This is a genomic window from Kordiimonas aquimaris (assembly GCF_025574485.1).
GTDB classification, from domain to species: Bacteria; Pseudomonadota; Alphaproteobacteria; order Sphingomonadales; family Kordiimonadaceae; genus Kordiimonas; species Kordiimonas aquimaris.
The window spans coordinates 112,974-169,141 of sequence record NZ_JAOBPO010000005.1; the positions used below are offsets into that span (position 1 = coordinate 112,974).

56 protein-coding genes and 1 other RNA gene (2 of these 57 cut by a window edge) are annotated in these 56,168 nt (G+C 45.2%); 33 read left to right on the forward strand and 24 right to left on the reverse strand.

What is annotated here, in order from left to right:
• Together OEU88_RS15310 and OEU88_RS15315 are read right to left on the reverse strand one after the other, a co-directional pair.
• On the reverse strand, positions 1-674 hold the 5' portion of the coding sequence (locus tag OEU88_RS15310; RefSeq protein ID WP_262696083.1) for a M20/M25/M40 family metallo-hydrolase. Its footprint begins 616 nt before the window's first position; only the first 674 of its 1,290 coding nucleotides appear in the window; its start codon is at positions 672-674; its stop codon lies beyond the left edge, outside the window.
• Between the two features lie 117 nt (positions 675-791).
• Positions 792-1,352 (reverse strand): DUF1579 family protein, encoded by a 561-nt coding sequence (locus tag OEU88_RS15315; protein WP_262696085.1) that lies wholly within the window; start codon positions 1,350-1,352, stop codon positions 792-794.
• A 267-nt stretch (positions 1,353-1,619) separates the two neighbouring features.
• Here OEU88_RS15315 and OEU88_RS15320 point away from each other — a divergent pair, with 267 nt between their 5' ends.
• The gene (locus tag OEU88_RS15320) at positions 1,620-2,276 is read left to right on the forward strand and encodes an MBL fold metallo-hydrolase (protein ID WP_262696086.1); all 657 of its coding nucleotides are present in this window, start codon (positions 1,620-1,622) and stop codon (positions 2,274-2,276) included.
• 69 nt (positions 2,277-2,345) lie between these two features.
• Positions 2,346-3,983 (forward strand): DUF3667 domain-containing protein, encoded by a 1,638-nt coding sequence (locus OEU88_RS15325; RefSeq protein ID WP_262696087.1) that lies wholly within the window; start codon positions 2,346-2,348, stop codon positions 3,981-3,983.
• Here OEU88_RS15325 and OEU88_RS15330 read toward each other — a convergent pair.
• The 3 genes from OEU88_RS15330 to sppA all read right to left on the reverse strand — a co-directional run bounded on the left by OEU88_RS15330 (position 3,980) and on the right by sppA (position 6,951).
• The gene (locus tag OEU88_RS15330) at positions 3,980-4,591 is read right to left on the reverse strand and encodes an FMN-dependent NADH-azoreductase (RefSeq protein WP_262696088.1); all 612 of its coding nucleotides are present in this window, start codon (positions 4,589-4,591) and stop codon (positions 3,980-3,982) included. The genes OEU88_RS15325 and OEU88_RS15330 overlap by 4 nt on opposite strands.
• Before the next feature lie 100 nt (positions 4,592-4,691).
• Positions 4,692-5,111: a peptide-methionine (R)-S-oxide reductase MsrB gene (msrB, locus tag OEU88_RS15335; protein WP_262696089.1), complete on the reverse strand. Its 420-nt coding sequence runs from the start codon at positions 5,109-5,111 to the stop codon at positions 4,692-4,694.
• 4 nt (positions 5,112-5,115) lie between these two features.
• Positions 5,116-6,951: a signal peptide peptidase SppA gene (sppA, locus tag OEU88_RS15340; protein WP_262696090.1), complete on the reverse strand. Its 1,836-nt coding sequence runs from the start codon at positions 6,949-6,951 to the stop codon at positions 5,116-5,118.
• Positions 6,952-7,095: 144 nt separating this feature from the next.
• Here sppA and OEU88_RS15345 point away from each other — a divergent pair, with 144 nt between their 5' ends.
• The 6 genes from OEU88_RS15345 to OEU88_RS15370 all read left to right on the forward strand — a co-directional run bounded on the left by OEU88_RS15345 (position 7,096) and on the right by OEU88_RS15370 (position 11,873).
• A complete protein-coding gene (locus OEU88_RS15345) occupies positions 7,096-7,944 on the forward strand; it encodes an AIM24 family protein (protein WP_262696091.1) in 849 nt (282 codons plus the stop codon).
• 100 nt (positions 7,945-8,044) lie between these two features.
• Positions 8,045-8,467 (forward strand): PaaI family thioesterase, encoded by a 423-nt coding sequence (locus OEU88_RS15350; RefSeq protein WP_262696092.1) that lies wholly within the window; start codon positions 8,045-8,047, stop codon positions 8,465-8,467.
• 103 nt (positions 8,468-8,570) lie between these two features.
• Positions 8,571-9,293 (forward strand): hypothetical protein, encoded by a 723-nt coding sequence (locus OEU88_RS15355; protein WP_262696093.1) that lies wholly within the window; start codon positions 8,571-8,573, stop codon positions 9,291-9,293.
• 50 nt (positions 9,294-9,343) lie between these two features.
• The gene (locus OEU88_RS15360) at positions 9,344-10,372 is read left to right on the forward strand and encodes a sensor histidine kinase (RefSeq protein WP_262696094.1); all 1,029 of its coding nucleotides are present in this window, start codon (positions 9,344-9,346) and stop codon (positions 10,370-10,372) included.
• Complete coding sequence (locus tag OEU88_RS15365; protein WP_262696095.1) at positions 10,369-11,124, forward strand: LytR/AlgR family response regulator transcription factor; 756 nt, start codon at positions 10,369-10,371, stop codon at positions 11,122-11,124. Before OEU88_RS15360 ends, OEU88_RS15365 begins: the two co-directional genes overlap by 4 nt.
• Positions 11,125-11,222: 98 nt before the next feature.
• Positions 11,223-11,873 (forward strand): hypothetical protein, encoded by a 651-nt coding sequence (locus tag OEU88_RS15370; protein WP_262696096.1) that lies wholly within the window; start codon positions 11,223-11,225, stop codon positions 11,871-11,873.
• Between the two features lie 8 nt (positions 11,874-11,881).
• On the opposite strand, the gene OEU88_RS15375 is transcribed toward OEU88_RS15370, so the two are convergent.
• Positions 11,882-13,201 (reverse strand): FAD-dependent oxidoreductase, encoded by a 1,320-nt coding sequence (locus tag OEU88_RS15375; RefSeq protein ID WP_262696097.1) that lies wholly within the window; start codon positions 13,199-13,201, stop codon positions 11,882-11,884.
• 93 nt (positions 13,202-13,294) lie between these two features.
• On the reverse strand, positions 13,295-14,068 hold the full coding sequence (locus OEU88_RS15380; protein WP_262696098.1) for a methyltransferase family protein: 774 nt from the start codon (positions 14,066-14,068) through the stop codon (positions 13,295-13,297).
• Positions 14,069-14,316: 248 nt separating this feature from the next.
• Between OEU88_RS15380 and OEU88_RS15385 the strand changes: the two genes are divergently transcribed.
• The 10 genes from OEU88_RS15385 to OEU88_RS15430 all read left to right on the forward strand — a co-directional run bounded on the left by OEU88_RS15385 (position 14,317) and on the right by OEU88_RS15430 (position 22,540).
• Positions 14,317-14,886 carry a hypothetical protein gene (locus OEU88_RS15385; RefSeq protein WP_262696099.1) on the forward strand — a complete coding sequence of 190 codons (570 nt, stop codon included), beginning with the start codon at positions 14,317-14,319 and terminating at the stop codon, positions 14,884-14,886.
• A gap of 360 nt (positions 14,887-15,246) precedes the next feature.
• On the forward strand, positions 15,247-15,534 hold the full coding sequence (gene groES / locus OEU88_RS15390; RefSeq protein ID WP_262696100.1) for a co-chaperone GroES: 288 nt from the start codon (positions 15,247-15,249) through the stop codon (positions 15,532-15,534).
• A gap of 59 nt (positions 15,535-15,593) precedes the next feature.
• Positions 15,594-17,258 (forward strand): chaperonin GroEL, encoded by a 1,665-nt coding sequence (gene groL, locus OEU88_RS15395; protein ID WP_262696101.1) that lies wholly within the window; start codon positions 15,594-15,596, stop codon positions 17,256-17,258.
• A gap of 132 nt (positions 17,259-17,390) precedes the next feature.
• Positions 17,391-18,317, forward strand: coding sequence for a M20/M25/M40 family metallo-hydrolase (locus OEU88_RS15400; protein ID WP_262696102.1), 927 nt, complete (start codon positions 17,391-17,393; stop codon positions 18,315-18,317).
• Between the two features lie 49 nt (positions 18,318-18,366).
• Positions 18,367-19,023, forward strand: coding sequence for an L-2-amino-thiazoline-4-carboxylic acid hydrolase (locus tag OEU88_RS15405; protein WP_262696103.1), 657 nt, complete (start codon positions 18,367-18,369; stop codon positions 19,021-19,023).
• A gap of 195 nt (positions 19,024-19,218) precedes the next feature.
• A complete protein-coding gene (locus OEU88_RS15410; protein ID WP_262696104.1) occupies positions 19,219-19,770 on the forward strand; it encodes a GNAT family N-acetyltransferase in 552 nt (183 codons plus the stop codon).
• 73 nt (positions 19,771-19,843) lie between these two features.
• The gene (locus OEU88_RS15415) at positions 19,844-20,434 is read left to right on the forward strand and encodes a DUF1285 domain-containing protein (protein WP_262696105.1); all 591 of its coding nucleotides are present in this window, start codon (positions 19,844-19,846) and stop codon (positions 20,432-20,434) included.
• Positions 20,418-21,038, forward strand: a complete 621-nt coding sequence (locus tag OEU88_RS15420) for a CoA pyrophosphatase (protein ID WP_262696106.1) — start codon at positions 20,418-20,420, stop codon at positions 21,036-21,038. Before OEU88_RS15415 ends, OEU88_RS15420 begins: the two co-directional genes overlap by 17 nt.
• A 1-nt stretch (position 21,039) precedes the next feature.
• A complete protein-coding gene (locus OEU88_RS15425; RefSeq protein WP_262696107.1) occupies positions 21,040-21,333 on the forward strand; it encodes a hypothetical protein in 294 nt (97 codons plus the stop codon).
• A 1-nt stretch (position 21,334) separates the two neighbouring features.
• Complete coding sequence (locus tag OEU88_RS15430; RefSeq protein ID WP_262696108.1) at positions 21,335-22,540, forward strand: CCA tRNA nucleotidyltransferase; 1,206 nt, start codon at positions 21,335-21,337, stop codon at positions 22,538-22,540.
• 9 nt (positions 22,541-22,549) lie between these two features.
• Here the strand turns inward: OEU88_RS15430 and OEU88_RS15435 are convergent, their stop codons facing one another.
• The 4 genes from OEU88_RS15435 to OEU88_RS15450 all read right to left on the reverse strand — a co-directional run bounded on the left by OEU88_RS15435 (position 22,550) and on the right by OEU88_RS15450 (position 25,013).
• On the reverse strand, positions 22,550-23,128 hold the full coding sequence (locus OEU88_RS15435; protein WP_262696109.1) for a lipid-binding SYLF domain-containing protein: 579 nt from the start codon (positions 23,126-23,128) through the stop codon (positions 22,550-22,552).
• 93 nt (positions 23,129-23,221) lie between these two features.
• Entirely contained in the window at positions 23,222-23,653 is a 432-nt protein-coding gene (locus tag OEU88_RS15440; protein WP_262696110.1) for a YqaA family protein, read from the reverse strand.
• Between the two features lie 6 nt (positions 23,654-23,659).
• On the reverse strand, positions 23,660-24,526 hold the full coding sequence (gene hemF, locus OEU88_RS15445) for an oxygen-dependent coproporphyrinogen oxidase (RefSeq protein WP_262696111.1): 867 nt from the start codon (positions 24,524-24,526) through the stop codon (positions 23,660-23,662).
• Between the two features lie 22 nt (positions 24,527-24,548).
• The gene (locus OEU88_RS15450) at positions 24,549-25,013 is read right to left on the reverse strand and encodes a tRNA (cytidine(34)-2'-O)-methyltransferase (protein WP_262696112.1); all 465 of its coding nucleotides are present in this window, start codon (positions 25,011-25,013) and stop codon (positions 24,549-24,551) included.
• 283 nt (positions 25,014-25,296) lie between these two features.
• Between OEU88_RS15450 and petA the strand changes: the two genes are divergently transcribed.
• From petA to OEU88_RS15470, 4 genes are all read left to right on the forward strand, one after another.
• Positions 25,297-25,851 carry a ubiquinol-cytochrome c reductase iron-sulfur subunit gene (petA, locus tag OEU88_RS15455; RefSeq protein ID WP_262696113.1) on the forward strand — a complete coding sequence of 185 codons (555 nt, stop codon included), beginning with the start codon at positions 25,297-25,299 and terminating at the stop codon, positions 25,849-25,851.
• 11 nt (positions 25,852-25,862) lie between these two features.
• Positions 25,863-27,134: a cytochrome b gene (locus tag OEU88_RS15460; protein ID WP_262696114.1), complete on the forward strand. Its 1,272-nt coding sequence runs from the start codon at positions 25,863-25,865 to the stop codon at positions 27,132-27,134.
• 11 nt (positions 27,135-27,145) lie between these two features.
• Positions 27,146-27,937 carry a cytochrome c1 gene (locus tag OEU88_RS15465; RefSeq protein ID WP_262696115.1) on the forward strand — a complete coding sequence of 264 codons (792 nt, stop codon included), beginning with the start codon at positions 27,146-27,148 and terminating at the stop codon, positions 27,935-27,937.
• Between the two features lie 189 nt (positions 27,938-28,126).
• Positions 28,127-28,570, forward strand: coding sequence for a cupin domain-containing protein (locus tag OEU88_RS15470; RefSeq protein ID WP_262696116.1), 444 nt, complete (start codon positions 28,127-28,129; stop codon positions 28,568-28,570).
• Positions 28,571-28,592: 22 nt separating this feature from the next.
• Here the strand turns inward: OEU88_RS15470 and OEU88_RS15475 are convergent, their stop codons facing one another.
• The 3 genes from OEU88_RS15475 to OEU88_RS15485 form a co-directional block, all read right to left on the reverse strand.
• Entirely contained in the window at positions 28,593-28,895 is a 303-nt protein-coding gene (locus OEU88_RS15475) for a dATP/dGTP pyrophosphohydrolase domain-containing protein (protein ID WP_262696117.1), read from the reverse strand.
• 8 nt (positions 28,896-28,903) lie between these two features.
• Positions 28,904-29,350, reverse strand: coding sequence for a hypothetical protein (locus OEU88_RS15480; RefSeq protein ID WP_262696118.1), 447 nt, complete (start codon positions 29,348-29,350; stop codon positions 28,904-28,906).
• A 155-nt stretch (positions 29,351-29,505) separates the two neighbouring features.
• Positions 29,506-29,994 (reverse strand): MarR family winged helix-turn-helix transcriptional regulator, encoded by a 489-nt coding sequence (locus OEU88_RS15485; protein WP_262696179.1) that lies wholly within the window; start codon positions 29,992-29,994, stop codon positions 29,506-29,508.
• Positions 29,995-30,149: 155 nt separating this feature from the next.
• Here OEU88_RS15485 and OEU88_RS15490 point away from each other — a divergent pair, with 155 nt between their 5' ends.
• A complete protein-coding gene (locus tag OEU88_RS15490) occupies positions 30,150-31,028 on the forward strand; it encodes a branched-chain amino acid aminotransferase (RefSeq protein ID WP_262696119.1) in 879 nt (292 codons plus the stop codon).
• 45 nt (positions 31,029-31,073) lie between these two features.
• On the opposite strand, the gene OEU88_RS15495 is transcribed toward OEU88_RS15490, so the two are convergent.
• Positions 31,074-31,490: a helix-turn-helix domain-containing protein gene (locus tag OEU88_RS15495; protein WP_262696120.1), complete on the reverse strand. Its 417-nt coding sequence runs from the start codon at positions 31,488-31,490 to the stop codon at positions 31,074-31,076.
• A 246-nt stretch (positions 31,491-31,736) separates the two neighbouring features.
• Here OEU88_RS15495 and OEU88_RS15500 point away from each other — a divergent pair, with 246 nt between their 5' ends.
• From OEU88_RS15500 to OEU88_RS15520, 5 genes are all read left to right on the forward strand, one after another.
• Entirely contained in the window at positions 31,737-32,513 is a 777-nt protein-coding gene (locus tag OEU88_RS15500; RefSeq protein ID WP_262696121.1) for an outer membrane protein assembly factor BamD, read from the forward strand.
• 23 nt (positions 32,514-32,536) lie between these two features.
• A complete protein-coding gene (gene recN, locus OEU88_RS15505) occupies positions 32,537-34,213 on the forward strand; it encodes a DNA repair protein RecN (protein ID WP_262696122.1) in 1,677 nt (558 codons plus the stop codon).
• Positions 34,214-36,589 carry an NAD-dependent DNA ligase LigA gene (gene ligA, locus OEU88_RS15510; protein ID WP_262696123.1) on the forward strand — a complete coding sequence of 792 codons (2,376 nt, stop codon included), beginning with the start codon at positions 34,214-34,216 and terminating at the stop codon, positions 36,587-36,589. It abuts the gene before it with no gap.
• A 44-nt stretch (positions 36,590-36,633) separates the two neighbouring features.
• The gene (locus tag OEU88_RS15515) at positions 36,634-37,596 is read left to right on the forward strand and encodes a TIGR00341 family protein (RefSeq protein ID WP_262696124.1); all 963 of its coding nucleotides are present in this window, start codon (positions 36,634-36,636) and stop codon (positions 37,594-37,596) included.
• Positions 37,597-37,806: 210 nt separating this feature from the next.
• Positions 37,807-38,055, forward strand: a complete 249-nt coding sequence (locus OEU88_RS15520; RefSeq protein ID WP_262696125.1) for a hypothetical protein — start codon at positions 37,807-37,809, stop codon at positions 38,053-38,055.
• A 142-nt stretch (positions 38,056-38,197) separates the two neighbouring features.
• Here OEU88_RS15520 and OEU88_RS15525 read toward each other — a convergent pair whose 3' ends face one another.
• The 3 genes from OEU88_RS15525 to OEU88_RS15535 are packed head-to-tail and all read right to left on the reverse strand — an operon-like array spanning position 38,198 to position 43,419.
• Complete coding sequence (locus OEU88_RS15525; protein WP_262696126.1) at positions 38,198-39,115, reverse strand: 50S ribosomal protein L11 methyltransferase; 918 nt, start codon at positions 39,113-39,115, stop codon at positions 38,198-38,200.
• A 17-nt stretch (positions 39,116-39,132) separates the two neighbouring features.
• A complete protein-coding gene (locus OEU88_RS15530) occupies positions 39,133-41,553 on the reverse strand; it encodes an ATP-dependent helicase (RefSeq protein WP_262696127.1) in 2,421 nt (806 codons plus the stop codon).
• A gap of 60 nt (positions 41,554-41,613) precedes the next feature.
• On the reverse strand, positions 41,614-43,419 hold the full coding sequence (locus tag OEU88_RS15535; protein WP_262696128.1) for a chloride channel protein: 1,806 nt from the start codon (positions 43,417-43,419) through the stop codon (positions 41,614-41,616).
• 176 nt (positions 43,420-43,595) lie between these two features.
• Between OEU88_RS15535 and OEU88_RS15540 the strand changes: the two genes are divergently transcribed.
• Positions 43,596-46,997: an AsmA family protein gene (locus tag OEU88_RS15540; protein WP_262696129.1), complete on the forward strand. Its 3,402-nt coding sequence runs from the start codon at positions 43,596-43,598 to the stop codon at positions 46,995-46,997.
• On the opposite strand, the gene OEU88_RS15545 is transcribed toward OEU88_RS15540, so the two are convergent.
• On the reverse strand, positions 46,994-47,227 hold the full coding sequence (locus OEU88_RS15545; RefSeq protein ID WP_262696130.1) for a ribbon-helix-helix domain-containing protein: 234 nt from the start codon (positions 47,225-47,227) through the stop codon (positions 46,994-46,996). The genes OEU88_RS15540 and OEU88_RS15545 overlap by 4 nt on opposite strands.
• A gap of 75 nt (positions 47,228-47,302) precedes the next feature.
• On the opposite strand from OEU88_RS15545, the gene OEU88_RS15550 reads away from it, so the two are divergent.
• On the forward strand, positions 47,303-48,427 hold the full coding sequence (locus OEU88_RS15550; RefSeq protein ID WP_262696131.1) for a DNA alkylation repair protein: 1,125 nt from the start codon (positions 47,303-47,305) through the stop codon (positions 48,425-48,427).
• Positions 48,428-48,466: 39 nt separating this feature from the next.
• Here the strand turns inward: OEU88_RS15550 and OEU88_RS15555 are convergent, their stop codons facing one another.
• From OEU88_RS15555 to OEU88_RS15565, 3 genes are all read right to left on the reverse strand, one after another.
• Positions 48,467-48,937 (reverse strand): GNAT family N-acetyltransferase, encoded by a 471-nt coding sequence (locus tag OEU88_RS15555; RefSeq protein WP_262696132.1) that lies wholly within the window; start codon positions 48,935-48,937, stop codon positions 48,467-48,469.
• Positions 48,938-49,029: 92 nt separating this feature from the next.
• A complete protein-coding gene (locus OEU88_RS15560; RefSeq protein WP_262696133.1) occupies positions 49,030-50,640 on the reverse strand; it encodes a fumarate hydratase in 1,611 nt (536 codons plus the stop codon).
• Between the two features lie 56 nt (positions 50,641-50,696).
• Positions 50,697-51,257 carry an SspB family protein gene (locus tag OEU88_RS15565; protein ID WP_262696134.1) on the reverse strand — a complete coding sequence of 187 codons (561 nt, stop codon included), beginning with the start codon at positions 51,255-51,257 and terminating at the stop codon, positions 50,697-50,699.
• 322 nt (positions 51,258-51,579) lie between these two features.
• Here OEU88_RS15565 and OEU88_RS15570 point away from each other — a divergent pair, with 322 nt between their 5' ends.
• Together OEU88_RS15570 and OEU88_RS15575 are read left to right on the forward strand one after the other, a co-directional pair.
• Complete coding sequence (locus OEU88_RS15570) at positions 51,580-53,037, forward strand: MBL fold metallo-hydrolase (RefSeq protein WP_262696135.1); 1,458 nt, start codon at positions 51,580-51,582, stop codon at positions 53,035-53,037.
• A gap of 118 nt (positions 53,038-53,155) precedes the next feature.
• The gene (locus OEU88_RS15575) at positions 53,156-54,616 is read left to right on the forward strand and encodes an MBL fold metallo-hydrolase (protein ID WP_262696136.1); all 1,461 of its coding nucleotides are present in this window, start codon (positions 53,156-53,158) and stop codon (positions 54,614-54,616) included.
• 18 nt (positions 54,617-54,634) lie between these two features.
• Here OEU88_RS15575 and ssrA read toward each other — a convergent pair.
• Positions 54,635-55,008: a transfer-messenger RNA gene (gene ssrA / locus OEU88_RS15580) on the reverse strand.
• A gap of 85 nt (positions 55,009-55,093) precedes the next feature.
• Here ssrA and OEU88_RS15585 point away from each other — a divergent pair.
• Complete coding sequence (locus OEU88_RS15585) at positions 55,094-55,552, forward strand: BLUF domain-containing protein (protein WP_262696137.1); 459 nt, start codon at positions 55,094-55,096, stop codon at positions 55,550-55,552.
• A gap of 18 nt (positions 55,553-55,570) precedes the next feature.
• Here OEU88_RS15585 and OEU88_RS15590 read toward each other — a convergent pair whose 3' ends face one another.
• Positions 55,571-56,168: the 3' portion of a LysR family transcriptional regulator gene (locus tag OEU88_RS15590; RefSeq protein ID WP_262696138.1), read on the reverse strand. Its footprint extends 305 nt past the window's final position; 598 of the gene's 903 nt are visible here — the last part of the coding sequence; its start codon lies off the right edge, out of view — the gene reads right to left on this strand; the stop codon is at positions 55,571-55,573.

The window sequence follows — 56,168 nt, forward strand, 5'->3', positions numbered from 1 at the left end:
TGTTTGCCTGTTACTTCCAATGACCAGTTAGAAGAACCACGTCTCCCGATAACACCCCATTCGGCGCTGCCGCCTTCAAAATTTAAAGCGATGTCTGCTGCTTTTCCTGCAGAGATCAAATCACGGCGTGCATGGTCAATAGGGGAGCCAACCGATTCTTCATCGCCTGTGAAAAAGACTGTTACAGTTCCAGCATTGGCAGCATTCGTTTCCATGATAGCTTTTAGTGCGTAAAGAATAACGGTATTTCCGCCTTTCATATCTGAAATGCCAGGACCGCTGGCTTCTTCTCCATCGCGTTCGAACTTTTGAAATGGGCTGTTTTGTTCAAAGACAGTGTCAAGGTGGCCAATTAACAGGATGTGAGGACCTTCTCCAAATGCTTTAGTGGCTATGAAATGTCCGGCACGGTTCATATTTTCCGGCATCTCTATCCAGCGGGTTTCAAAACCAAGTGCAGTAAATTCTCGTTCAAAACTGCGCCCAACATCGCGTACGCCGGGTATATTCAGTGTTCCAGAGTTCTGGTTTACAATTTCTTCAAGGAAATTGATTTGTTGTTGGAAGTTTTTATCAATGGAGGCAAGGACCGACTTGTCATCTGCTGATGTAGCTTGGAGGCTGGCAATTACCATCGTGATAGCCAGTATCATGGTTTTAAGTATGTAGCTCATATCGTCACCTTGCGTCTAATAATTCACCATAAACGTTACTCTAGTTGCGAATATGGGACGAACACAACGGCTGATATATTTTGCTGCTCAAACTATAAGAAAAGCAAACAGGCTTTGCTATTGATTGGTAGATGTAATGCGCTCATATGTGCTTATGAAGCGAACAGGCCAATGATCTGGCGCCTCATTAGAATAATTGACGCGAGTTTGCCATGTATAGTGATTTTCATCGCTAAAACGAATGCTGCCCCAATTTTTTGTTACCGTTCCATCCCGTTGATGCATTGGTGCGCCAAATTGTTCAATAGTTTTACCATCCGCAGACACAGTTAAAGTAAAAATTGCTTTTGCTGGGTGGTTTTCAAAGATTCCCACGCGTTCAAAGTTCTTCGTTATCTGATTGTAATTAATGTATTCAATAAATGTACGTGTTTTGTTGTTGTAATGGCCCGTACCATTACATTGAATGTAGGCTTCGTTGAAGGCGTATGCGCACTCAATTGTTCCTTCTTCTCTGTAGTTGAAGCCTGCGTTTTCCGTTGATTGATCTACATAACGCCATGAGCCAATGAGCAAATTCAAATCTTTGATTGATTTGTTTCTCTCGTTTTCTGAATCGGCAGCTATTCCTGCTTGAGATAAGGTGAAGATTAAAGCGACTATTAATGCAGAGCGCATATTCTATCTCCATTGCAATATTGGTTCAGTACTCAAAAAGCCTAGTTTACTTTGAGGCTTAAAGCGCCGTACATATTGTAATGAAATTATATATCATAACAATATGTATAAAGAAATATTATATAAAGCTTCAATAACCATGGATTACAATACAGCAAATTATGATGACGGTTTATAGGTTTCGTAATCAAGTTATAATATAAATCCCGGCCTTTTCTTTCGGGCATGATGTCGTTACGATTGCGCAAATCGTCAGGAGTTTGTTCAATGTTAAAAGCCCAAATCGTGCCGGTAACGGCCTTCCAGCAAAATTGCAGCATAATATGGTGTGATGAAACGATGGACGGTGCGTTTGTTGACCCGGGCGGAGATGTCGAGGTGTTGCTGGAACGCGCAAAGTCACTCGGCGTAAATATAACGAAAATACTCCTGACTCATGGACACCTTGATCATGCTGGTGGTGCAAAAGATATCCGAGAGAAGTTAGGCCTTGAAGTGATAGGCCCACACAAAGAGGATAAATTCTGGCTCGATCAAATTGAAGAACAGGCATCTAAGTATAATATGCAAGGCCTCAAGTGTTGTGAGCCCGACCAATGGTTGAATGATGGTGATCAGGTCTCTGTTGGCAATGTTACGCTTGATGTATACCACACGCCGGGCCATACGCCGGGACACGTTATTTTGCATGATCCACAGCACAAAGTGGCATTTGTTGGTGACGTTTTGTTCAAAGGGTCTGTTGGACGGACAGATTTTCCGCGCGGTGATACGCAGACGTTATTGGACGCTATACAAGAAAAACTGTGGCCGCTTGGTGATGATGTCACGTTTGTGCCTGGTCATGGTCCTCTTTCCACCTTTGGTGCCGAGCGAAAGACAAACCCTTTTGTCGCGGATCATATTCTAAATGCTGGTGCATAACTAATTGATTTCCTCTCCTTACTGGCTTCCTGAAAAAGCTTTTGCTATAAGGAGTTTAGAGGGGTTTTCATGTTAAGTTATTTTCGAAAATGGTCGATTGCACTCAAGAGGCGTAGGCTTGCAAAAGAGCGGGCACTTATGCAGCGTTACACGTTCATAGAAGAAGACACGCGAGAAGACGGTAACCGTTGTAACAACTGTAAGGCACCGCTTACGGGGCCCTTCTGCCATATTTGTGGCCAACGAGATGATGACCTCCGCCGACCTATATGGACTTTCTTCCGCGAGCTATTGGATGCTTTGTTTGATACCGATAGTAAAATTATTAAGACCATTATCACACTGGTTTTATTGCCAGGTGGTTTGTCTCGCGCTTTTATGGAAGGAAAGCGTGCGCGTTTTCTGCCACCGTTTCGACTGTATGTTGTTCTGCTTTTTGTTTTCTTCTCAACGCTCAGTATCGCCAATGTTCTCATTATCGATATTCATGTGGAGCCCAAAGCAGAGCAGGTAGCTGCGCGTGTTGCACTCGAAGCTCAAATTGAAGCGGCTAAAAAAGTGAGGGAAGACCTGAAAGCCAGACGCCAACTGGAACGAGAAAAGGAAGCCGAATTACAAAACAATGGCGATAGGCCAGGGCAAACTTCCCAAGAAGGTATGCCGCCCATTGAGCCAGTCGATGTTCAAGCGATAACTGAGCAGGCACTGACAGAAGTTGATGCTGCTCTTAGACAGATATCTGAACAACAAGCCAATGGTGAGTTATTCTCTTTAATTGAGGCGATTGGAAACTTGGAGGCAGGTAATGAATCTGGCAAAGAGGCCCTGGAAAACAGGTTGGAAGACTTTGTAAAAGATGTTGCTCTTGGTAACCGTAAATTAGATGAAGTAGACATTGCTATTGCTCGGGAACGTGCAGAAGAATTACTCGATAATGAAAACGAAGACCTTGCGCCTGGCGCTCGGCGAGCGTTGCAAACGGTGCTGGCATTATCTGATAACTCGTTGATTTTTTCGCCTACTTCTTCACAAGGCGGCATTAATTTTGGTGAACTTCCATATAACTTTGATATCGCTATGTTTGTTGTGAATGACAACATTGAGCGGGCAGGAATTAAACAGGAAGATATTGACTTCGTCTTGCAAAAAGACGACACACCGGAAATCGTGAAGAAAGCAATTTCAGGCCTTGCAGAGGCACTTCGTTCACCACGAGAATTCAATAAGCTTTTCAACGAGTGGCTGCCTTGGGCGCTGGTGATTTTAATGCCTGTTTTTGCGGGTATCTTGCGTATTACGCATTGGGGAAAACGCCGGTACTACTTGAATCAGCTAGTATTTGCTCTTCATTTTCATAGTTTTCTTTTTGTCATGCTAACCACTTTTGCATTTGTAGTTCCTGCCGTGGGTGGGGAAAATGCTTTTGCTATATTCTGGTGGGGCACATCACTTTATTTGATTATCGCGCTAAAAGTCGGTCAAGACCAAGGCTGGATAAGAGCTTTCTTTAAGGCAGGCTTCATCTGGGTGAGTTATTTTGCGGTGATGATGGGTACCATGAGTTTGGTTATGTTTATGGGGATAAGTGACACTAGTTTTACTGAATTTATGACGTTGCTTGATGAAGCTAAATACGGAGTAACCGAGCAGGCGCTAGATACGCCTGCTTTGCCAGATACACCCCCAGCAGAAAACCTTTCAGGCTAACTACTTGTCTGAGTGGCTTTGGTTATTTGGTCCTTAGCGCGCTCAATGGCCTCGGGTTTGCCCGTTGAGGCATCAATGAAGGTTACATCTGTTATGCCGATGAATTTCAATGCTTGCTTTATATAAGGTGTTGCAAAGTCAATTTCGCTACCAAGTGGTGTACCGCCAGAAGTAACAACCACAAAAGCACGTTTGCCAGTCATCAGCCCAACAGGACCATTAGGTGAATAACTGAAGGTCAGTTTGGTGCGCGCAATCATATCGATCCACGCTTTAAAGCTGGCAGGGATACTGAAGTTATATATTGGTAAGCTGATAACCAGCGTTTCCGCACCTGCTATTTCGCTGACTAGCATGTCTGAGTATGCGAGTTTATCCTGTTGTGCTTTAGTTCTGCTCTCTGGCGGCGTAAAGTTTGCACTGATCCATTCTTCATCAACGAAAGGGATGCCGTTAGCGACATTTCGAGTTGTAACGCTCGTTCTGCCTTGCGCGTTTAATGTACTAATTAACCTGTCAGCAATGTCGCGGGATATTGATCCTGTTTGTCGGGCACTGCTGTCTACACGAAGAATATTGTGTATTCTTTCTGTTGGCTGATCTTTCATATTTAGGCTCCATCTATGTGATGAAACCTAAATATGTATTTCATAGCGGCGTATGTAGAGCGCTATTTTGACACTCTATGTTGTTAAAAATGGAACGCCGTTATTTCTCGTCTCCAGATGGTATGAGATTCAGTGACGCTGAGTTCATACAATAACGTACACCTGTTGGTGGTGGTCCGTCAGGGAAGGAGTGCCCCAGATGGCTTTCGCATTTAGCGCACACAATCTCAGTACGCACCATGCCAAATGATCGGTCAGTTTTTTCAGTGACAGCACCATTTGTCGCAGGTTGCCAAAAGCTGGGCCAACCTGATCCGCTATCGTATTTTGTAGCGCTGTCAAACAAATGAGAGCCACACCCGGCACATAGGTATTTGCCCGGTGTTTTTGTGTCCCAGTATTTTCCGGTGAAGGCAGGCTCTGTGCCACCACATCTGCATACTTGATATTGCTCTGGCGTTAGCTCTTGCTTCCACTCGTCGTCTGATTTTTCGACTTTTGCATTATGTTCTTCAGTCATGGGGTTATCTCACATTACATTCAAAACAAATGACATAGCGCGCCATCGGGTCATTCAGATTAAGCAAGAATTCGGCCTCTTCCTTAACCGCTAAAGCAGCTTTCACAAGAGGAGACGGCTGTGTTTTTGGCATGAAGTCCTGAATTTCGACGCCAACTGTTGATGAGAATATATTGGCAACCATTTGTGCAAATTGATCAGGGCGTTCGCGGTAAAATACGGTTGAATAATCACCCTGAACACCAGCAGCGGTTGCTGCCGCTTCCACGGCATCTTCAAATTCACCTAGATGGTCTACAAGGCCTAACTCTTGAGCAGTTGAGCCTATCCAGACACGCCCTTGAGCAATTTTGTCTACATCTTCAACAGTCATGCCGCGCCCACGCGCTACAAGTTCAAGGAATTGACCATACCCAGACTCGATACTTTGCTGCAGAACATCTTTTGTCAGGTCGGTCATACCGCGTGTGAGATTAAAAGCACCTGCAAGAGGCGTTGTGCCAACGCCGTCTGCACTAACGCCAATTTTTTGAAGTGTGTTCTCATATGTAGGAATGACAGCAAAAATGCCGATTGAGCCAGTGATAGTTGTTGGCGAAGCCCATATTTCGTCAGCGGTTGCCGCTATCCAGTATCCACCAGATGCTGCTACTGGGCCCATAGAAGCTATGACCTTAATGCCTTGTTCTTGTGCTGCTACCAATTCTTGGCGGATCAGTTCAGAGGCAAACTGTGCTCCTCCTGGACTGTCTACCCGCAATACAATAGCCGCAGTATTTGAGTTGAGGCGTGCGCTTCTAATATAGCCAACAAGCGTTTCGGCAGCAGCAACAGTAACCGGACCGTCGCCCATAACAATAGGACCTTGAGCGGTGATTACAGCAACTTCGTTTCGGTTTGTTTCCTGTTTGGCTGTCGCTGCCAAATACGCCATATAGTGTATTTGCTTGAAGCTGGTACCGTTATTGTTAGTACCATATTCATCCATTAACGCTTGCCGCCACACAGCACGCGGCGCTAGCTCATCAACTAATCCTTCATTCATCGCAAGTGTTGCGAAGTCACCATTTGCTGCTCTTAATCGAGCAGATATATCGCTGGCACTCTCTAATAGTGCGTTTTCAGGCAGGTCACGAGCACTCACAACGGATTGCTGATATTGCCGCCAAAGATCGCCAAGGAAGGTAGCATTTGCCTCTTTTGCAGCCTCTGACATGTCGTTACGTATATATGGCTCAACAGCAGACTTGAATGTGCCCACACGGAAGACATGGACATTGGCACCAATTTTCTCCAGCAGGTCTTTAAAATATAAATTGTACTGACCGTAGCCACTGAGAAGGACACTGCCTTGATCATTCATGTATATTTTGTCAGCTTCAGCTGCGAGCAGATAGTCGGATTGACTGTAAGCGGCAGATAAAGCGTAAACTTTTTTACCTGTAGATTTGAAGTCGCGAATAGCGGCAGCCATTGCATGCAGATGGCTGGGTGCTGCGCCAATCATACTTTCGGTTATAAGTGCCAGTGCGCTAATACGATCATCATTCTTCGCACGTTTTAACGCTGTCGTAATGTCATGAATGCTGGTTTTAGCGGGTGCATTATTATATTCAGCAAGGGCAGCTTCAAAAGCGTCAGGTTGTTCTATTTGTTCTACAATTTGACCTTCAGGCCAAAGTACAAGAACCGCTCCTTCTGGTACCGGAGGCAAAGGTTCCTTTGTACGAGCCATAATAACGATCGCCAACATCAAGATTACCAATAAGCCCAGCGTAATACTGCCGAGGCCCATAATAAATCTTCCGATGGAACGAATAATTACCCAAACGCCTTGCATGACGATCTACTCCAAAACTTGTAATAATGCTTTAAGCTATAATTTAATAGTAAAGGTGCGACTGAAAGATGGCTGCGTCAAGGTAGCGGTGTAAATAATTATAGTTTAGTCCAAGCAAAATATGCATCGAGAAAGGAAATATATATGAGCCAAGTCCCTAATGTTCCACGTGTTCACCACACAAAACGTGCCGGTGTAGCTGATGATATTGATTTTGAAATCAAAGGCAGTGAGATGCAATTTGTCGAGATCGAGCTTGATGCCGGAGAAAGTGCAATTGCTGAAGCTGGTACCATGATGTTTAAAGACCAATCTATTGGCATGAATGCGGTTTTCGGCGATGGGTCTGGCCAGGATGGCGGATTTATGGGCAAGCTTTTGGGTGCCGGAAAGCGCCTTATTACGGGTGAAAGCCTGTTCACAACCGTTTTCACCCATGACGGCGTAGGCAAGGCGCGCGTGGCTTTTGCTGCTCCATTCCCCGGCAACATTCTGGCGATTAAGCTGGACGATCATAACGGAGAGCTTATTTGCCAGAAAGACAGCTTTCTTGCTGCGGCCAAAGGCGTGCAGATAGGCATTGCCCTGCAACGCAAGATTATGACGGGCTTGTTTGGCGGCGAAGGTTTTATTATGCAGCGCCTTTCCGGTGATGGTTGGACGTTTGTACATGCGGGCGGCACGGTTGTTGAGCGTGAATTGAAGCCGGGCGAGGTGTTGCATGTTGATACTGGCTGTTTGGCAGCAATGACCAGTAGTATTGATATGGATATTGAACGTGTAGGCGGTGTGAAATCTATGATTTTTGGCGGTGAAGGTGTTTTCTTTGCCAGACTTCAGGGTCCGGGCAAGGTCTGGCTACAGAGCCTTCCTTTCAGCAGGCTTGCGGGTCGTATGTTGCAGGCCATGCCGCAAACCGGTGGGAGTGATCGCGGGGAAGGTTCGGTTCTCGGCGGTGTTGGTCGCCTGTTAGACGGTGATAACAGGTTTTAGGTATTATATCTCAATTACATATTAAGTTGCTGACAAGAATGGCAATGACGGTATAGAAGCGTCACTTTCCATTTATGTCGGAACATGAGAAATAGACAGTATGCGTATTACTACAGAAGATTTGATCCGTGACGGTTACCAAACATGGGAAGGTAGCGATGCCTTCGAAGACTTGGTTGGTCCCTTCTATTTCAAAAAGCAAGATGATGGGTCATATACTTCCGCATTCATTTCCGAAGAACGCCACACTAATGGTGGCGGTATGTTGCACGGCGGCTTGTTGATGACATTTGCTGACTTTGCCCTGTTTACAATCGCAAAGGACCATCTTGAAGGAATGCATGTAACGCTTGGCTTTAATTCAGAATTTATTTCCGCTGGGCCTGCTGATGCATTGATCGAAGCACGCGGTGAGGTTACACGTGCAACACGCTCGCTTCTTTTTGTGCGCGGTGAAATATTCACTGGTGATACGGTCATTATGACTTTTAGCGGCATCATTAAGAAGGTGCGCCAAAGCTAATTTTCCATTCATCTCCTTAAAACGACCATTGGTTCCTCAGATTCTATCCATGCTGATTGGTGCATGACACCGTGTTGTTACCGACGAATATGAGGAGGTAACAATGAAAATAACGTCAATAATTCTATTGATGGTTTTTGGTACGTTTTCTAGCGTGCAAGGAATGAAAAACGCTAAACCACAAGTCAGTTATATTGGTTTCAACACGCTAAAGGTTGATCAAAAAGTATCTCACAATAAAGCCTTTAATACATATATCGCAGCTATTCTGCCAATTATGGCAAAATACGATATGGGGCTTCAGGTTTACAGGGTTGATCATAATAGCAATCCCGAAATACCTGTTGATTACATTACTTTTGGTACAGCACCTGATCAGACTACATTTCAGAAATTCTTTGCTGATGCTGAATTGCAAGCACAGTTCCCCAAATTGGTTGATGCACTGCAATCGCATTTTGTTACGTTTTTGGATCAACCGATAATGCCCAAAATGACCAAAGTGCCTTACACTCAGTTAACGCTTGATTGGTTGATCAACAAAGACGATGAAACGAAAAAGAAGTTAGCAGGAATTGATGATGCTTTGTTGAGGTATGCAAGTAACTTAAAGGCAGATAAAGCCTATGCTGCGGAAGGATTGTTTGCGACCATTGGCTTAACTGATGATGTCGTTCCAGTGGAGCCTCCCTCTCAAGTTGCTATATGGCATATGGAAGCTCCGCATGATTTTCTTGAAAACAAGGAAGTACGTGCTTTGAATAAACAAGCCGCGACACTGTCGAAGGATTTCCGCTCTTACTGGATTACAAGGCAACATTATTAAGCCTTATAGCTGCTCTCGCGAGAGCAGCTTAATTAGGGTAGGGTGTTTACATGAAAAGCAGTAAATTTAGAAATGCGGATATCTTGGTTTTGTGCCTTATCGGATTTGGTATGCCGACCTACTACAAGGTTAAATACCTACTCGATGATCTGGTTACCGTTACTGACCTCTTGGTGTTGGAGGCGCTTGCGGAATATGTTTTTTCTTTTGCGCTTGCGGGCTTGCTTGTGGGGCTCAATCATTACTTTCGTAAATTTTCTCAGGTAAATACTGCGGGTAGAGCGCTTGCGCAGTTATTGGTTCTGTTGCTCATAAGCGAACTTGTGTCAGTGACTTTTGCATTGTTTTTCTTCAATGTGGTTTATCCAACAGGTGTGCCAGCTTCTTTTCTTTTTGACACGGCATTGGTGTCGCTTTTTGTACCGTTTTTGCTTGCAGGGTTGGCGGATCGTACATTTTTTATTGATGCGGCGCTCCATGCTGAAAAACAGGCGAAAAGAGAGGAAGAGCTGGCATTGGCTGCGCGCTACGAAGCGCTGAAAGCACGGCTTAGTCCGCATTTTCTTTTTAATAGCCTAAATACGCTCGCTGAAATTGTTGAAAGTGAGCCGGTTCTTGCCGTTCAATTTATAGAGAATATGGCTGCGACATATCGCTATATTCTTGAGAAGCGCGACTTGCCTCTGGTTGCATTAGAAGAAGAACTTAATGCGGTTAGGGCACTGCTTGGTTTACTCGATGTACGCCACCCTGGTGCACTGGATGTCACAATCAATATAGCGTCCAAAGATAATTCAGCTCAAATTGTGCCACTAGCGTTGCAAACGCTTATTGAAAATATTCTAAAGCATAATCAATACAGTACCAACGCACCGCTTGGTGTGCGCGTTTACCTTGAAGAAGATACACTGGTTGTACAAAATGAGTTAAGGCCGCGCGCTGACGTTGCTTCAACAGGCACAGGGCTAAGAAGTTTAAGTGAACGGGTACTGCAAATTCATAAAAGACCCTTACTTATTGATCATGCTAAGGGTTTGTTTCTGGCGCGTTTGCCTGTTTTGCGGACGGATGGTGCATGAAGGTTTTAATCATTGAAGATGAACCGCGCGCGGCTGCTCGCTTGAAGCGTCTTGTCGATAAAGTGTCGGATGAGGAAGTAGTGGTTGTGGGTATTTGCTCTTCTGTGGCCAAGTCAGTTGAGTGGTTGGAGAAAAATAAACAGCCAGATCTAATTTTTATGGATATCCGCCTTGAAGATGGAGAATGTTTCGAAATACTTGACATGGTTGATGTAACTGCATCAATTATTTTTTGTACAGCATACGCAGAATATGCAGTTAGAGCATTTCGCGTCAAAGGCATTGATTATTTACTAAAGCCTATTGTGGAAGTTGATCTTCGGACATCACTTGAAAAATACAAGAAATTACGCGGGCTCGAACATGCTGCCAGCAATTGGCATAACTTAAAGCCTGACATTAAAAAAATGCCTATATATACGCAGCGATTAATGGTTGTTGCAGGTAAGCGCTTCTTACCCATCGATATCAAAGATGTGTCTGTGTTACTTGCACATGAAAAAGGAGTGCTCATTAAACACAGTGATGGTTCATCCTGGCATATAGAAGACAGTCTTTCAGGTATCGAGGCAGGATTGAGTCCCAGTGACTTTGTTCGTATTAGCAGGCAGGCTATTGTGAATTTGAGCCATATTGACGAAATGTCGCGCTCTGACCAAGGTTATAAAGTAAGTCTGAGTTCGCAACCTCATGATAAATACAAAGTATCACGAGCGAAAGTGACAGCACTGAAACAGGCACTCAATAGATAATGCCTCTTGATTTTATTGTTTTCACAGAAGAAGCTAAACTTAGTCACTTTGAGTATTAGTTCGCTGTGTCATAAGATCTTCAGAAGGTGTTTTCTTAGATGGATAGGCTGCTTGACCTTTCAACGAACTTGTACCTCATCGGTAGCATTTTCCTGATAACTTTAATATTGCTGCACTATTTTCTGGTGTTTACAAAGCCGCTCACATTGAAGCAATGGAAGCTTGCTGAGTATGTCTGGGTTGGATTAGCACTTATTTCTATTGTCGGCGTGCTTGAAGAAGCGAAATTTCTGCGTGCAAATCAAAATGTTGAACGATCACGTGTCCTGGCTGAAGACAAATTGCAAGCTATTGAAAACTGGTTTGATGTATACGGTGTTTTTGCATGTGATGAGCAGGGCGCTAAAGAACGCTCACCAAAACTATGTACATGGATGAAAGTGAAAAGCAGCGATTTGGCTTTGATACTCTCCAATGAGAGTTTTCCGCCAGATATACCGTTTAATATGCTCTCCGGTATTGATGAAATTACCGGTGGAATTCAGGATGCAGACCGAAAGATCATCAAAGGCTACCTGAATGATTATATTGCCGCGCGGCAGTCCTACATGACAGGGGTAACGTCAGCACGACGGTCAAGTTTGTCTGCGCTTATTGTTTCGCTTGCGCCAATATTGTTTGCTATGGCTGTGGCGCTGAAGTTTACCAAAGTTACAGGTGAGTACAGACTAACCGCTAGCCGCAAATAGGGAAAATATCAGGTTTCTGCGATTGAGACCATTTCCTCAATATCAGTTAATTTAGAGCGTGGTGCGCCGTCATGCGCCGCAGCGATTTCAGCGGCTTCAATCTTCTTCCAGTCCTGAAATGTAACAATCTGTAAGCCGCGTTCAGCTACAATGGTGTCCAGTCCATCTCGTCCGGCCTTACCACTTGGTTTAACTTCATCAAGTATCTTGGCAGCGATGCCCACACCGTCTGGCTTGTTTGTGCCTATAGTGCCTGTTGGGCCACGCCTGCACCAACCGACACAATAAAGGCCATCGGTGATTAAGCCTTCATCGTTTTTGAAGACGCCCCAATTTTCATTATAAGGCACATCTTCAAGTGGGCTGGAACGATAGCCAATACAAGGTACAACAAGACCTACAGGGAGAACTTCTGAACGTCCGGTACCAACACACTTACCGTCTTCCACTGTTGTTTCTTCCAATCTTATGCCGCAAACACAGTCTTCGCCGATGATTGCCATTGGTCGACGATAGAACTTAATATGCAAACGGACATTTTTGTCGTCAGGTTTGTTTTTGGTCATTGCCCGCAAGGCAATGAAATTTTTCTTTGCAGCGCCTTTCAGTTCACTATCGATGCTTTCTTCAGGCATTTGCGCTGGATCGACAAGAGCGACACAGTTATCCAAGTTGTTTAGTTCGCCTAGTTCCTTGGGAGTGAATGCTGCTTCCAGCGGCCCACGCCTTCCAAGAATATAGATGTCGCGAATAGTTGAGCTATGAATTTCCTCAGCGGCGTGTTGTGCAAGATCAGATTGTGCCATTTCATCAGCTGTTTTAGCTAGAATGCGAGCTACATCAACGGCAACATTACCGTTTCCTATAACTGCGACAGCTGCGATCCGAAGGTCAGGGTCTAGATTGCGGAAATCAGGATGGCTGTTGTACCAGCCCACAAACGGACCAGAGCCAATGACACCTGTAAGGTCTTCACCCTCAATGCCAAGTGGCCTGTCTTTGGCGGCACCTGTAGCCAATACGACCGCGTCATAAAGTTCGCGAAGTTCGGCAAGAGTAATGTCGCGCCCTAATGATAAATTGCCAACAAATCGGACATCGTCACGTTGATTGGTTGCTTCGTAGCGCCGTGCAACATTTTTAATGGATTGATGGTCAGGTGCTACACCTGCACGAATAAGGCCGAAAGGTGTTGGCAGGCGGTCAATGATGTCAACACGGACATCTGCATCTCCTGAAGTCAGTGCTTCTGCGGTATAATACCCAGCTGGCCCTGCGCCTATAACCGCGACCCATAAGGTTTTAGAACGTTGACCCTCTTGTTCCATACTACCTCCCTTTGTGGTGCTAGTTTGCCATGAATTACAAACCTGTCAAAGGGAAACATCCCTTCAGTTACCACGAAGACCGCCATGGACGGTTTACTGTTTTTTTGAAATAAAAAGCCGAGGAAACAAGCCGGGGACGCGTTTCATATAATCACGGTAGGTATCACCGAATTCTTTGATCAAGTCTTTTTCCTCATAATGCAGGCCAACTATAATATAGATTATGATGCCGACAGCGAGTATGGCGCGGCCTTCAGTCATATCTGGCGTGGCAAGCATGGCAATGATTACACCTGTTTGAATGGGATGGCGTACCAGTTTGTAAAACAGTGGTGTAACAAAGGTTTTGTTCTGTGCATCTGATGCATCAGCATTCATTGACTGGCGAATGCCCATCAGATGCATGCCATCAATCATTTGGGTGGCGAGGAAAGTGATAACCCAGCCACCCCAAAAAAGTGCTGATATTATTGTGCGTAACATTGGGTCTTCAACAGACCATATAGTATCTGTCATTGGTCGCCAAAATAGTAACATAACAAAAATGACAAGAGCTGTTGCGAGCACATATGTGCTGCGTTCCAGCGGCGCAGGTACGACTTTTGTAAGTTTTGCCTTAAAGGATGCACGCGCCATTACAGTATGCTGCAAAGCAAACAGAATAACTAACAGTATATTGGTGAGTAATGCGGGCATCGGTGTCATTGCGGCGGCAATATCAATTGCGAAGATGCCTAGAATAGGAGTGTTAAGCGCAAGTCCGATATCGACGAATGTATTATTGGCAAAGAATGCAAACCCAATAAGGCTAACCAGACCAAGTGTATAACAAATCAACCCATACACGCCAAAAATAAGCTTTTGCATTGAAACTTCCCTTTTCCCCGAAAGATATTGAGCTTTTGCATAGCATATTAGTAGCCTGAATAAAATGCAGGCCCAAAATGCGTTGACGAAGGATCATTGCTGCGCTTATATCCTGCTTATCGGTGCTTTGGGGTGCCGAACCGCCAAAAGTCTTCACACCCATATTATGTACATAAAGACCATAAGCTAAAAGCATGGTTCTTCAGGACACAAGAGCGCGGTGATTGTCCAATGGTATGGAGAATACAATGCCTAATGGCTCAAGCGGCGATAGCGCCGTAAAACTTATTTCATTTTTAAAAACTGAAGCTCGCTTGTTACACAGAGAAGCACAGCAAGGCGACGTGTTTGCATTGAAGCGGATTTCCGATCAGTGTCCATCAATACAGCTTGGTACGGAATTACAGCGAAAACATTGTTTGGCAACAATCGGGCGCGAATTGGGTTTTGATAACTGGAAGACCGCACTTGATTGCTTTTCAGATAATGAAGAAGCAACATATGGTGCATTTTTGCATCCACGAAGATGCCACGTTCACTGGAACATATGGTTCGCCGATTACACAGAAGCAAAACAGGTAAGGTCTGAACACGGTGGGTATCTGCTGCCTTACAAGCAGCAATATATGATTGTGGACCGCGATTACATCACATCGCTTGGTCTAGAGCCAGATGCGGAGGCGTGGGAAAGCCTTGGACGTGATTGGTTGGCAAAAGCGGGTGATCATGCGCGAAGTGCGTTAGCGCTTCAGATTGCTAATACTCATTTGAATTGGTTCAAAGAACGTTCTTACCAACAGCACGATGGAAAACAGTGACTTAAATATTAAGCTGATACGTAAGGCAAATATTCTTGTTTGCCTTACGTGCTTACATAGATAGGTACAATTGATGGTATTCGTCAGGAAGCTTATGTTTAGTGTTTGAGTGTTTTGTCTTCACTGGCAGTTGAGCAAGCTCCATATGGTCTAATAAACCTTTTGATGAAGCCAAGAGGCGCTTTGCAGCGCCTCGTATAGTTGATGTACATATGAATAATTCGGAGCCAAAAGACGAAAAAATCACATTTGCCCTCTTGAACCCTGTGAAGGCATCCCTTACATAGATGCGCAGTTAGCACTCTATTGATGTGAGTGCTAACAACCCTTATTTCCGGTTTATCAATTAGGAGACAAACCATGGCTCTTCGTCCGCTTCACGACCGTGTATTGGTCAAGCGTCTAGAAAGCGAAGCTAAAACTGCTGGCGGAATTATTCTTCCAGACACAGCTCAGGAAAAACCATCTGAAGGCGAAGTAATCGCTGTTGGTAGCGGCAACAAAGCTGAAGACGGTACTGTAACTGCGCTCGACGTTAAAGTTGGCGACAAAATCCTGTTTGGCAAATGGTCTGGCACCGAAGTGAAATTCGACGGCGCTGATTATTTGATCATGCAGGAAAAAGATATCATGGGCATCATCGAGTAATTACTCGACCCTCGATTTCTAACCCGTAATTCTAAGTCTGATTTATCAGGAGGCCCCCGATGGCTGCTAAAGAAGTAAAACTCCGCGACGAAGCACGCGCCAAAATTATGACTGGTGTTGATGTACTCGCAAACGCTGTAAAAGTAACACTCGGCCCTAAAGGTCGTAACGTAATTCTCGACAAATCTTTCGGTGCACCACGCATCACCAAAGATGGTGTATCTGTGGCGAAAGAAATTGAACTTGCTGACAAGTTTGAAAACATGGGCGCACAAATGGTGAAAGAAGTTGCTTCTCGCACCAATGATGTTGCTGGCGACGGTACAACAACTGCTACTGTTCTTGCACAATCAATCGTACGCGAAGGCATGAAGTCTGTTGCTGCTGGCATGAATCCAATGGATCTTAAGCGCGGTATCGATCTTGCTACAACTACTGTTGTTGAAAGCCTGAAAGGCCGGACAAAAACAGTAACAACAACTGAAGAGATCGAGCAAGTTGGTACAATCTCTGCTAACGGCGAAGCGCAAGTTGGTAAAGACATTGCTGCTGCAATGGAAAAAGTTGGCAAAGAAGGCGTTATCACTGTTGAGGAAGCTAAAGGCCTTGAGAGTGAACTTGACGTTGTTGAAGGTATGCAGTTTGACCGCGGTTACCTGTCACCTTACTTCATCACAAATGCTGAGAAGATGACTGTTGAGATGGAAAACCCACTCATTCTTCTTCACGAAAGCAAACTTTCTAACCTTCAACCTATGTTGCCGCTTCTTGAAGCTGTAGTTCAGTCAGGTAAGCCACTTCTTATCATCGCTGAAGACATCGAAGGCGAAGCGCTTGCTACACTTGTTGTGAACAAACTCCGTGGTGGTTTGAAAATTGCTGCTGTTAAAGCGCCAGGCTTTGGTGATCGTCGTAAAGCAATGCTTGAAGACATCGCTATCTTGACCGGTGGCCAAGTTGTTTCTGAAGATCTCGGTATCAAGCTTGAGAATGTTGGCATTGATATGCTGGGTACAGCTAAGCGTGTGAACATCACAAAAGAAGACACAACAATTGTTGATGGTGTTGGCTCTGAAGAAGATATCAAAGCTCGTGTTGAGCAAATCAAAGCACAAATCGAAGTAACATCCTCTGATTACGATAAAGAAAAACTGCAAGAGCGTTTGGCTAAACTCTCTGGCGGTGTTGCTGTTATCAAAGTTGGCGGCGCTACAGAGATCGAAGTGAAAGAACGCAAAGACCGTGTTGATGACGCATTGCACGCAACACGCGCTGCTGTTGAAGAAGGCGTTGTTGCTGGTGGTGGTACTGCACTTCTTTACGCAACAAAAGCACTTGAGGGCATGGAAGGCGCTAATGACGACCAAACTCGCGGTATCGCGATTATTCGTCGTGCACTACAAGCACCTGCACGTCAAATCGCTGAAAATTCAGGTGTTGACGGCGCTGTTGTTGTTGGCAAACTTCTTGAGCAAGACGATGCAAACTTCGGTTTTGATGCTCAAAACGAAGAATACACTAATCTTGTTGCAAAAGGTATCATCGACCCAACTAAAGTTGTGCGTACTGCGCTGCAAGACGCTGCGTCTATTGCTGGCCTGATGATCACAACTGAAGCAATGGTTGCTGATGTTCCAGAAGACAAAGCTGCTGGCGGCATGCCTGGCGGCGGCATGCCTGACATGGGCGGCATGGGCGGCATGGGCGGTGGTATGGGCTTCTAAGCCAAACCATCCAAGCTGTTTAGTATTGAGTATGGCCCTCGGACTTCTAGTCCGGGGGCTTTTTTGTTGAGTTATTGCCTGTAAGCCGTCATGACTAACGGTGAGAATAGTTTTTCTTTTGGGGAGAGCGTGATGCGCCGTCTGTTGCTTGTATTAGCGTTTACTTTTGTAGTTTCCTGTTCACAGCAAACATCGCCAAGTTTTGATGAACAAGCGGCTATCGATACTTTGCGTATATTGTCTGCGGATGACATGCAAGGCCGTCAGACTGGAACAGATGGTAACGCTAAAGCACGTGCGTATTTACTTGAACGCATTGCGGCACTTGATGTTGATGAAGTTGGCCAGACACACGAACATATGTTTAAATTTATGCGTGAAGTTGAAGAAGAACCAGCTGTTGAAGTGACTGGTACCAACTTACTATTCCGCATTAATGGTACAGCGGATACCGGGAAAACCATTGTTGTCTCGGCACATTATGATCATGTGGGTGTCAATGATGGTAAAGTATTCAATGGTGCTGATGATAACGCATCAGGCGTTGCTGGGGTGCTGGCCATTGCAGAAAGCTTCAAAAACAATCCACCTAAGAATGACATCATATTTGCGTTGTTCGATGCTGAAGAAATGGGCCTGCAAGGCGCCAGGGCATTTGTTCGCAACCTAGAGCTCATAGACCCTAATATTTCCTTTAATGTTAACTTTGATATGTTAAGCCGCAGTGATAAAAACGAGCTATATGTTGCAGGTGTATTCCACCGACCATACCTAAAGCCTGTTATTGAGGGCATTGCTGCCAAAGTACCCACCAAGCTATTGATGGGGCATGATGACCCTGAATTGGGTATAAATGATTGGACGCAAGCATCTGATCAGGGACCATTTCATAATGCAGATATCCCTTTCCTCTATTTCGGCGTTGAAGATCATCCTCACTATCATCAGCCTTCTGACGAGTTTGAAAGTGTGCCGGTTGAGTTTTTTATCCGCTCGCTCAAAACAGTTGTTACAGCTGTTCACGCTGTAGATGAGCAGTTGACGGGGTTCTCATTGTAAAGTGGTTATGGCCTAGCTAGACGTTTCTTATTTGGAACAAGGAACTCTCATGACTTTAAAGCAATCAAAAAAGCTCGGTAAAAAGTTTGATCAACTTTGGAAACGTTCCTGTGTGCCTGTTTTTACGCACTTGCTTGAATTTGATGAAAGTGTGTGGCGCGGCGAAGCAGGTTCGATCTTTTTGACAGTTGCCGAAGATTTGCCAAAACTTAATGAAGCACCTGCTTCATTAAGAGTGTCACACATTGCATCAGCTAACATGATCGCGCTTTATAAGTTTCTTTTGAACAAGGAGTTTGAGAGGGGGACCGCCGAGCGCTTGGTGACTGATATCATGGAGTTGGAGATTGCTAGAGTCCCTGATTTTCTGAAGCGTTTATCCACTTGGTTTATGTTTTCTGGAGTAGGGCAATATTTTACCAAGTACTTTGCCGAGAAATCCTCGGTTATGAATGACGGCCAATACCGTATGGAATACCAACGCCTGGGGGCGGATTCATTTAGCTTAAATATTACGAATTGCGCCACATGTACCTTGGCTAAGAAACAAGATGTGCAAGAATTTGTGCCAACCATATGTAATGTTGACAAAGTGTTATCTGATGAATTTGGTTGGGGATTACAGCGCACTCAAACAATTGCCAAAGGTAGCAAGCATTGCGATTTTGTTTTTGTGCGAGATGCATATACAAATGTTGAAAAATAAATGCGGTGCGTGAAAATAACGCTAGATTTCTACAAGGCAGAGCCTTATTATCCGCTTCCGTTCTTCATTAAAGCGTAATGATACCTATGTTAAACATGCTTCATATCAACCGGGTTAACCGGCTTCGACGACGATAACACTTAGGCTTTCCCTTTTGTTGTCCCTGGTGCATGGCACCGTTGATATGAGAACGTTATGTTTGAAATTTGTCCTGAGCATCAGCTTGATGCCCCTGCTGTAGAGCAACTCCTAGATTCTGTATTTGGTCCAAACCGTTTTTCCAAGGCTTCATACGCTGTGCGCCGGAATGTCATGCCTATTCAGGATTTATCTTTCATTGCCCGCGCCGATGACGGTCTTATAGGAACTATTCGTTTTTGGCCTATAACGGTGAAAGACATGTTGTGCGGTGATACTGAACAGGCACTGTTGCTTGGTCCTTTAGCCGTTTCCGGTAGTGCGCGTGGTCAAAATGTTGGCGCCTCATTGGTTTGGCATGCATTGAACGAAGCAGAAAAGTCAGGATTTAGACGGATACTGTTGGTAGGCGATATGACATATTATGGTCGGTTTGGTTTTCGGCCAACATTGCCAAATTACATCACGTTGCCTGGTGGGCGTGATGCGCGGCGTCTTTTGGTGCGACAGTCGGCGCTTTTATTGTCTTTACCAGCTGTTGGTAAGGTTGAGCCTTACACCCAATGTGGTTTTATGAAACGAAATTCAATACCTGTGGCTGCTGAATAACTTAACTAAAGAATGATGTACCTCTTTCATTTGTTAGTGCTCACGCCATATAATGGTGGCAGGAGATTTGCTAATGCCAACAAAACAATATGCTGGTTCATTTGACCTGAACACTTTTGTTAAACAGGTTGAGGGACAACGTTTCCCTCCTGTTGATAAATGGGAGCCGGAATTTTGTGGTAATATTGACATGCGCATAGCTGTTGATGGTACATGGTTTTATATGGGCACGCCCATAGGCCGCGAAAAAATGGTACGCCTTTTTGCATCCGTTTTACGTAAGGATGCTGACGATCAAACATACCTAGTTACGCCAGTAGAGAAGATTGGCATAACTGTTGATGATGCACATTTTGTAGCGGTTTCTGTTGAAGTGGCCGACCATGGTGACAATCAATCACTTTGTTTTGTCACCAATACGGGTGACAAAGTTATTGCAGACAATGAGCATCCTATACGCGTAGAAATAGACGCTGAAACAGGAGAACCACGCCCTTACATCTTGGTGCGTGGTCGCCTTGAGGCATTGATTAGTCGTTCAGTGTATTATGAGCTTGTGGAGCATGGAGATATTGTGGAGCAAAATGGCGTTAGTAAATGCAGTATTTTAAGTAACGGCGTTACGTTTTCGCTAGGTGAGTGGTCATATGAAAACATGGCTTGATGCTGCCTTAAAACAAGAGAACCCTGCAGCACGCGGGTCGCGCAGTGATTTTGATCTCAATAATGAAGCGGACCAGGCTGAATTGGAATCTGAAACGCTGCGGGCTGCAGCTGTTTTGGTGCCAATTGTGATGCATGATGAAGGCCCGACAGTCCTTCTGACAAAACGAACTGAAAACCTTAGTAAACACGCCGGGCAGGTTAGCTTCCCGGGAGGCAGCATTGACCCTGAAGATGAAGATGATGTTGCTGCTGCACTGCGTGAAGCCAGTGAAGAGATAGGTTTGCTTCCTGAGCAGGTGCAAATTCATGGGCGTTTGGATATGTACCGCACAGGTACAGGGTTTGAAATTTCTCCTATTGTTGCAACAATCGAGCCTGGGTTTGAGTTGATAATCGCGGAAGATGAAGTAGCCGAAGCGTTTGAGGTGCCTCTGGACTTCTTTTTGGATCGTAGTAACCATCAGCAGCAAAGTGCGGTTTGGCGTGGTCGTAGACGACATTATTATGCTATGCCGTATGGAGACTACTTCATTTGGGGGGCAACTGCGGCTATGCTCGTTAACCTGATTGATATTTTGGAATCCGTACGGGAGAGCGCATAACATGCTTGTCTTTCTTCGAATAATGCTGTTGATCTTGCCTATTTTGGCGGTGGCTTTGTGGCTTAGATGGCGATCGAAACAGTCGATGGAAGACGCTGACTTGCAGCTTGAAGCTAAGCGTTTTCGGATTGGCGTCGGCTTTTTGCTGGTAGCTATGGTGCTTACTGGCCTGAGCCTACGTGTATTCGATGATGGAGCTGGTGACACTGACTCGGTTTATGTTCCGCCGCATGTCGTGGATGGTGAAGTGGTCCCCGGAAAATTTGTTCCGAAAGATGACCCGGAAACACCATAGAATGACTGTTAACGATCAGCTATTTCTGCGAAATGGCGAATTGCCTGCATGGGTGTCATCGAAGTTTAGTAAGAAGATTTTTGGTGCTTTAGGCGTGCAAAATGTGCGCTTTGTCGGTGGTGCTGTACGTGACGCTATACTTGATGTTTCCGTATCTGACATTGACATGGCAACTACTCACAAACCGGATGCTGTTGTGGATAAACTCAATGCTGTCGGATTGAAGGTTATTCCAACTGGATTGAAGCACGGTACTGTTACGGCAGTGTTTGGCGACGAAATGCGTGAAATAACAACGCTTCGAGTGGATCAACAAACCGATGGCCGCCATGCTGTCGTTTCTTATACAGATAATTGGTTTGTTGATGCTGAACGCCGGGATTTTACCATAAATGCGATGTATTTATCTGCGGACGGTGCACTTTATGACCCCTTTGATGGTCTTGCCGATCTTAATGCTCACCGCGTGCGTTTCATTGGTGACCCAACTAAACGAATTGAAGAAGATGCGCTGCGTATCCTTAGGTTTTATCGTTTTTCTAGCCGTTATGCTGATAATATTGACCATGAAGGTCAAAGGGCGTGCAGAAGTGCTCGTGATAAAATCAAAACGTTGTCTACTGAACGTGTCCGTGATGAGCTGCTGAAACTGTTATCTGGTACATCGCCGCAGCAGGCTCTTATGGCTATGTTTGAGTCAGGGGTTAGCGAGAGTATTTTCCCTGATGGCTTTGATGCCCTCGAATTGCTCGAACAGCTAGAGTACGATGATCAAAGCAAAGTACATACATCGGCAATTACACGCCTTTGGTTGTTGGCTGGGGAAGATTCAACTCCTGCACGCCTCGCCAGTAAATTCAAGCTTTCAGGCGCGCAGAAGAGGCACCTTAGTCAGGTCGCGTCGATACATGCTGAAGGCAATGCTCTGACTGAAAAACATATCAGGCAGCTTTTCTATAGCTTTGACCCGCTAACTGTCTGTGAAGCTGTGTATTTAATGCGCGATAACGCCTTAACGTCATGTGTTCATGAACAAGCTAAATACTGGGAACAAAAAACGCTTCCTGTTTCTGCGCATGACTTGATGGCGCTGGGGCAGGAGGCAGGGCCTGGCTTGGGTGATGCACTGAAAAGTCTTGAAACAAAATGGCTGGATAGCGATTTCTCACTATCCAAAGAAGAGCTGTTAAACTTGATAACTAGCTGAGAGATTAACTTACAAGCCTTTGTTTAGCTTTTTGTCTTTCCAGTATTTAGTACCTTGAATAGTTGCTTGTAATACAAGGCCATTTTTTGTGAATTGATAAATGCTTACTTTTTTGCGAACAGAAGCAGCTTCTCCAATTTCACCGCCAACATCGTCTGCGCGTGCTGCTGCATCGACTTCACCAGAAAGGTCCCAGCCTTTGTTTACGAAGCTGTCAAAAGCACCGCGGTCATGAAAGATAAAAACAGCACGAAAATCTTTTAGGCCCAAGCCAATACCGACACCAGCAGAGCCCATTTTCATAAATGTTTCTTTTCCTGATGCATTGTCATAGGCAACACCGCGACCACCTTCTGCGGCAAAAAGAACAACATTAATGCCAACATTCTTAAATACAGCATAACCAACAGCTTCATCAATTTCTGCATTGGCTTGAGGGCGTGTTTCAAACAACTCTGTTAGCACGTCTTGACGCATCTCGCGGATTTTTGCCCGTTTTTCTTCAGGTGTATCTGCAAGAGCACTTGTTCCCAACAACAATAAGCTCATTGTGGATGCTATAATTAATGAGACGCTTTTCTTAAGCATAGAATGAACCCTTTTAAATTTGTGACGGTTGTAATTTCTATAAAGATAAAGGCATTTTTACGGCGAAGAAATCAATAGTCGGCTGATTCACAATCACAGAACAATGATCACGATTATGCTATAACGCAGTGTTTTCCCAAGCGTTACCAGCAGCAAAAACGGCAAAAATGGAACCCTTAATACACCAGCGATTAAAGTTAATGGATCGCCAACTATAGGTAACCATGCAAACAATAGCGACCAAATCCCATATTTTCTGAAATGTAATGAAGCCTTTTCTATTTTATCAGGTGTAAATGGAAACCATTTTCTGTTTTCAAATTTCGTTATTTTATGACCTAGCCACCAATTAACTATTGAGCCGATTACATTGCCAGCAGTTGCAAACAGCAGCAACAACAGCGGATGTCCATTGCCACTTTTTAAAAAGGCGGCAAGTGCAAATTCTGATAGCGCCGGTAATATCGTAGCGGCCAGAAAAGCATTCCAAAACAGGGTGCCGTATACAGCAAGGTCATGCATCATGAAGTATTACGGCCATTTAGCCTCTGGCGGTAATGACATCAAGATAGCTTCAACATTACCGCCTGTTTTCAAGCCAAATGTTGTGCCGCGGTCATAGGCCAAATTAAACTCAGCATAATGTCCGCGATAAATGAGCTGTGTTTCACGTTCCTCGGCAGTCCATGGTTCGTCCATATGCTGCCGGACGAGAGAGGGGTAGATATCTAAAAAAGTGCGACCTACATCTTGTGTGAAAGCAAAGTCATTATCCCAGCTGTCTGTGGCCAGCTGATCATAGAAAATACCGCCTTCACCGCGCGCTTTCTGGCGGTGAGGTATATAGAAATATTCATCACACCATTTTTTGTATTTCTCGTAATAAGCAGGATCGTGACGATCACAGCAGTTTTTAAAGGCCGTATGAAATTCATCTGTATCTTTGGTGTTTGGTAGGGGGGCGTTAAGGTCTGCGCCGCCGCCAAACCAGCTTTTTGCGGTGCAGATAAACCGCGTATTCATGTGAACAGCAGGCACACGCGGACTGTTCATGTGTGCGACAAGAGATATGCCAGTTGCAAAAAACGCAGGGTTTTGATCTGCTCCTGGTATATTTTTGGCAAATTCTTCAGTGAACGTGCCAAATACAGTCGAGATATTAACACCAACTTTTTCGAAAACACGGCCACCTTTCATAATGGACATCACACCACCACCGCCCGGCGCCCCATCTGCCTGATTTGTGCGATCCCAGTTTTTGCGTTTAAACCGGCCTGCAGGTTTTTCTGACATTAAGCCTGTATTGTCATCTTCAATCGCTTCGAAGCTGGCGCATATCTGGTCGCGCAATTCCTTGAACCAGGCTGAGGCTTGTAGTTTTTTCTGTTCTATATCCATGGGAGTTACTCTTAAAATACGTTCAGGTGTTGTGAGGTAATAGTGCTGTTTGTCTTAGAGCTTCACCTAATACCATTGACATAGCCACTGCAACGTTGAGTGAGCGCACATTCGGGTTCATAGGTATGGTAATGCATGCATCGGCATGTTTGTGTACAAAATCGGGCGCCCCGGCAGATTCGCTGCCGACCATCAAGACATCATCAGGTTTGAATGAAAAGTTGGTATACGCCATGTCGGATTTTGTCGTTAAGAGAATCGTACGGCGATTGTTTGTTTCTTGCCAACCCTTGAACGCATTCCACTCAAGGTGATGGTGAATATCGACAAAATCGGCATAATCCATTGCATATCGCTTAACTGCCTTAGTTGAAAAGGGAAATCCGCACGGTTCAATTACGTGAACGGGCGTATTCATACATGCACCAAGGCGCAAAAGCGTGCCGGTGTTGGGTGGTTGATCAGGCTGAAACAATGCAATATCCATGGCGGGGAACCTATAGTGTCTGGTTGATAGGATCAACGACAGACAATTGTGCACGAAATTTTAACGGGTTTTTTCTATATTTTGGCTATAAACGCTTGCCTCTTGAGGCGTAGGCGACTAAACAAATCCCAAATTCGGGATGGTTCTAGGGGACTTTCCGCAATCCTTGCTTTGTGGACAGTGCGTCTGTGTGACGCATTACTATGAGACAAGGGTTAGATAGAATAGGGTCCACGCCGATAGGCGAAGGTCTTTTATATCACTTCCTGTCAGGGAATATTAAATGAGCACACTTGAGACGACAAACCATGAAGAAGAAGGCGTTTCACGCCGTGATATGCTTCATGTAGGCGCTGGCGTTATGGCTGGCGTTGGTGCGGTAGGGGCTGTTTGGCCATTTATCGATCAAATGAATCCTGCGGCTGATACGCTTGCGTTAGCGTCTGTTGAAATCGACATTAGTCAAATTGAAACAGGTGCGGCCGTTGTTATTACATGGCGTGGTAAACCTGTATTTATCCGTCACCGGACCGCAGCTGAGATTGAAGAGGCGCGTACCGTAAATGTGGCCGAGCTTCCTGATCGTCAAACAGATGATGAGCGTGTGCTTGCAGGTAAAGACGAATGGCTTGTTGTTCTCGGTGTATGTACACACCTTGGTTGTGTGCCGCTTGGAACCAAGTCTGGTGACGACAAAGGTGAGTACGGCGGTTGGTTCTGCCCATGTCATGGGTCCCATTATGATACATCAGGTCGTATTCGTAAGGGTCCTGCACCTAAAAACCTTGAGGTGCCTGAGTATGCATTCCTCAGCGACACAACATTGAAAATCGGGTAGGAGGATAGATCATGGCTGAATGGGAATCCGTGAAACCTGAAAATAAGGCGTTATCTTGGTTTGAGGAACGCCTTCCGGTTTTGTCTTTGATGAACAACGTTATGGGGCCGGGCACACCGACGCCTCGTAATCTGAATTATGCTTGGAACTTTGGTTCTCTTGCTGGTTTGATGTTGGTGATCCAGATTATCTCAGGCATTGTGCTTGCAATGCACTATGCTGCTAATACAGGCATCGCTTTTGATAGTGTTGAGCGCATCATGCGCGATGTTAACTATGGTTGGCTGATCCGTTACATGCATGCCAATGGTGCATCCTTCTTCTTTATCGCTGTATATATTCATATTTTCCGCGGCCTTTATTATGGCTCTTACAAAGCGCCTCGTGAAGTATTGTGGATGTTAGGTCTTGTTATCTTCTTGCTGATGATGGCAACAGCATTCATGGGTTACGTATTGCCTTGGGGGCAGATGTCTTTCTGGGGTGCAACAGTTATTACCAACTTGTTCTCAGCGGTTCCTGTTGTCGGTGACAGCATTGTGACGCTGCTTTGGGGCGGTTTCTCGGTAGATAACCCAACACTTAACCGTTTCTTTAGCTTGCACTACTTACTACCGTTTGTGATCACGGGTGTTGTGATCCTTCACCTGTGGGCAAAGAAGGTTTCAGATAGTGGTAACCCGCTGGGTATCGAAGTAAAGTCAAGCGCAGACCAAATTCCGTTCCACCCTTATTACACAATTAAGGATGCGTTTGGCGCTGGTGTGTTCTTCTTGTTGTTCGCAGCATTTGTTTTCTATATGCCAAATACACTTGGGCATCCTGATAATTATATTCCGGCTGATCCGCTCGTGACACCAGACAGTATCGTGCCTGAGTGGTACTTCCTGCCATTCTATGCGATCCTACGCTCAATTACCTTTGATATCGGTATTCCAGGAACCGACATCATCTTTATTGATGCCAAGTTGCTCGGCGTAATAGCAATGTTCTCGGCGATTATTGTGCTGTTCTTCTTGCCATGGCTGGATACGAGCAAGGTGCGTTCAACTAAATTCCGTCCGATGTATTTCTGGTTTTTCTGGATATTGGTTGCAGATATGGCGTTGCTTACCGTTGTAGGCGGTAAAAAACCCGAGGGAATCTGGCCACTCTTAGGCTTGATTGGAACCTTCTATTATTTTGCACATTTCCTGGTAGTGCTGCCGCTTCTCGGTAAAATTGAGAAAACGCTGCCATTGCCGGAAAGCATTTCCAATTCAGTATTGAAACCGGCAGAGTAAGGGTAAGAATAATGAAAATGATAAAAAACATTACAGTTGCCCTAACAGTTGGTGTTGCCGTTTCAATCAGCGCTATGGCTGCTGGTGCGGGTAAGCACCCTTTGCAAGTTGAGTGGTCTTTCGATGGTCCATTCGGCAAGTTTGATCGTGCGTCAGCACAGCGTGGCTGGCAGGTTTACAAGCAGGTTTGCGCAGCGTGCCACAGCCTGAAGTACTTTCGTTTCCGCAATCTCGCAGAAATTGGCTATGACGAAGACATGATCAAAGCGTTTGCTGCTGAATATGAAGTAGCTGGCGATGTTGATGATTTTGGTGATCCAACAACACGCAATGCTTTGCCTCAGGATGTATTCCCAAGTCCATTTGCCAACGACAATGCTGCTCGTGCGTCAAATGGCGGCGCATTGCCACCAGATCTTTCGCTAATGGTGAAGGCGCGTCATGATGGTGCCAATTATGTGTATAGTTTGCTGACGGGCTATGAGGATTCTGCGCCTGCAGGTTTTGATCTGACAGACGGTAAATATTACAATGAGTATTTCAAAGGTGCCCAGATTTCTATGGCGCCGCCATTATTTGCGGGTTCCATTGATTACGAAGACGGCACAGAAGCTTCTGCCGACCAAATGGCAAAAGACGTTGTTATGTTCTTGACATATGTGTCTGAGCCTTCGCTGGAAAAACGTCACCAGATGGGTATTAAAGTACTGTTGTTCCTTCTGATGCTAACCATTCTTCTCTACATGTCCATGAAGAAGATTTGGAAGCCAGTTAAAGAAGGTAAGAACTTCTACGAAGACTAAGGTTTCGTTGCATGAAATTATTAAAAGGGCTGCCAATTTGGCGGCCCTTTTTCGTCTCGGCACGACAAATGTTTATCTGAAAGTTGCCGTAGTTCTATGAAGCGGCACAGCCGTTGTATTGACAGAAAGCGCGCCTACCATAAACTGGAAAATATTACGCCTATGCCAGCAAATTTTAAGGAACTAACTATGAAGAAGTTTATCTTGTTAGGTATTGTTATTTTCAGTTTTGGTGCATCAGCTACTAATCAGACAATTGAAGACCTTGTTAAGACACATGACGAGATTGTTTTTCAACCTGCTCCGGAGTTTGAAGGGCTTGAAGTAGCGCTTATAGCTGGCAACCCGAATGCCCCGGGGCCTTATGTTTTGCGTGCAAAATTTGCTGCAGGCATTTTGTCAAAGCCGCACTCCCATGATCAGATACGTCATATTACCGTTCTGAAAGGTATATGGCACTTTGGTCTTGGGCCAAGTGGCAGTTGTGATGGCACAAAGCCTATTAATGCTGGTGGCACCGCCTTACATCCGAAAGGTGTTGTTCATTATGACGGCGCTTGCGGCAGCGAAACCATTGTTGAAATTACTGGCATCGGTCCTGTGAAAACAACATTTGTGAAACCGGCACAATAAGGTTTTCCGTACGCGTAAGCTTTTACTTTATATGGCTACCAGTACCGTCGCCTTTGGATTGCCACTGACGCGCTCTGTTTTCTTGCATTTTTTCAGTAACGGCCTGACTGGCATCAAGCTCATGAATATGAAGAAGACGGTATAACAAGATCAAAACATCTGCGGCTTCTTTGCTGATTTCTTCAGAGTTACCTGAGATGACAGCTTCTTCTAATTCATCCAGCTCTTTGCGAGCGCGACTGACTAGAGCCTCTGGCTTGTCTACTTTGCCAAAGGTTGCATCCGCCCATTCGGTGATTGAATGCTGGGTTTCAGTTTTGACCATCTGGCCTCTCAACCTTTCTTATATTGATAGTCCACGATACAATCACTAGGTGCGCCTGCACCTAAATCAACAAAGTGCATATCGCGAATATGGCCTAGTTTCCTGTCAGCTTCATCACGTTCCACATCAGTATGGGCGGGGCGTCTGCCATAGCCGTAAACCAATAGGAAACAAACCTTTCCGGTGTCATCACTTAAGGGAAATTGCATTGTTTCAAAAACATAGCTGATGTTTGACGGTGTAGAAACCATATCTGCAACGTAAGCACCGCAAGGCTGGTTAATTATGATTGTGTGATAGGCATTGAGAGCTTTACGTGTTTTCTCGTCTGCCACCATGTCATAGTAATTACGGACATTTTTATTAAGGCCTGAAAGGCGCTCTATTTCGGAGCCAGAGAAAAGCACATCAAGTTGACAGGGCCCTTCATAGCGAAACAATGCAATATTTGCCATAAGCGCCCCCATTAATTTGGGGCTGCAATCTTTCTTTGAAGGTAAAAACGAATGAGATGACCGTGGCAAATTATGCCAACAATCAAGAAAAGCTTGGAAATTTTGTTGTTCTTCCATATGCACTTTTCGCTCAATGCGAGGCCGCGTGTCCAGTGTTACTTTCCAATTTGATTTAATACGTGTCCTTGTTCATCTTCATCAACAATATTCAACAGTACTTCCCAAAACCCAGAAACGGCTTCAGGACCGGCTTTTTTATAAGCCTCTGCAACACGACTTCTCTGTGTGGCAAACAACTCTTTTTCGAATAGCTCACCCTTATCTGTTAGATGCAGCAGTCTTTGTCGTCGATCTTGTTCGCCTGTTTTTTGAACGATATATCCTTCATCGACAAGTTGGCCGAGTACGCGAGACAGGCTTTGCTTTGTGATGCGTAGTAATTTTAATAATCCGGACACTGTTGTGCCAGGGTTGCGTCCAACAAAGTAAAGAACACGGTGATGCGCACGCCCAAAGTTTGAGGTTGCTAATATTTCGTCAGGATCACGTGTAAAATCTCGATAAGCAAAGTATAGCAATTCAATACCACGGCGTAATTCTTCTTCGCGCAGGTACAAATTGGATTGCGGTAATTTATGTTGCATTGTCACCTTGTTGCTCACTTTAAATATTGATGCCTAACATATGGCAGCTTTGTTGACACAATAGGGGTGCGCTGATACGTAGATCAAGGAAAAATAGATGCCGCGAATACACTAACGTACGTAAACGGCAATCATTCAATTGTGGAGTATAGACGATGGCTGCAGAGCCCTATGATGATCGCGACGGTTGGATCTGGATGGACGGTGAATACGTACCTTGGCGTGACAGTAAAGTTCATATCCTAACTCATGCATTGCACTATGGTGGTGCTGCATTTGAAGGTCAGCGCGCGTATAATGGACGTATATTTAAATTGGAAGAGCATACAGACCGCCTTTTCCGATCTGCTGAAATCTTAGGTTACAAAGTACCGTTCAGTAAAAATGAAATAAACGACGCTTGTAACGAACTACTCGTCAAGCATGAGTTTGTCGACGCGTATTGCCGCCCCGTTGTTTGGCGTGGCAGTGAAATGATGGGTATTGCGGCACAGCAGAACACAATTCATGCGGCTATCGCTGTTTGGCAGTGGCCTTCGTATTTTGCGCCAGAAGCCCGCCTCAAAGGCTTGCGCCTTGACATTTCCAAGTGGAGGCGCCCTGCGCCGGATACTGCGCCAACTGACGCTAAGGCGTCTGGGCTATACATGATTTGTACAATCACAAAGCATGCAGCGGATGACAATGGTTACGATGATGCATTAATGCTGGATTATCGCGGACAAATTGCTGAAGCTACTGGTGCTAATATCTTCTTTGTTAAAGATGGTGAGCTGCACACACCGACACCTGATTGTTTCCTTGATGGTATTACGCGCCGTACTGTAATTGACTTGGCGCGGGCACGCGGACTGAAGGTAACAGAGCGCGCTATAATGCCGGAAGAAATGGAAGGTTTTGAGCAGGCGTTCCTAACAGGAACCGCTGCAGAGGTTACGCCATTGTCTGAAATTGGTCCGTATCGGTTTGAAGTTGGTGATATTACCAAGACGCTCATGACTGATTACGATACACTCGTTCGCAGCGGTGGTTAATGAGCCATTCGCTGTAATTGAGAGAAGTTTAACGCCCCAGCAGCATTAGTTGCCGGGGCTATTTTTTTCACTTTCCTGTACGGCTTGAACCAGATCTGCCAATGCTTGCCGTAAACTTGAAGGCGGCATTGCGTCTATTTCCGGCAGCAAATAATCCAGTTCATCAATCTTGCCTTTGAATAATATTTCACCAGGTGGCAAACCTTTGTAAAAAAAGCCGACGTCAACTTTGAGGATATGAGCAAGCATAAACAGTCTGCCTGCGCTTATTCTGTTTTGTCCGCTTTCATATTTTTGAAGCTGTTGATAGGAAACGCTTAGTATTTCGCTAATATCCTGTTGCGAAATGTCCATGGAACGACGCCTGTCGCGAATACGTTTTCCAACGTGCTTGTCGATAAAATCCGCTTTTCTCGCAGTGCTGCCGTCTACTCGGCTTTTCTTTGTTGAGCGATCGCTCATATAATTTTCTTCCCCCAAAAAGAAAGCAATAAACAACTGGTCGTGATTCCCGTTGGCCTGTCAGTTAAGCTGTGCTAGAAAATCTCTTGGCCAGCGTTGAAACCATGTGTGCACGCAACATAATGTATAAATTATACTAATGGTTGTGTGTATGTGTGACAACAAATAAATTAGTAATCAGCTAGGGCTGACGAGTAACTGGAGTATGTGGCGGCTATGGATTCCACCCGGCTTAAAGCAATTATTATGAGTGCATTATCTATTGTACTTGTTGCATGTAGTTCCAACGATGAAGATACATACGTCGCACGAGACGTAGAGGTTATTTACAACTTTGCTTATGATGCGTTAGAGCGAAAGCGTTACCGGTTAGCAGCTGCAGGTTTTGATGAAGTTGAGCGTCAGCACCCATATTCTGTATGGGCACGCCGTGCACAGTTAATGGCAGCATACTCGGCGTACATGAGTAATCAATATGATGACGCTGTATTGGCAGCGCAGCGTTTTCTGCAATTGCATCCGGGCAACGCGTCTGCGCCGTATGCATATTACTTAATTGCTCTTAGCCACTATGAGCAGATATCTGATGTAGGTCGTGATCAGGAAAAGACCGAAGAAGCTGAGGTTGCTTTGATTGAGGTTATTCGTCGTTTTCCTGAGTCTGAGTATGCGCAGGATGCACAGCTAAAACTTAACCTTACGCAAGACCATCTGGCTGGTAAGGATATGGAAGTTGGGCGCTTTTACATGCAGCGCAAAGAATATCTATCTGCAATCATTCGTTTTCGCCGTGTTGTTGAAAAATACCAAACTACCAGCCATGCGCCGGAAGCTTTACACCGATTGGTAGAAAGTTATCTTGCGCTCGGTATTACTGATGAAGCACAAATGGCTGCTGCTGTTTTGGGACATAATTTCCCGGAGAGCAAATGGTATCGCTTCAGTTATTCACAGCTAGTAGATGGTCGTTTGTCGCCAGAAGCCAAGAGCAATTCATGGCTTTCTGCCATTTGGCCATTTTAAACCAGTTAATTTAGGGGGAAGGGATGCTGACCAGCCTCAGCATTCGAGACATTGTTCTAATCGACAGATTGGCACTTCGCTTTTCTGATGGCTTAAATGTGTTAACTGGTGAAACTGGTGCCGGTAAATCGATACTACTCGATAGTTTAGGGTTGGCTCTGGGAACAAGAGCAGATCGAGCCCTTGTGCGCCGAAATCAAGAAAAAGGTACTGTGTCTGCGTGCTTTACAGTCGCTAAAAGTCACATCGTTTGCAGTAAATTGGATGATGCAGGACTTGATCACGGTGACGGTGAAATTGTTCTTCGGCGTCAAATCACTGCGGATGGGCGCAGCAAGGCGTGGATTAATGATCAACCGGTTGGCCAAGCCTTATTAGCCGAGGTTGGCGCGTGTCTTGTAGAAATTCACGGACAACATGATGATCGCGGTCTATTGGATGCTTCTGCCCATCGTAATTTGCTTGATGAATTTGCAGGCCTTGCTTCGCTTAAGGCTGATATGTCGCGTGCTTATTCTGCTTATCAAGCCGCATTAAAAGAAGAAGCACGTATTAAAGCCGAGATTGCGGAAGCGCGTGTAGACGAAGAATATATTCGTCATGCAGCTGAAGAACTGGCGGCATTAGCACCTGAAGAAGGTGAAGAACAAATTTTAGCTGACCGACGGGCGTTGATGATGCAGGGAGAGAAATCTGCTCAGGAGCTAGCTGATTTCCAAAAAACATTAACGGCGCACGGTGGTGTTGACGCGACAGTTCGCGGTGTTATTCGCAGAATGGCACGCCTTGATGGAGCCTTGGCTGAGCGCCTAACAACTACATTTGAAGCACTTGACCGCGCAGCAGATGAGCTTGCCGTTGCAACAGATGCGCTGGGTCGTGTTATTGCGGATGTTCACTTTGATGGGCAAGAACTGGAACAAGTGGAAGAAAGATTGTTCGAGTTTCACCGTATTGCGCGCAAGCACAATTGCCAACCAGCAGAGTTGTTGTCATTAGGGCAGGGGTTGTCTGCAAAACTTGATACGATAACAGGCAGCGAAGATGTACTGCGGGCCGCAACACAACTGGTTCACGACACAAGAGAAAGTTTCCATGCTCTCGTAAAATCTGTGTCGAGTGAAAGGCGTAAAATTTCTGAACAGCTTGATTTGCAAGTTAACAATGAATTGCCTGCACTGAAGCTTGAGAAAGCAATCTTCAAAACTGATTTGGAAGCATTGCCTGTTGAACAATGGAATGAATTAGGTGGTGAACGGGTTGTTTTCCAAGTGAAGACAAACGAAGGCACCCCTTTTGGCCCAATGGTAAAAGTGGCATCTGGCGGCGAGCTGGCTCGTTTCATTTTGGCGTTAAAAGTTGTACTTGCCAAAAATACATCAGTGCCCGTCATGGTTTTTGACGAGGTTGATCGTGGTATAGGTGGGGCCACGGCAAGTGCTGTCGGGGACCGACTGAAAAAACTCACGGTTCGTTCACAGGTACTTGTGGTTACTCACAGCCCTCAGGTTGCGGCGCGTGGGGATATTCAGTTTCAGATTAGTAAAGATGATATTGATGGCGATACGAAAACATCTGTTGGTGAATTGTCTGATGTAGAACGTAAGGAAGAAATTGCTCGCATGCTTGCGGGCGCGGAAATTACTGACGCTGCTCGCGCAGCAGCTGATCAACTTTTAAATAGTGGCGATAGTGCTTAAATGAGTGAACAGACGCAAAAACCTGTTGATGAACTTAGTGAAAAAGAAGCAAGCCGCGAACTAGCGATACTAGCGATGGAAATCGCTAACCATGATGCATTATATCACGGCGATGACGCGCCACTGATTTCAGATGCTGAATATGACGCGCTACGCCGCCGCAATAATGAAATTGAGGCGCGTTTTCCTGCACTTGTACGAAGTGATAGCCCTTCCAAAAAGGTTGGGGCATCAGTTAAGCAAAGCAAATTTGAAAAAGTCTCTCATGTGCGGCCTATGCTGTCGCTTGACAATGCATTTAATGATGATGACGTGCATGAATTTGTTGCGCGGGTAAAACGGTTTTTAAATTTGGGCGAAGCTGATGATGTTTTGCTTACCGCAGAGCCCAAAATTGACGGACTTTCCCTGGCGTTGCGTTATGAAAAAGGCGAATTAGTACTTGCTGCAACACGCGGTGATGGCCAAATTGGTGAGAATGTTACACAAAATGCCCGCACTATTGATAATGTTCCCCATAAACTAGCTGGAACCAATATTCCTGAAGTCGTTGAGATTCGCGGTGAAGTTTATATTGGCAAAACGGATTTTCTGGCGTTAAACGCACGTCAGGAAGAAGCTGGCGGTAAGGTATTTGCTAATCCGCGTAATGCAGCGGCAGGGTCGTTGCGGCAACTTGATCTCAGCATTACAGCGTCCAGGCCACTTAAGTTCTTTGCTTATGCGTGGGGTGACATAAGTGACCTGCCATCAGATAGCCAAATGGGAATGGTCGAACTTTTCGACAGTTGGGGACTGGCTGTTAACCCATTGATGAAACGCGTTAATGGGTCAACGAATGCCGTTGCTCATTACCGGGAGATTGAAGCGAACAGAGCCGCTCTTGATTATGATATTGACGGGGTTGTTTATAAAGTGGACAGGCTCGACTGGCAAAGCCGACTTGGTATGGTGGCACGTGCGCCGCGCTGGGCAATCGCGCATAAATTTCCGGCTGAAAAAGCAACAACAGTTGTAAATAAGATTGATATTCAGGTTGGGCGGACAGGAGCCTTGACGCCTGTGGCAAAACTGGAGCCTGTTACGGTTGGTGGCGTTGTTGTCTCAAACGCGACGCTTCATAATGCCGATGAAATTGAACGGCTTGGCGTACGTGTCGGTGACACGGTTGTTATCCAGCGAGCAGGAGATGTCATTCCGCAAGTTGTATCCGTGATGACTGACCGGCGGCCAGATAATAGCACGCCGTTTGAGTTTCCTGTTGAATGTCCGGTGTGCGGATCAGCAGCTGCAGCTGAAGGTGACGATGTTGTTGTGCGGTGTACGGGCGGGCTTATTTGTGCTGCACAGCGAGTGGAGCGGTTATCTCATTTTGTCTCACGCAACGCATTTGATATTGACGGGTTAGGCGAGAAACAGATAACACAGCTGTTTTCACGCGACTGGGTTCATGCGCCTGCCGATATATTTAAGCTCGCGGTACGCAATGTTAAAGATGAAAATCCGATGCAAAAATGGGATGGATGGGGCGACCTGTCTGTCAGCAATTTGATGCAAGCGATCGAAGCACGCAGAAGTATAGACTTCCATCGTGTTTTATTCGGTTTGGGTATTCCTTCAATTGGGCAAGAAACAGCAAAGATTTTGGCGCGCCATTTCAAAAATATTGATGGTTTTGTTACGTTTCTGGAACACTCTCTCTCGATTATTGAACAAACAGACCAGAAAATGGATGCACAGGATATATCATCTCTAAATTATGTGTTGATGCGTCTTGGGCATTTAAAAGAATTTCAAGCTATTATTCAACCGCGTGATTTGTTTGATTCTGGCGAAGGCCTTCTCGAACTGGTGCATGCGCGTGTGCAACGTATCGAGAGTGGTGTACTGAAGGGTGATAATCTGAAAGTAAGTCATTTGCAGCGTGTTGCAGATTTTGCCAAGACGCCGGAAAAAGCTTCAATTGTGCCATCACTGTTTGCCCTTTATGAGCATAATCAGGAGCTTGCCAGCATTGATGGGATAGGTGTTGATGTAATTTTGAATCTTGAAGATTTTTACTTTGAACCGCAAAATCGTGCAGCTCTTATGGATCTTCTATCTGAATTACAGGTTATTGAAGCAGCAGAACAAGCAAGTGATAGCCCTGTGTCAGGCAAAACTGTTGTGTTTACAGGTTCTTTAGTGGAGCTTACACGTGCTGAAGCAAAAGCGGGCGCAGAAGCACTGGGCGCGAAAGTTGCTGGCTCGGTTTCCAAAAAAACTGATATTGTTGTTGCAGGACCTGGTGCTGGTTCGAAGTTGAAAAAAGCACAAGAGCTGAACGTTAAAACAATGACAGAAGATGAATGGATTGCATTTATTGCTTCAAAATAAAATGCCGACTCTTTATCTGAAAATCAAAACTGAAGGGGGTTTCTGTGGCTCTTAAAATGCTTCAAGTGATTGCACCAACAGCTACGGCAGCCAGCTTGCAGAAAATTGCAGACCGAGACGGTGCTGTTTCATTTCACAAACAATGTGAAATTGATGATGATCACGCAGTGTTCCACATGCTTACAAGCGCGAATACACGCCAACAGATTATTGATGCACTGCAAGAATTGCTGAAAACGTCACCCCGGTGTCGCATTAATATTATCCCTGTGGATACAACTGTTCCGTCGATTGATGTAGACTCGCAATCTGATACGCGTGAAGAACTGAATGCAAAAATGGCAAGCGGCGCCAATCTGGATTTTAACTATTTGCTTTTGACATTTCTTTCGACGCTTGTGGCTTTGATCGGGTTGTTGCAAGACAACATTGCAGTTGTGATTGGCGCGATGGTGATTGCGCCGTTTCTGGGGCCCAATCTTGCTTTTGCATTTGGTACGTCACTTGGTAAACGCCCACTGATGTTCTATGCGTTTAAAGCGGGTGTGGCAGGTGTAAGTTTAGCAGTTTTGCTTTCATACGGTTTTGGCTGGGTGTGGGGTACCGTGCCAGACAGTAGCGAATTGCTTAGCCGAACAAATATTGGTTTGGACGGTGTTGCCCTTGCGGTCGCGTCAGGTGTCGCTGGTGTGTTATCATTAACTTCTGGCCTTTCCATGACACTGGTTGGTGTAATGGTGGCGGTTGCTATATTACCGCCAGCGGCAACTTTTGGGTTTATGCTTGGTGCAGAAGAGTGGAAAATGGCTTATGGCAGCTTTCTACTGCTTTCGGTTAATATTGTGTGCGTTAACCTATCAGGCCTGTTGGTTTTCCTAGCCAAGGGTATCAAGCCACGTCGGTGGTTCGAGAGGCGAATGGCGAAGCCTTATGTGCTCGGCGGTATCGCTGTATGGAGCGTGTTACTGCTTCTATTGTTATTTGCCATCGGTAATCCCATTATCTGAAATTATAGCAACAGATTTTCTTCTATTGTGTATTCAACTAAATATAACGAGCCTGTGATAGCTTACGTGATGAGGTATGCATTTTATGCATGGCTCTGTTGTGGTTTTAACCTCTACTCGCCGCAGATGATTGTCCATATATATCTCCCTGTCAGCAGATAAAGCCGACGGTAATAAGTATATAATAATTCAGCGATTTTGGAACGAACAATGGCACACACAGTAGAGACAATTGAACTAATCGAAAGCTATTCATTCATGGGTTTATTGGCAACAAAAGGTCAAATCCCAGGCGTGGAAGGCACACCGATTGCAGAAGAACAACGCGCAGTTAACAAATTGTTTGAAGTTGTTGGCACGAAGAAAACAAAGCCAGCTTTCTCGTTTAAAATCGTTCGCCCGCTTAGCTGGGGCAAATTTAGCACATCAAACAATGCAAGCGGTGCATTTGCCCATTAAGCTTAAAAGCTATCAGTAAATATTATTAAGCTCGTTACTTCATGTAGCGAGCTTTTATTATGTTTGTTTCAAGCTGTGCAAACGTAGCTTTGTTTAAGCTCGAGTAACAGAAATTGCTTTTACCAAGCGCGTACTGATTGAATTATGCGCGCTTTAGATAAAGCGCTGTCCAATCGCCTTGTTCAACTGCATCAATCAAAGACATGCCTTTGCTCTCGTATGCTGCGAGGACATCTTCTTTTTGAGTAATCAGTAATCCGGATAAAATGAGCTTACCGCTTCTTGCCGTTGCATCAATAATATCCTGCGCCATGGTAATTAGAGGGCCGGCAAGAATATTAGCTACGATTAAATTATAAGGTGCTTTACGCTGCAAAGCATCATCCTTCAATCCATCAGCAACAATAAGGTAGATTCCGTCTTCATTGGGGCCGCCGGTGTTTTCTAAAGCGTCGTTAACGCCAAGATTTAAACGCGTTACATCAATAGCAATAGGGTCAATATCTGTGGCCGTAACAGTTGAACTTGGCCATAATTTGGCTGCGGCGAGTGCTAACACGCCTGTACCAGTGCCTATATCAAGCATGTTATCTGGTACATCCGACTGACCAATCTTATCAATGAGCTTTAAGCAAGCCGATGTTGTTTCATGTTTGCCTGTACCGAAAGCTTGCCCTGCATCAATTTGAAGGTTGATGAGTTTTGGGTCTCGCTTATCTGCATCATGACTGCCAAATACCAGGAAACGACCTGCGCGAACAGGAGCAAGCAGTTTTTGGCTTTCGCTTACCCAATCCCGGTCCTCAATGGGTGTAAGTGTATATGTCCAACCTTCCAATCCCGCGTGGGTTAGTACTGCATCAATAAAGGCGGTGTCAGCTTCATCAGTAAAATAAACGTCAACCTGCCATAATGGGCTGTCATCTTGTTCAAATGAGGAAGAGGTTGGTGGGAAGATACCCTGCATTTCCGCGATAACTTCAATGCTGGTTTCAAGCGCTTCTGATTTTTCTCGTGGTAATTGGCCCGAAAGGCACCAGCCTGTATTCTCTTGCGTCATTATCGTGTCCCTGTTCTTTAGGCTGGCGTTATAAAGCGATCAACAACGCGCTTGGTACCGGCTTTCTCGAAAGCGACCAAAAGTTTGTTCCCTTCAACATCTTCGACAATGCCATAGCCGAATTTATCGTGGAACACACGTTCACCAACGGCAATATTGCTGACAGTTTCAGGTTTGCTTGCGGGTTTGGATATTGTTGGCATATCAATGGTTACATTGCTGCGCTTCTTGCGTGCAGCACGTTCACCGTAACTTTGTCTTGGATCATAGCGCGATTGTGTTTGGTTGTCTTGGAAACGGCTTTTTGCCCGCGACCACCCGGGTCCATATTTGTCACCGCCTGATGTGTAATAACCTTCGTCTGACCATTCATTATCACCCCAGCCGCCACGTGTAGGTTTGTTTCCGTAAAGCCCTTGAGATGCTTCCATCTCAATATGATCTTTAGGTAGCTCTTCGATAAAGCGACTAGGTAGGCTTGATTGCCATTGACCAAAAATCTGACGGCTGCCTGCATAATAAATATGTGCGCGTTGTTTGGCACGGGTAATGCCGACATAAGCAAGACGGCGTTCTTCTTCTAACCCTTTTGCTCCTGCTTCATCGAGTGCGCGTTGATTAGGAAACACACCTTCTTCCCAGCCCGGCAAGAAGACATCATTGAATTCCAGACCTTTTGCGGCATGCAAAGTCATTAGTGATACTTTTTCATTGCTGCTGTCCTTATCATTGTCCATCACAAGGGCAATATGCTCAAGGAAACCGGCAAGGTTTTCGAAATCACCCATGGCAGAAACAAGTTCTTTAAGGTTATCCAACCTGCCGGGTGCGTCAGGTGATTTGTCATTTTGCCACATTTCAGTGTAACCACTTTCGTCCAGCATTGTTTCGGCTAGCTCGGATTGGTTGTGTGTGGAAAGCATGCTGCGCCAGCGGTCAAAGTCATTCATGAGTTGCGAAAGTGATTTTCGTGCAGCAGCTCTTAGGTCGTCCAACTCCAAAATTTGTTGTGCGGCGCGAGTCATTGATATGCCGTGGCTACGAGCCAAATGATGGATCTTTTGCACAGTTGTTGTGCCGAGTCCTCGTTTTGGAACATTGATAATGCGTTCGAATGCTAAGTCGTCGTCCGGCTGGGCGATAACACGAAGGTAAGCCATTGCATCACGTATTTCGGCGCGCTCGTAAAAGCGAGGGCCACCAATAACACGATATGGCAAGCCGAGTGTGATCATCCGTTCTTCAAACTCACGTGTTTGAAAACCAGCTCTTACCAGTACGGCAATTTCACTGAGCGAGCAGTCCTTACGCTGTAAGTTTTCTATATCATCACCGATAGAACGCGCTTCTTCCGGAGCATCCCACACACCTTTAACTTCAACCTTTTCACCGTTGTCAGCGTCAGTCCATAGTGTTTTCCCTAACCGACCTTCATTGGCGGAAATCAAAGCAGATGCAGCTGCCAAAATGTGTCCGGTAGAGCGGTAGTTTTGTTCAAGGCGAACAACCTTTGCTCCGGGAAAATCTTCGGAAAAACGCAGAATATTGCCAACTTCTGCACCGCGCCAACCATAGATGCTTTGATCATCGTCACCCACACAGCAAATATTGTGATTAGCCTGAGCAAGCAGACGTAGCCAAAGGTACTGTGCCACGTTGGTATCTTGATATTCGTCCACAAGGGTGTAGCGAAACTGGTTATGATACTCTTTCAACACATCGGGTCGTGTCTGGAAAAGTGTGATGACATGCATCAACAGGTCACCAAAATCGCAGGCATTCAGTATTTTAAGGCGTGCTTGATAAGATGCATATAGTTCGTTACCCAGACCATTTGCAAAAGCATATGCTTCGCCTTGTGGCACTTTATCTGGTGTTAAAGCCCGGTTTTTCCATCGATCTATGAGGCCAGCCAATGCGCGAGCAGGCCAGCGTTTATCGTCAATGTTTTCGGCTTGAATTAGTTGTTTTAACAACCGCATCTGATCATCTGTATCCAGAATGGTAAAGTTCGATTTTAGCCCGACAAGCTCTGCATGCCGTCTGAGAATACGCACGCAGATGGAATGGAACGTTCCAATCCACATACCTTCAACGGGTCGCCCCATTACGCGTGCGACACGGTCTTGCATTTCCTTGGCTGCTTTGTTGGTAAATGTCACAGCCAGCACATTCCAGGGCGCGGCACGCCCGGTTGCCATTAAATGCCCAAGGCGCGTTGTAAGCACACGCGTTTTTCCAGTGCCTGCACCAGCCAAAACCAATACAGGGCCATCGGCAGCCAGAACTGCTTCTTTTTGTGGCTCATTAAGGCCATCAAGGTAAGGTGGTTCAGCAGCATTTGAAGAATGCGTTGGTTCTGCATCAAACGGTGCATCCTGTGGCAGATGCACAGGCGGTTCTTCGTTTAAGTCATCAAGGTCAAATGGATCATTCATAACTCGCTACATAGCATCGTTGGCATGCATGGCAAACAGAAGGATGCCTGATTAATTAAATCATTTACCAGTTCGGCCTAATCGCTGGTCCTGACCTTGTGTTTCCAGCAATGCTCGATTGTATTGTTTCATTACATCACGGTGTTTTATCAACCCAACCACAGTCTTGTCTTGCGTTGGTGAAATAACAGGCAATGCATCCTCGCCGCTAGCATCCAGGCGGTGGAGAGCAATCTCAAGTGCATCAGTAGTTTTTACGATGAAAGATGGTTCTCGTGAAAACTCGCTCGCATGTCTTTCACTGGCACTTCCGTCTTCGAATAAAGAAGTTGGAATTTGCCCCAGTGACAAAACACCTGTTAGTTTTCCAGTGTCATCAGTGACAATAAGGATACCACCACTTTGTGCGATTAGCAGTTCCCTTGCCTTTTGAACGGTTTCTGTGCCTTGAATCGTGAAGAAATCACGGCTCATATGTTGACCGATTGTCGCTGACTTTAGAAGGTATGTTGCTTTTCCTCCTTCGAGGCGGACGCCGCGATTTGCAAGCTGCATCAGGAAAAAAGAACGTTCGTAAAACAAGCTTGTCACGATGCTGGCAACGGCAGATGCAATCATGACTGCAATGGTTACGTTGTAATCACGTGTAATTTCAAAAACGATAAGCATTGTGGATATGGGCGCGCCGAGTACAGCAGATGCAACAGCCCCCATGCCTACAATTGCATAAAGGCCTGGTGTTGATGCCAGCGCGGGGAAAAGACTTCCTGCAATAATGCCAAAGCTGCCGCCAAGCATTGCGCCTATGAATAACGATGGACTGAAAATGCCGACACCAAAACGCCCAGCATACGAAATGATGGCAGCAACAATTTTTATCAAGATTAACGGCAAAAGTAAGCTGAGTGCATACTCTCCGTTAAGCGCACGACTTGTAGCCTCATACCCGATACTGAGAATTTCTGGGTAGGCGAGGGCAATTGTACCGATTAATAGCCCGGCTATCCCGGGCTGTAGCCAGTATGGAATACGATCAAATTTTACACGAAGTTTGTCCGCCCAGTTGAGACCAGACATAAAAATCACAGCTACTAATGCGGAAACAATACCGAGCAGGAAAAATGCGGGAAACTCCCAAAAGCTGGTGATAAAATATTCAGTTGTGTGGAAAGCCGGGAAATTTCCGATGTGAATGCGGCTAACAACAGTGCCGGCAATAGCTGCGATAACGATAGGTGCAAATGTATGCAAGGCATAATGACCGATTACGATCTCAAGCGCAAAAAACACGCCTGCAATTGGGGCATTGAAAGATGCCGACACGGCGGCCGCTACACCGCATCCCAATAATATCCGGCCCGATGCAGGGTTTAATCTTAATTTTTTGGTGATGGCTGAGGCCAGTGTGGCCCCCAGGTGCACAGCAGGGCCTTCACGACCCATAGAAGCACCAGATCCCAATGAAACAATGGTTGCCGCTGCGCTAATTAACCCATCCCTTAAGCCAAGGTTGTTTTCGTTGATAGCAGCCGCTTCAATCACACTAGCAACACCGCTAGTTTGTCGGCTTTTGTGAAATGTCAGTAACAACCCAACTAGCAAACCACCGATGGTTGGTACAAAAAGCAGATGCCACCAATCAAGGCTGCTGGCGCCGGTTGCCAGAATTTCCTCGTCAACACCAAACGAGAATTTGAGCAGTGCACTGATCAATACATATAAAGCAATGGCGCCGTAGCCAGCGACAGTGCCAACCAAAACAGCAAGTAGGGTAATAGTACCAAACCCATACGCCCCTGTGCGGAACATTCTTGCCCGAGCACTGCGAATAAAACGCTGGATTGTTAAATGCTTGTTAGCAGGCATGAATATCCTTGTTAGTCTTGCATGCGAACAGTTGATTATTATATCGCAAGTGTTCAGCTTAGACTTGAATCTTTAAAAGGTTAAGTGCAAATCTGCCGTATCTTTGCCCATATTCGCATGTTATTTGAATATGTATTCGTGAATGGTTAATTGGCGATTTCGCGCGAAGGTGTAGAATGCAAAAAAGAACTATTTCTTATTTCTTCTTTGGGTTGATGACAGCGCTTATTATTGCGACGTCTGCGGTACTTTATATCGTGGATTGGAATCAATACCGGGATACATTTGCACAGCTTGTGAGTGATCGCCTTGGTGTGCGTGTGGAATTGGCTGGTGATCTTGGATTGCAGTTACTGCCCAGACCATCTCTTACAGCGCGAGCAATAAGACTTTCGCCGTTACAGACACAGTTTAATGATACGATAGCGACCGCAGACCGTATTGATATGCGCCTTGGGTTGAGTGCAGCCCTCTCTGGTAATATAGAGCTTCAAAGCCTTTCATTAGAAGGTGTTTCAATCAACCTTGTAGAAACCAGTTCTGGCTGGCGCGTGCGTGGTTGGCCGGAAGTAGAGACATTAGAAAGTACAAGCTCTGAAGGCGATGATAGTACAAACCTTGCATCTATTAATCGTTTTCAACTTGAAAACAGTACAATTGTAGCAACACGTATTGATGGCTCAAATGTTACACTAAATCAGATCAATCTGAATTTATCCGGTGACCTGCCTGTAGGCCCTGTTGATTGGGATGGCAGCATGATTATTGCTGGTGAACCGTTATCTGTTTCAGGCCGTGTTGTGCCGGTGCGTACACGTGATGAAACATCTGTTCGCAGTGAGATAAAGGTTGCTGACTCGTCTATTGAATTTTCTGGCCGTATTAACCCTAAAGGCAATGTGACAGGCCGGATGAAAGCGGAAGGGACAAGTGTCAAAAACCTGGCAACATTTATATCACGAACGATGAACGCTGAAGCGCCTGAGTATATCCCTGATACACCGTTTGCTCTTGATGTTCAGTTTGATCGTGAAGGTGATATTAGCCGTATCGTTTCGCGTCAGTTTTCTATTGCGGAAACGCGCGGTGTGATTGATATGACAATCGCAGAGAAAAACCAAGGTTATCACCTGACCGGAACAACAACGTTGGGCGTGATTCAGCTGGATGACTATCTGGTTGCTAATGACGCGCCACTGACGGTTACTCCTTCATCTAATAGCAATCCAGAAAATGCAGAGTCTGGTCAATCACTATCAGTTACAGGTGCTATTGATATTACAGTCGAGGGTGTCGAATATAAAGGTGGATTAGTACAGCAAATAAATGCAGTTGTAGGTTTTGATGGAAACGCGCCGTTTTTGTCACAATTTAGTGCCTTGTTGCCCGGGGCTTCTCGGCTAGCTTTTGCTGCTACAGGTAATCAAACAGCAGGCCGTGTTACTTTCCAGTCAGGCCGATTACCTGAGATGTTCAAATGGCTGGATATCCCGCTATCTGACGCCGTGCCGTCTGGCCGGCTTACGACGGCTGACCTGAGTGCTGATATGCAGGTTTTAGATGAAAACTGGAGGCTCACTAATGTTATTGGGAGCGTTGATACATCTAACATTGCAGCCACTTTTTCAGGTAGTACTGCGCCGTTTTCATTAGGTATAGCCGCAATAGAGGTTGATCAGCTAAATTTGGATGCCTATTGGCCTGAGCCACAGCTTCCATCAGCAACTGAAGGTAATTCAGAACCATTCCCGGATTTTGAAATCACATTAAAAGTTGGTTCATTACAGTGGCTGCACCGTACGTTTTCAGGATTGACTACGCATATCCTAGCTTCAGGAAATGAGCTAGCTGCGCGTAACTTCTCTGTTAATCATGAAGAAGGTATGTTGGCAGGTACCTTAAGCCAAGACGCAAATGAAAACATTGCTGGTCGCATCACTTATAGCAAGTGGCGCTACCCGATCATTGGTGCGCTATCTCCGCAAGGTGGTGTTGTATTAGATGGATTTGCAGGCAGGGCTCCCATAACAGGTTCAATAACGCTGAACGGCCCTCTTGATGCCTTGCAAACTCAAATAGTGGCAGATGCAGGTGTTAACAAAGCTGCTTTCTCAGGAGCAATCGGCGTTGGTGAGCCATTCAAATTTGATCTGCAGGGTACACTGGAACATTATAATGCCTTCGCTTTAGCAGCGGCAATCCCTGACTTTCAATCACCACAGGGCATTTTACCTATTACGCTTAATGTTAATGCAAATGGTTCGGTGGATGCTTTTACTTTTCGTGCGAACGGGCAGGCTGCTAGTCATCAGCTTGATGTTTCCGGTAATTATGAAACAAGTAAATCGAGCCTAGATTTTTCCATGAACATGCCATCAGGCATGAGTGCTGAGTTGCAACAGGTTGCAGGCGCATATGCAGGTTTTCTTGACGAACAAAAACCAAGCCGGGTTCGCTTTATATTAGATTATGCCGAGAATGATATTTCAGTATCGAACATTGATGTAAGCAATGGTGCAATGCGTGTTAGTGGCATGACGAGACTACAAGGCGACATGATTGAAGGTGATTTAGCCCTTAGTAATATAGATGTTGACCAGATCCTTGATCAAATTAATACGCAAAGCGATGATGATTCTGAAAGCCTGAGTGGCACAGTTGCTCTAAATATTGATAATCTGACATTGTTCGGTCAAAGACTGGATGCCCCAACTGCTTCATTAATACTGGGACAAAACGTAACAGAGGTGAGGCTGGGAGATAATGCCAAGCTGAATAATCAACCAGTAACAGGAACAATGAATTTGGCCGATAAGGCAGCCTCTACAATAGCCATAAAGTCGGCTGTATTGGATGCAGGTAAACTGTTGTCAGCCGCAGGGGTTACTGGAAGTGTTTCCGGGCTGATCTCGACGGACATAAATTTAACAACACTAGGCGGTACGCCGCGAGAAATGATGGCTAGTTTATCTGGTGATGTAACCTTTAATGGCGGTGCGGGGTCTATGTATTTTATGGCAGTGCCTAAAATCGTTGAATCGCTAACATCTTCAGGCAGTAAAACAGGCTTCTTACGTTCTATTGGCGGCCTTCTTCGCTCTGGAACGACCGGTTACACTAATCTTAGTGGTTCATTACGATTTGATGGTGGCGTTGCGTTAATCGATGAAATTGTTGCCTCAGGAGATTGGGGGCGCTTCAGTGTTGAAGGGCAGGCAAACCTACTAGATGATTTGCTTAATATGAAGGGCTCGCTTGATCTTACAAGCCCTCAGGATGTACCTGCTATTCCTGTTGTTTATCAAGGAAGTTTAACGTCACCGACAACCAACTGGGCTAGTAGCGCTCTTGAGCGCTTTGCTATTGCGGGTATTCAACGTCGCTTGCGGTCTGAATTGTTTGGCGATTTTGAAAAGGCGCAGACAGAAAATGGTGAAGTGCAAACTGCAGACCCTGGCTCAGCAGTGATCGGTGCAGCGTTCGGGCTGTTGACTAAACTTCGCAATGCTCAAGAAGAGAAGAAGCGGCAAGAGGCCGAGGCGCAAAAGGAAACGGAAGATAAGCCAGATAATAACTAAGGTTTTATTTGTTGCTCAAGGTTTTGCATGACAAAAGCGCGTATCGCACCCGATAGAGACCCGTTTCTGGCTTCATCCAACTGACGCACCAGCTCATTAATAGACATGTTTCTATTTTCTGCTGTTGTGCGCAAATGTCGCCAAAAGCATTTTTCCAAAGATATCGATGTCCTGTGACCGGCAATGGTCACGGAATGTTTTTGCAGCGTTGCATCATCAAGGTCATACATGCATAAGCTGTGGCATCTCGAATACCATATCGTCAAGGATAAGAATGCCGAGATATAATCGGCAAGGAAGTGTCAATGGAACCGTTTAAAGAATTAATGAATGCAGATGTAGCTAGAATGCTGGGTGCTATAATCAAAACGAAATATGCCGCATTTAACCAAGATCAATATGAAATGCATGCAATGAATGGCTTGGCCTCGCTAGAGTTTAAGGACCGGGTTATGCAGGTTGCAGATGCGTTTGATGCAACATTGCCTCAAGATTTTGATACCTTTGCTGAAATTATGCTGAATTGCCTGCATCCAAGTGAAGACACTAATGCAGATGGCATTAAGTTCGGCCCGGACGGTGTTTGTGGTTTTGCGATTTGGCCGCTAACAGAACTGGTGACGATCAGGGGGATAAATGAACCTGAAAAAGCGTTTGCTGTACTTAAGGAGCAAACAAAACGCTTTTCTTCAGAGTTTGCTGTGCGCCCTTTAATTGCGAAATATCCAGAAATTGCAATGGAAACGTTAATGAAATGGGCCGACGATGAAAATCGTCATGTGAGACGTTTAGCAAGTGAGGGTTCTCGTCCTCGGTTGCCGTGGGGTATCCGTTTAGATCAGTTTGTTAATGATCCGGCGCCTTTGCTTCCGTTACTTGAAAAACTGAAAGATGACCCAGATGAATATGTGAGGCGTTCCGTCGCTAATAATCTTAATGACATTGCAAAAGATCATCCGGCTGTTGTGGCGAACATAGCTGAAGCTTGGTTAAAGAATGCATCTAAAAATCGTCATCGGTTAGTGAAACATGCCTGTCGAACATTGATAAAAAGTGGTGATCAGCGTGTTCTCAGTGCATTTGGGTATAAGGCGGTAAAGCTGAATCAAGTTTCGTTTGAGATATTAACACCTACTGTAAAATACGGTGATGAGGCACTTGAGTTTGAACTCGTAATTTCAAGCGATGGAAAACCAACTAATCTAATGATTGATTATGCTGTACATTTTATGAAAGCAAATGGCAGCCTTGCACCTAAAGTGTTTAAATGGAAAGACCTTAAAGGCTTTGAAGATAAACAATTGAAGGCGCAGCGAAAGCATGCAATCAAGCCAATAACTACAAGAGTTTACTATCCCGGCAAGCATAAGGTAGAGATATTTATCAATGGTGTTTCAGCCGCAATAGCAGACTTTGAGTTGCAGATGTAAGTCTGCAAAGTAAGGTAGCTAAATGCTACTGTACTGGGGTTAATCGATTGTGTCAGGGATATCTTTTGGTGCCCATAAACACAAACCACGCGGGTTATAGTCAACACCCATCCGCCGGTACATATGTATAGTGCGGACACTGTCAGTGGTGATTGTCCACTTTACGTGTACATTTTCTGATTTTCCCAATTGACCGATGGCAAGTAACAGTTTCTTGCCTATACCGTGACCGCGCGCATCAGGGCTTACAAACAAGTCATCAATTTCAATCAAATTCTCGCCGAACCAGATGTGAAACCGCCGAAAATACGTAACAACACCTGCAATCACTCCGTCTAGTTCTGCAAGCAATATGGAGAATTGAGGGTTGTCACCAAAAGCAGCATTTGTGAACGTTGCTTCATCTATCTGCATATAGTCATCAAGACCTTCATGTATGGCAAGTTGGCGCACCAGTTTATAGGCTTCTGGCGCGTCAGCCTCTACGGCGGGTCTTATCATGTAACTCATATCATATGCCCCTTGAGTGCTGTGATATTTATATGACAAAGCACTAGTCTGCAGCACAAGAATGCCGCATCAGATCAGAGTTTATACCATGATTATAAATCTTTGAAGAAATCATTCCCTTTGTCATCAACAACGATGAATGCCGGGAAATTTTCAACATTAATTTTCCAAACAGCTTCCATGCCTAAATCATCAAAGTCGAGAACTTCAACTTTTTTGATATTATTTTGTGCAAGAATAGCTGCTGGACCGCCAATTGAGCCAAGGTAGAAACCGCCATTTTCTTCACATGCCTTGGTTACCGCACGAGAGCGATTACCTTTTGCAAGGCTGATCATACTACCGCCAAGTTTCTGGAAAGGCCCGACATAACTATCCATTCGGCCTGCTGTCGTAGGACCAAAGCTGCCAGATGCATAACCTTCAGGCGTTTTGGCAGGGCCAGCATAATAGATAATATGATCTTTGAAATATGACGGCATTTCTCCCCCATCTTCGATCATTTGTTGAATGCGGGAATGCGCAAGATCTCGCGCTACCACGATAGTACCTGTAAGAGACAACCTTGTTTTGATCGGGTGTTTGCTGAGTGTCGCCAGCATGTCTTCCATCGGTTGGTTTAGGTCGACTTGAACAACCTCGGTTGATAGGTCGTCGGCTCCAATTTCTGGAAGAAACTTCACGGGATCAGTTTCTAATGCTTCAAGGAAAATACCGTCTGCAGTAATTTTCGCTTTGGCTTGCCGATCCGCTGAGCATGATACGCCGATACCTACAGGCAGGCTTGCACCGTGTCGTGGTAGGCGAACAACCCGAACATCATGACAAAAATATTTGCCGCCAAACTGTGCGCCAATACCCATGTTTTGGGTCATTTTGTGGACTTGTTTTTCCATTTCTATATCGCGAAAGGCACGGCCAGACGCGTCGCCGCTGGTCGGTAGGCTGTCAAGGTATCGAGCAGATGCTTTTTTAACTGTTGCCAGGTTTTGTTCTGCGGACAAACCGCCAATCACGATTGCTAAATGGTATGGGGGGCACGCAGACGTACCTAGCGTTCTGATTTTTTCATCTAAAAAGGCAAGCATGCGGTCTTCGCGCAATGTCGCAGGCGTCTGTTGGAACAAGAATGTCTTGTTTGCACTGCCACCACCTTTGGCGAGAAACAGAAAGTGATATTCGTTACCTTTGTCCGCGTATATATCAATTTGTGCAGGTGTGTTGTTCTTCGTATTTGCTTCTTTGTACATTGAAAGCGGCGCCATCTGACTATAGCGCAGGTTTGTCTCTGTATACGTGCGCATAACACCCTTGGTTAAGGGGGCAGCATCGTCACCATCTGTCCAGACATATTGACCCTTTTTTCCAACAACAATGGCTGTTCCTGTATCCTGGCAACCAGGAAGAATGCGACCAGCAGCAATGTTGGCATTTTTCAGCAGCTCAATTGCAACGAAGCGATCATTATCGCTTGCTTCCGGGTCGTCTAGAATATTAGCGAGCTGCTGAAGATGTCCGGGGCGAAGAAGGTGTGCAATATCTGACATTGCTTGCGCGGTCAGCAATTCCAACCCTTCGTCTTCGACTTTCAGAATTTTGCGGCCATCAATCTCTATTTCTGACACATGTTCAGATGTGAGTTTTCTGTATGGCGTCTCGTCATCACCAAGTTGAAAGAGTTTTGAATAGCTCCAATCGGTCATCCTATGGATCCTGTCATTAGCGATGTATTATGTATGATAACTTAAGGCTTTGATTATCATTTTTTGCGAAAGGCATCTAATGTGACAACATTATTTGTGTTGTCTTCTTCAGCGTCTGCATCGGTTTTGTCGGGTGATTCAATGTTCTCTGAAGCATCATTTTCATCCAGAAACATCAAATCTTCTTCATCCTGTTCAGCAGAAGTATCATCCATAATATCAGGAATAGAAGGGGTTAACGATGTTTGCTCGTTACTGTCCTGATCATCGTGGAACTGAAGGGCAAACTGAACGCTTGGGTCAACAAAGCCGACAATTGCATCAAAAGGAATTTCAAGATGCTCGGGCTTTTGGTTGAACGATAAACCTATCTCAAAGCGATCTTCATGGACAGCCAGCCCCCAAAACTTATGTTGCAGTACGATTGTCATTTCGTCGGGAAAACGACTAACTAGCTGTGGCGGTATATTAACGCCCTCTGCTTGCGTTTTAAATGCAACATAAAAGTGATGATCACCCTGAAGGCCGTCTTCCGCTGTTTCTTTTAAAACAGTTTTAACGACATTTCTCAGTGCGTCCTGCACCTTCGCATCATAATCGATGTGACTTTCAGCCATTAGTGTTGCCTAACTTGTTTACATGCCTCGCGTTCTTATAACCGCTGCTCGGCGCTGCGTGAAGGCAAAAGATACATGTATTTAGATTTTTTAACTGACTGTTTACTGTATCAGCTTGTCTGGGTTTTTTGAGAAATAAGCCCTGATACAATATAACATTTTGTCGCATATGGAAATCTGCTTACCGCAATTGGTTTGTCTACCATACGTCTTACACTAACGTTTATAACTCAAGCAAAAAAACATCAACGTACTGTCATTCATTCGATTGAAACATGCGTGTGTTGGCTTGGAATAGCAACAAAACCAAGCGGGGAAGATAATGATTATCAATAAGTTATTAATGGGGGCGGCGTGTGGCTTGCTTTCAGCTAGCATCAGCCTTTCTGCTAATGCAGGTCAAACCGAAGATGCATTAATTGCAAAAATAGTCGCGGCATATGGTGGTGATGCATTGATCAATGCAAAAGCATTACGTATTCAAAATTCAAACAGGATTATCTCGGTAGGACAAAGCGCCAATCCTGAAGTTACTGATATTGCTATAAATAAGTCAGACTTGTTTGTAGATTTCGCAAATCGGCGCAGTAGTTTGGAAAATTGGAACGAGAATAGGGGGGGGACTTTCTTGAATCAGGCTGTGTTTGATGGCACTTCTGGCCATGCCTATAATCATTTGGCGAAAACTCGATCTGAAAACGCAGGCCTTACATTCTTTTCTGTTGGCGGCGGAACTATGCGAACGACTGATACAACACTTGTACGAATATTGCTTGAGAATCGCGATGCGGCAGTTAAAGGCGATGACGTCGTCCTGACTGGTAACGTGCATGAGACGCTTACCTTTCCTATGGAAGGCAGCCCTGATTTGACAATTTATGTTAATAAGGAAACAGGGCTTTTGACAAAAATGAGGCGTGAAAACCCTGTTGCTGGTGCCCTTGATTATGTCTTTTCGGCATATAAGAAATCTGACGGTGTTACATACGCCTCGCAGGCAGCTTTTTTGATTGCGGGTCAACCAAATACTCTAACTGTGCACCGAAAGCTTGAAGTTAACCCAAATTTAAATGGCGTATTTGTAGCCCCAGATGGTTACCGTGATCAGGGTGCTAATATTGATACATCAGAAATGCAGGTGCGTGAGCTTGCTGATGGTGTTTATTACGCGGGTCAAAACGGTGGGCATTCCATCTTCGTTGATGCTGGCGACCATTTCATTGCCGCTGGTGGTTATGCAGGATTAACAGCGCGTTTCGATGCAGTGAAAGAAGCTGCTGGTGTTGACAAGCCGCTGGGACAACAGATCGTTACGCACCAACATTCCGACCATATTGGTGGAATGGGTGAGGCTGCAACACTTGGCGCAAATTTTGTAACTGTGGAAAATCACGTGCGCCCAGTTCAGGCATCATTGAGTGAGCCATTACCTGATGACCGTATTACACTTGTTGACGGTTCCATGTCATTGGCTAACGGTGCAGTGGAAATATACGATATCGCCACAGCGCATGCAGATCACTATCTTTTGGTTTATCTGCCGGAGCTAAACCTCGTGTTTAGTGCAGATCATTTTAGCACAAACCTGCAAGAAGGTTTGCCGACCGCAAACCGTAATATGGTTACTTTCCGTGAAGCAGTTGAAGCTCTTGATCTTGATATTGATGGATTCTTGGGGGCCCATGGTACACGCCAGCTAACGATGGCAGACCTTAGAGCTGCTACCGAAGGATATACTGTCTCGGTTTGTCCTGTCAGCCGCGTTATCTGCGCCGATTAATCTGGCAGGAATAAAATCTAGCTAATTCTAGCTCATAAAGAGGCTCTTCGGAGCCTCTTTCTATGACTAATGTGTGCCAATAAAAACTTAATACTTTTGATCAAGAAAGCGACTGTCAATGAGAAGTCTGAAGATACTGGTTGTAAACAGTTTTTTACTTTTGATGGGGGCTATGACAGCCACGGCCGAAGGTGCTAAAGACGATGTGATAGATAGAGCAGTTGAAGCATATGGCGGCGAGAACTTCACAAATATGGACAATTTGATTATTGCAGACCGGTATAAAGGATTCCGGTTTGGTCAAAGTAACAGCCCAGATTTTGTTGATGCAGAAAGTTATGATGCACGCATCTCGGTAGATTTTGAAAACAAAAGAAAATCCTTTCAGTGGGTTACGGGACGAAAAGACGCATTTTCTGTACAGCATCAGGTCTTCGATGGCACAAGAGGTTTCAGACTGAATCGTACAAGCCGAACTATTACAGAAAATGCGAGCATTAATTTCGCCACTGTGGACCGCCAAGTTTCATACTTGCTTGACACGGTGCTTTTGAAACTGTTGGTCGAAGCACGTGGAGAAGCGAACTATTTAGGTAAGGAAAATTATCAAGGCAAACTGCATGATAAAATATCATTTCAAGCAGAAGGCTCTCCTGTATTGACGCTTTTTATTGAAGAGATGACAGGTCTTATCAGTGCAATGACACGGCCTCATTGGCGGGAAGGGTGGAATTTCGTCTATCAGTACAGTGACCATGAAGAAATAGACGGCATTGTTTTCGCGCAGGACACGTATGTAACGCGCGGCGGTCAACCATTTAACGTGCTGTTATCCCGGTCTATAACCATCAACAATGACTTGGAATCTGATTTTGTCCTGCCGACCGGTTATGCACAAGAAGCCGCCGTTCATGATTTCTCTGAAATGTCAGTTAAGCAGTTATCAGATGAGGTGTTTATAGTCGGTAAGGTCTGGGGTTTTTCAATCTTTATTGATGTGGGTGATTATTATGTTGCTTCTGGCGGATACAGTGGATTGAAAGAACGTTTCGAGGCGGTGAGGGGCTTTACAGGGCTTGAAAAGCCTTTGAAGTACCAGATTGTTAGTCATCATCATCTTGACCATTTAGGCGGCATGCAGGAAGCGGCAGAGCTTGGCGCAACATTCGTTACGGTTTCCAATCATGTTCAGTCCATTAAGAGTGAAATTACGAAAGCAGTGAAAGATGATGCTTTCATGTTAATTGATAAAGTCGCGAGCCTTGCAGGTGGTGCGGTTGAGATTTTAGATATTCCCAGTGGCCATACTAATCATGGCTTAGTCACATATGTTCCTTCGATTAAAACAGTATTTTCCGCAGATACTTTTCTCTCGCGGCAGATATCAGGGGCACCGTCCGGGTATGTTGGTCTGGATGAATTTCGTGCTGCGATTGCTGCGGAGGGTTGGGAAGTAGATCATTATGCTGCGGCGCATAGCGGGCGTGTTTTAACGGCTGCCGATCTTGATAGCGCCATCAACAACATATTAGACGAAGTATGCCCTACAAATTGGCGGCAATGTGAAAGATATAGATGATGATTATATAAAGGGTGAAGTGGGCCGTTCTGTTGCTAGGTGGCCCAACCCCCACCTGAAGGCGTCAACCCTCAGGAATTTATGTAAATGTAGTTTTCTATGACTGCTTACGCAGCGATAGCCAACTCGACGTCATTGTCGTTAGCATTTATCAAATTTGGTCCATTACGGCGGTAGCCTTGCCGAACGAAGAGCATACACTTTTCAATACACGTCGATCCTGGTTCGCCCCCATCAACAATAGTTACCTTAGAAATATACGATAACTACTCTTGGTGGAGGCGCCGGGCACTGCCCCCGGGTCCGCAATACTTACTAACTGCGCCGTTTATCGTCATAGCTGACAAGTCAGCAGTGCTTATATAGGCGCTGTGCCGTGTAATTTGAAGCTCTTTTGTGAGAAATCTACTTTGATGCAAATACGTTTTGTGTCACGTTCAATTTAACTTCTTTCTTTCAAGGGCCCGTGTCGTCATTATGATACACAATATTGTTTACATCAGTGCTGCAGTAAGGCCGTTTACAAGAGACGAATTAGCAAAACTGTTAAAGGAATGCCGGACCAACAATGAGAAAGAAGGCATTACCGGGTTACTAATGTATCATGACCAGCAGTTCTTTCAGGTTCTGGAAGGACCAGCCAATAAGCTGGAGAGCATTTACAAAAAAATAAGCTGTGATCAGCGTCACCGCGGCGTTCTTACCTTGCAAGAAGGGCAATCTGAACAGCGGCATTTTTCTCAATGGGAAATGGGTTTAGCTGAGATTTCTAATTTCAGCGACGCCTTTCAAGGGCAATTTGTTAATCTATGCAAACTCCATGAACATAAATCGTTTGAGGAGTTAAACAGTGACCCAATCGTTTCTATTTTTGCAAGAACATTTCTAGAAGATATTAGAGAATTCTGTAGTTTACTTGAGACTAGTCTCAAGTAAACGCATTGTTGAAGTTATCTAAAGCTGCTGCGCTAGCAACTCTTTACGTAACCAGATGTTGCTGGGCGTATCATTGAGTGTTTTGGGCCACCAAAGAAAAGCTTGAGCTTGTTCTTCAATGAAAGGCAGCTCTAATATTTTGATAGATAGAAGCGGTGCTAGTCTTTGAGCTAACAGACGAGGAACTGTGGCGATGAATTTGGTTTCGCTAACAGCAAAAACCAATCCGAGCATAGTGGAAATGGTAGTAGAAAAACGCCGTTCTATGCCTTTACTTTTTAACAAGAGTTCCAGCGGTGGTTCATCCAATCCTTCCGGACAATAGAGAATATGCTGTGCATTTATGTAATCATGTTTTTCAAGTGCAGTGTGCCCTTCACGGGCACTGTGTGCCGACGTGACGGCGACCAAATCTGAAGCGAACCAGGGCACACTCATTATTTTGGCATTGGTTGATGGCTGTAATTCCATTGCAGCGTGGATGCGTCCATTCTCAATCTCATGTGGAAAACCACGACCAAATCCCGGGCGTATGTCAATATGTACGTTCGGCGCTTTAGTGCTAAGTGTGTGCATCAATTTGGGTAAGATTAATGTTTCGCCCAGATCTGACATC

What these genes read in the sequence shown, in the direction of transcription:
- OEU88_RS15570 (WP_262696135.1), top strand. Translation starts at nt 51,580, where the DNA reads ATGATTATCAATAAGTTATTAATGGGGGCGGCGTGTGGCTTGCTTTCA.
- groL (WP_262696101.1), top strand. Translation starts at nt 15,594, where the DNA reads ATGGCTGCTAAAGAAGTAAAACTCCGCGACGAAGCACGCGCCAAAATT.
- OEU88_RS15480 (WP_262696118.1), bottom strand. Translation starts at nt 29,350, where the DNA reads ATGGCAAATATTGCATTGTTTCGCTATGAAGGGCCCTGTCAACTTGAT.
- OEU88_RS15425 (WP_262696107.1), top strand. Translation starts at nt 21,040, where the DNA reads ATGCTTGTCTTTCTTCGAATAATGCTGTTGATCTTGCCTATTTTGGCG.
- OEU88_RS15365 (WP_262696095.1), top strand. Translation starts at nt 10,369, where the DNA reads ATGAAGGTTTTAATCATTGAAGATGAACCGCGCGCGGCTGCTCGCTTG.
- msrB (WP_262696089.1), bottom strand. Translation starts at nt 5,111, where the DNA reads ATGACTGAAGAACATAATGCAAAAGTCGAAAAATCAGACGACGAGTGG.
- OEU88_RS15585 (WP_262696137.1), top strand. Translation starts at nt 55,094, where the DNA reads ATGATACACAATATTGTTTACATCAGTGCTGCAGTAAGGCCGTTTACA.
- OEU88_RS15555 (WP_262696132.1), bottom strand. Translation starts at nt 48,937, where the DNA reads ATGAGTTACATGATAAGACCCGCCGTAGAGGCTGACGCGCCAGAAGCC.
- OEU88_RS15490 (WP_262696119.1), top strand. Translation starts at nt 30,150, where the DNA reads ATGGCTGCAGAGCCCTATGATGATCGCGACGGTTGGATCTGGATGGAC.
- hemF (WP_262696111.1), bottom strand. Translation starts at nt 24,526, where the DNA reads ATGGATATAGAACAGAAAAAACTACAAGCCTCAGCCTGGTTCAAGGAA.
- OEU88_RS15520 (WP_262696125.1), top strand. Translation starts at nt 37,807, where the DNA reads ATGGCACACACAGTAGAGACAATTGAACTAATCGAAAGCTATTCATTC.
- OEU88_RS15460 (WP_262696114.1), top strand. Translation starts at nt 25,863, where the DNA reads ATGGCTGAATGGGAATCCGTGAAACCTGAAAATAAGGCGTTATCTTGG.
- OEU88_RS15325 (WP_262696087.1), top strand. Translation starts at nt 2,346, where the DNA reads ATGTTAAGTTATTTTCGAAAATGGTCGATTGCACTCAAGAGGCGTAGG.
- groES (WP_262696100.1), top strand. Translation starts at nt 15,247, where the DNA reads ATGGCTCTTCGTCCGCTTCACGACCGTGTATTGGTCAAGCGTCTAGAA.
- petA (WP_262696113.1), top strand. Translation starts at nt 25,297, where the DNA reads ATGAGCACACTTGAGACGACAAACCATGAAGAAGAAGGCGTTTCACGC.
- OEU88_RS15485 (WP_262696179.1), bottom strand. Translation starts at nt 29,994, where the DNA reads ATGCAACATAAATTACCGCAATCCAATTTGTACCTGCGCGAAGAAGAA.
- OEU88_RS15495 (WP_262696120.1), bottom strand. Translation starts at nt 31,490, where the DNA reads ATGAGCGATCGCTCAACAAAGAAAAGCCGAGTAGACGGCAGCACTGCG.
- OEU88_RS15550 (WP_262696131.1), top strand. Translation starts at nt 47,303, where the DNA reads ATGGAACCGTTTAAAGAATTAATGAATGCAGATGTAGCTAGAATGCTG.
- OEU88_RS15525 (WP_262696126.1), bottom strand. Translation starts at nt 39,115, where the DNA reads ATGACGCAAGAGAATACAGGCTGGTGCCTTTCGGGCCAATTACCACGA.
- OEU88_RS15415 (WP_262696105.1), top strand. Translation starts at nt 19,844, where the DNA reads ATGCCAACAAAACAATATGCTGGTTCATTTGACCTGAACACTTTTGTT.
- OEU88_RS15360 (WP_262696094.1), top strand. Translation starts at nt 9,344, where the DNA reads ATGAAAAGCAGTAAATTTAGAAATGCGGATATCTTGGTTTTGTGCCTT.
- OEU88_RS15530 (WP_262696127.1), bottom strand. Translation starts at nt 41,553, where the DNA reads ATGAATGATCCATTTGACCTTGATGACTTAAACGAAGAACCGCCTGTG.
- OEU88_RS15440 (WP_262696110.1), bottom strand. Translation starts at nt 23,653, where the DNA reads ATGATGCATGACCTTGCTGTATACGGCACCCTGTTTTGGAATGCTTTT.
- OEU88_RS15420 (WP_262696106.1), top strand. Translation starts at nt 20,418, where the DNA reads ATGAAAACATGGCTTGATGCTGCCTTAAAACAAGAGAACCCTGCAGCA.
- OEU88_RS15575 (WP_262696136.1), top strand. Translation starts at nt 53,156, where the DNA reads ATGAGAAGTCTGAAGATACTGGTTGTAAACAGTTTTTTACTTTTGATG.
- OEU88_RS15370 (WP_262696096.1), top strand. Translation starts at nt 11,223, where the DNA reads ATGGATAGGCTGCTTGACCTTTCAACGAACTTGTACCTCATCGGTAGC.
- OEU88_RS15320 (WP_262696086.1), top strand. Translation starts at nt 1,620, where the DNA reads ATGTTAAAAGCCCAAATCGTGCCGGTAACGGCCTTCCAGCAAAATTGC.
- OEU88_RS15380 (WP_262696098.1), bottom strand. Translation starts at nt 14,068, where the DNA reads ATGCAAAAGCTTATTTTTGGCGTGTATGGGTTGATTTGTTATACACTT.
- OEU88_RS15500 (WP_262696121.1), top strand. Translation starts at nt 31,737, where the DNA reads ATGAGTGCATTATCTATTGTACTTGTTGCATGTAGTTCCAACGATGAA.
- recN (WP_262696122.1), top strand. Translation starts at nt 32,537, where the DNA reads ATGCTGACCAGCCTCAGCATTCGAGACATTGTTCTAATCGACAGATTG.
- OEU88_RS15565 (WP_262696134.1), bottom strand. Translation starts at nt 51,257, where the DNA reads ATGGCTGAAAGTCACATCGATTATGATGCGAAGGTGCAGGACGCACTG.
- ligA (WP_262696123.1), top strand. Translation starts at nt 34,214, where the DNA reads ATGAGTGAACAGACGCAAAAACCTGTTGATGAACTTAGTGAAAAAGAA.
- OEU88_RS15315 (WP_262696085.1), bottom strand. Translation starts at nt 1,352, where the DNA reads ATGCGCTCTGCATTAATAGTCGCTTTAATCTTCACCTTATCTCAAGCA.
- OEU88_RS15535 (WP_262696128.1), bottom strand. Translation starts at nt 43,419, where the DNA reads ATGCCTGCTAACAAGCATTTAACAATCCAGCGTTTTATTCGCAGTGCT.
- OEU88_RS15405 (WP_262696103.1), top strand. Translation starts at nt 18,367, where the DNA reads ATGACTTTAAAGCAATCAAAAAAGCTCGGTAAAAAGTTTGATCAACTT.
- OEU88_RS15350 (WP_262696092.1), top strand. Translation starts at nt 8,045, where the DNA reads ATGCGTATTACTACAGAAGATTTGATCCGTGACGGTTACCAAACATGG.
- OEU88_RS15475 (WP_262696117.1), bottom strand. Translation starts at nt 28,895, where the DNA reads ATGGTCAAAACTGAAACCCAGCATTCAATCACCGAATGGGCGGATGCA.
- sppA (WP_262696090.1), bottom strand. Translation starts at nt 6,951, where the DNA reads ATGCAAGGCGTTTGGGTAATTATTCGTTCCATCGGAAGATTTATTATG.
- OEU88_RS15560 (WP_262696133.1), bottom strand. Translation starts at nt 50,640, where the DNA reads ATGACCGATTGGAGCTATTCAAAACTCTTTCAACTTGGTGATGACGAG.
- OEU88_RS15400 (WP_262696102.1), top strand. Translation starts at nt 17,391, where the DNA reads ATGCGCCGTCTGTTGCTTGTATTAGCGTTTACTTTTGTAGTTTCCTGT.
- OEU88_RS15450 (WP_262696112.1), bottom strand. Translation starts at nt 25,013, where the DNA reads ATGGATATTGCATTGTTTCAGCCTGATCAACCACCCAACACCGGCACG.
- OEU88_RS15540 (WP_262696129.1), top strand. Translation starts at nt 43,596, where the DNA reads ATGCAAAAAAGAACTATTTCTTATTTCTTCTTTGGGTTGATGACAGCG.
- OEU88_RS15430 (WP_262696108.1), top strand. Translation starts at nt 21,335, where the DNA reads ATGACTGTTAACGATCAGCTATTTCTGCGAAATGGCGAATTGCCTGCA.
- OEU88_RS15375 (WP_262696097.1), bottom strand. Translation starts at nt 13,201, where the DNA reads ATGGAACAAGAGGGTCAACGTTCTAAAACCTTATGGGTCGCGGTTATA.
- OEU88_RS15470 (WP_262696116.1), top strand. Translation starts at nt 28,127, where the DNA reads ATGAAGAAGTTTATCTTGTTAGGTATTGTTATTTTCAGTTTTGGTGCA.
- OEU88_RS15345 (WP_262696091.1), top strand. Translation starts at nt 7,096, where the DNA reads ATGAGCCAAGTCCCTAATGTTCCACGTGTTCACCACACAAAACGTGCC.
- OEU88_RS15385 (WP_262696099.1), top strand. Translation starts at nt 14,317, where the DNA reads ATGCCTAATGGCTCAAGCGGCGATAGCGCCGTAAAACTTATTTCATTT.
- OEU88_RS15410 (WP_262696104.1), top strand. Translation starts at nt 19,219, where the DNA reads ATGTTTGAAATTTGTCCTGAGCATCAGCTTGATGCCCCTGCTGTAGAG.
- OEU88_RS15435 (WP_262696109.1), bottom strand. Translation starts at nt 23,128, where the DNA reads ATGCTTAAGAAAAGCGTCTCATTAATTATAGCATCCACAATGAGCTTA.
- OEU88_RS15465 (WP_262696115.1), top strand. Translation starts at nt 27,146, where the DNA reads ATGAAAATGATAAAAAACATTACAGTTGCCCTAACAGTTGGTGTTGCC.
- OEU88_RS15355 (WP_262696093.1), top strand. Translation starts at nt 8,571, where the DNA reads ATGAAAATAACGTCAATAATTCTATTGATGGTTTTTGGTACGTTTTCT.
- OEU88_RS15545 (WP_262696130.1), bottom strand. Translation starts at nt 47,227, where the DNA reads ATGTATGACCTTGATGATGCAACGCTGCAAAAACATTCCGTGACCATT.
- OEU88_RS15330 (WP_262696088.1), bottom strand. Translation starts at nt 4,591, where the DNA reads ATGAAAGATCAGCCAACAGAAAGAATACACAATATTCTTCGTGTAGAC.